Genomic DNA, 45,625 nt, shown 5'->3' on the forward strand with positions numbered 1-45,625 from the left:
CGCCCGGTCCAGGAGCCGGGCTCGAACCCCGCCCGCCCGCTCCTCGAAGCCGACCAGGCGGGTTCCGGTACGGACCGCGTCGGCGCCCAGCCGCTCGCGGACCGCGGCGAGGAGCAGCAGCTGCAGCTCGCCGCGGTGGATGGAGTACTGGGGCCAGTGGTAGCCCTGCGCCCTGCCGCACAGGTCGGTGAAGAGCCGCCGGCCGTACCGGTCGCTGTAGACGTTCTCGGCCGTGGCCACGCCGAGCGCCGCGAGGTCGTCGGCAAGGCCCAGTTCGGTGAGTTCGCGTACCGCGTGCGGCAGCAGGTTGATCCCGACGCCGAGCGGGCGGACCTCGCGGGCGCTCTCCACCACGAGCGCGTCGATCCCGGCGGCGTGCAGGCTCAGCGCCGCGGTGAGGCCGCCGATCCCGGCTCCGGCGATGAGGACGCTCACCGTCCGGCCTCGGCCGCGGGGGTCTCCGGACGGTCCATGATGCGCAGCCAGGTGCCGTCCGGCTGCCGGCGCGCGACCTGGACCCGGCCGCCCGTGCCGTCGGCGGGCCGGGTGGAGGTCAGGGCGAGGTCGCCGTACCGGAGCGTGGGCAGCGGCTCCTCGGCCACGAAGGCCAGCGGCGCGTGCGTCACCAACCACTCGCACACGGCACGGATCGCGTCCCGGCCCACGGTGGCGGAGCCCGGCGGGAAGGCGAGGACGGCGTCGGGCGCGTAGAGCTCGGCGAGCCCTTCGGCGTCCCGGGCGTTGGCGCGCTCCACGAAGAGCCGGGCCAGGTCCTCGGGGGTGTTGGCGCGTTCACGGGTCTCGGTCATGACGGTCTCCTTCTCGTTTCCGCGGCCGGTCGGTTCCGCGTGTCTTCACTCTCGTCCGGCGGCGATGAGAAGTCCAAGAGATGATGAGTATGCCGATCAGAAGCAGTGGTTATGGAGGGCTAGACTGCGCGGTCATGGAGCTTCATCAGTTGCAGTACTTCGTCGCCGTGGCCGAGGAGCGGAACTTCACCCGGGCCGCGGAGCGGCTGCACGTCGCCCAGCCCGGGGTGAGCGCGCAGATCCGGCGGCTGGAGCGGGAGCTGGGCCAGGAGCTGCTGGACCGCTCGGGGCGCGCGGTGCGGCTCACCGAGGTGGGGGCGGCCGTCCTGCCGTACGCGCGGGCGGCGCTCGCGGCGGTGGACGGGGCCCGGGCGGCCGTCGACGAGCTGACCGGGCTGCTGCGCGGGCATGTCGCCGTGGGGACGGTGACCTCGCACCACGTCGATCTCCCCGGGCTGCTGGCGGAGTTCCACGAAGCCCACCCCGCGGTCGACATCACGCTGTCCGAAGCCACGTCGGACGCGCTCATGGAGGACCTGCGGACGGGCCGGCTGGACGCGGCGATCGTCAGCGTGGGGAGCGACACCCCGGCCGGCCTGGAGATCATCGTGGTGGACGACCAGCCGCTCGTCGCGGCGGTCGGTCCGGACCACGAACTGGCCGTGCACTCCGTCATCTCGCTCGACACCCTGCGCGGCCGCCCGCTGATCAGCCTGCCGCGCGGCACAGGCCTGCGCACCCGGCTCGACGAGGCCTGTGCGGCGGCGGGTTTCAGGCCGGAGATCGCCTTCGAGGCGAGCAAGCCCGAGGTCCTCGCCCAGCTCGCCGCACGCGGACTGGGGACCGCGATCCTCCCGGGCGTCGCCGCCGAGGCGTCGGCCGACCGGCTGCGGACGGTCAGGATCGATCCGCCCGCGCTGCGCGGGCGCCTGGTGTTCGCCTGGCGGGCCGACGGGCCGCGCAGCCCGGCCGCGCGCGCCCTGATCGACCGGGCCCGCGCCATGCTGCACGACGCACCGTAGCCGGCCGCTCAGCGCTGCCCGCCGGCGCCCGGCCGGCCCTCGGCCGGCAGCTCCAGGTGGAGCCGGTAGCCGCCCTCGTCCGTGGGGCCGGCGGTGACGGTGCCGCCGAGGAGTTCGGCCCGCTGGCGCAGGCCGACCAGGCCGTGGGACGCGCTGGGCAGCGGCAGCGCCGGGCGGGTGGGTGCCGTGTTGGTGACGACGGCGTGCAGGGTGCCGCCCTCCGAGTAAATGCGAACGGTCGCGGTGGCGCCCGGGGCGTGCTTGCGCACGTTGGTCAGGGCTTCCTGGACGGTGCGGTAGACGGCCCGCTGGACGGTCGGCGGCAGCCCCTCGGGCAGGTCGGTCTTCAGCTCCGCCTCGATGCCGCTGCAGCTCACCAGGCGCTGGAGGTCGGCGAGGGAGGGCTGCGGGGTCAGTTCGGTCGGCCGGCTGCCGGAGGCGCGCAACACGCTGACCATGTGCCGCAGTTCTTCCAGGGTCTGCACGCTGAGCCGCCGGATGGTGGCCGCCGCCTCCTTCACCGCCGGGTCGCGGGTGCCGACCTGGAGCGCCCCGGCCCGTACGGCGATCAGGCTGACCTGGTGGGAGACCACGTCGTGCATCTCCCGGGCGAGCTGGGCGCGTTCCTTGGCGAGGACGGTCTGCGAGAGCAGCAGCCGTTCGTGGTCGCGTGCCTCGGAGATCTCGGCGAGCCGCACCGACAGGTCCCGGCGGGCCTGGACGAGCTGGCCGAGGAAGACGGGCGCCGCGGCCATCGCCAGCTTGTACCCGACGTGGATCAGGGTCGAGGTGTCCTGGTAGTCGTCGTACTCCGGATACGGCCAGGGCACGACGTGGCCCGCCACGACCGTCAGGGCGCAGATGGCGAGCAGTACGCGGCGGTGGGTCAGGGAGGCGAAGGTGTACAGCGCCGCCAGCGAGGCGTACTTGGCGTCCGCGATGACGAGCGCCGGCAGGGTGAGCAGGAAGGTGGTGAGCGGCAGGCGGCGGCGCAGCGCGAGGGAGAAGGCGGCGAGCAGGGAGAAGGCGGTGCCCCACGGGTCGTCCGGTTCGTAGTGGGCCCAGGCGTCCAGCAGGACGGCGACGATGAGGGCGGTGTCCAGCAGCAGCACCGGTGGCCGGCGGGACTTCAGCCGGCCCAGCGGGCGGCCGGATCTGAATCTCGGCTGTGCTTCCCGGCTCGTCATGTGGCCTCCCCGGCCCGCGGGGTTCTGAGCAGCCCCGCGCGTTCGGCGAGCAGAGCGGCCTGGACCCGGCTGCCCACCTCCAGTTTGGTGAGGATGGTGCTCACGTGGTCCTTGACCGTCCCAGTGCTCAGGTGCATCCGCGTCCCGATGTCGGCGTTGGACAGTCCGTCCGCGACGAGCCGGAGCACGGCGCGTTCGCGGTCGGTCAGCCGGGCCACGCCGCGCACGGCGGGCTCGTCGGGTCCGCTGTCCAGGAAGCCGTTGACGACCGTGCGGGTGACGGTGGCGGACAGGACGACCCCACCGGCCGCCAACGTACGTATCAGGTGCGGGAGTTGTTCGGGATCGGTGTCCTTGAGGAGGAAGCCGTCGGCGCCGGAGCGCAGCGCGGCCGCCACGTACTCGTCGGTGTCGAAGGTGGTGAGCATCGCCACCACCGGCGGCTGCCGCAGACTGCGGAGGTCGGCCAGGACGGTGAGCCCGTCCACGTCCGGCATCCGGATGTCGAGCAGCACGACGTCCGGCCGTAACTCCCGTACGGACCGGACCGCCTGGCCCCCGGGGACCGCCGCCACGACCTCGATGTCGTCGGCCGCGCCGAGGATGTGCTGGAAGCCCGTACGGATCAGGGCCTCGTCGTCGACCACCAGTACCCGGATCACGCGTGCTCCACTCGCCTCGGGACACCGCCCGATGTGTACCACGTTGAACTGCGGCTTCCGGGTGCCCGCGGCTGGTTCCCGCCATGCGGCGGGGCGGCTCCCGCCGGTCGGCGGGGGCGGCCCGGCCGAACGGCGGAACGGCTCCGGCCGCCCGGCGGGGCGGCTCCGGAAACTTGGCGGATCGGTTGAATCCCGTCCGTTTTGAAGACTGTGGGCCGTGACGACGCACAGCGCACTGCCGCAGGTGTCATCGGGCATGTACCCGGCCGGGCGGGTCCCCAGACCCGCCGCGCGGCCGGTGGTGTCCCGGTGACAGCCACCGTTCGGGAGCGGCGGTCCTGACGGACGCGTGCCGCCGCCGTCGGCGCACGGCGGTTCCGGTACGCGGCCCTCCCCGCCGCCCCGTCCTTCTCCTCCGGCCCCGGGGGCTTCCCCCACCGCACCCCCGGACCCCGAGGCCCGGCCCCCCGACCCGCGGGCGAGTGGACGCCTCCACTCCGCCCTCGCCCGCCCGCTCGATCGTTACTCTCAAGGAGTTCATGTGGTGGGAAAGAACGCTCAGGTCACGGCTACCGACCTGGCGGAACCGTCAACCGCCCCACGCGAGCCGTCCGTCGCCACGACGGCCGGCACCGAAAGTCTCCTCGCCGACGTGCTGGCCGCCGTCGTCCACGTCGAGCACGTACCGCTCGACAGCCACTTCTTCGACGACCTCAGCGCCGACTCGCTGCTGATGGCGCAATTCTGCGCCCGACTCAGGAAGCGCGACGACCTGCCGACGGTGTCCATGAAGGACATCTACCGGTACCCGACGATCCGCAGCCTGGCCGCGGCCTTCGACGCCCCGGCGCCCGCACCCGCCGTTCCGGACGTGGTGGTGGCCGACGTGCCGGCCCCGCCGGAGCCGGCCACGCCGAGCACCGCACGCTATGTCATGTGCGGCGCCCTGCAGTTGCTGCTGTTCCTGGGCTACGCCTACGTCACCGCCCTCGTGCTCGCCCTCGGCTACGACTGGATCGCGGCCGGCTCGGGACTGCTCGACGGCTATGTGCGCACGGTCCTGTTCGGCGGTGCGGTCTTCCTCGGCATGTGTGTCCTGCCGATCCTGGCCAAGTGGCTGCTCATCGGCCGGTGGAAGCCACAGCGGATCCGCATCTGGAGCCTGGCATACGTACGGTTCTGGCTGGTCAGGACGTTGATTCAGCTCAACCCGCTGGTGCTGTTCGCCGGTTCGCCGCTGTACGTGCTCTACCTCAAGGCACTGGGCGCGCACATCGGCCGCCGGGTCACGATTCTCTCCAAGCACGTGCCCGTCTGCACCGACCTGCTGACCGTCGGCGACAACACGGTCATCCGCAAGGAAGCCTTCCTCACGTGCTACCGGGCCGAATCGGGCTGGATCCGCACCGGTCCCGTGACCCTCGGCAAGGACGTGTACATCAGCGAGAGCACGGTGCTGGACATCGACGTCTCGATGGGCGACGGGGCGCAGCTCGGCCACGCCTCGTCGCTGCACGCCGGGCAGGCCGTGCCCGCGGGGGAACGCCGGCACGGCACTCCCGGGCAGCCGACGGACACGGACTACCGGCGGACCGGCCCCGCCCGGTGCACCACGGCGAGCCGGGTCTCCTACAGCCTGGCCCAGCTGCTGACCGCGCTGCTCGTCTACGTGCCGCTGATGCTGAGCGGCGCCGACCTGCTGGTCTCGCAGGTGCCGCAGCTGAAATCGGTGCTGAGCACGGAGCCGCTGACCTTCACGAGCTGGGTGTTCTACCGTGACGCGCTGGCCGCGTCCTTCGTGCTCTTCTTCGGTTCGCTGCTCTTCGGGCTCCTCTTCGTGACCACCGTTCCCCGGCTGCTGCACCTCTTCCTGAAGCCGGACAAGGTCTATCCGCTGTACGGCTTCCACTACTCGGTGCACCGGGCCATCGCGCGCCTGACCAACAGCAAGGTCTTCATGCGGCTCGCGGGCGACAGCTCCCTCGTCGTCCACTACCTGCGCGGCATCGGGTACGACCTGTCGCAGGTGGAGCAGACCGGCTCGAACTTCGGCACCGACGTCAAGCACGAGAACCCGTACCTGAGCACCATCGGCACCGGCACGATGGTCGCCGACGGCCTGTCGGTCATCAACGCGGACTACTCCAGTACGTCCTTCCGCGTCACGCGGGTGGCGATCGGCCCGCACAACTTCCTCGGTAATCAGGTGGCCTACCCCGCCGGGGGCCGGACGGGCGACAACTGCCTGCTCGCGACCAAGGTCATGGTCCCGATCGACGGGGAGGTGCGGGAGGGCGTGGGGCTCCTGGGCTCCCCCAGCTTCGAGATCCCGCGGTCTGTCGAGCGCGACGCCACCTTCGACCACCTGCGGAGCGGCGCGGAGCTGCGTCAGCAGCTCGCCCGCAAGAACCGGCACAACGCCGTCACACTGGCCTCGTTCCTGTTCGCCCGGTGGATCCACCTCTTCGGCGTACTGCTGCTGGCGGGTGCGGCCGCGGGTCTCTACGCGTCGGTGGGCGCGCTGGCGTTCGCCGCGGCCACCGTCCTCACCCTGGTGTTCACGCTCGGGTTCACCGCGCTCGCCGAGCGCGCCTCGACCCGGTTCCGGCCGCAGAGCCCGCGCTTCTGCTCCATCTACCACCCGCACTTCTGGCAGCACGAACGGTTCTGGAAGCACCAGGCGATGGAGCCGCGGCTGCTGAACGGCACCCCGTTCAAGGGCCTGTTCTGGCGGCTGCTGGGGGTCCGGCTCGGGCGGCGGCTCTTCGACGACGGCGCCCGGATGCCCGAGCGGACGCTCGTCACCATCGGCGACGACTGCACGCTCAACATCAGCAGCGTCATCCAGTGCCACTCCCAGGAGGACGGCACGTTCAAGTCCGACCGCTCCACGCTCGGGAACGGCTGCACCCTGGGGACCGGCACCCTCGTCCACTACGGCGTGACCGTGGGCGACGGCGCGGTGCTGGGACCCGACTCCTTCCTCATGAAGGGCGAGGAAGTGCCGCCGCACGCCCGCTGGGCCGGTAACCCGGCGCGCGAGATGTGACGGAACGCGGGGCGGCGGACCCGCCCCGGTCATGACCGGCTGCCGCCCGGCAGCGGAACGCGCCGGACCAGGCGCGCACCGCCGCCGGGCGGCGTCGTCAGCAGCAGGCAGCCGCCGCTACTCCTTCCCGCTCAGCGGCGGGGCCGCGTACACCGCCTCGACGAGCTGGAGGTTGCGGGTGTCGCCGCCGGTCGTGCTGCCGCCGAAGCGGTTCATCGTGTACGCGTAGGAGAGCCGGTTCTCCGGGTCGGCGAAGGCCAGCGAGCCGCCCGCGCCGCCGTGGCCGAAGGAGTCGCGGTTGGGGCCGAAGTAGCCGTAGGAGTTGAGCATGTACCCGGCCGCCCAGGCGAACGGCAACCGCTCCGGCGCGGCGGCGCTGAGCACCAGGTCCTGCTCGTCGTCGCGGCTCTGCTGCGCACGCATCGCCGCCAGGGTGCCGGGGCCGACCAGGTCGCCGGTGGCGAGGGCGCGGTAGACCGTGGCCAGGCCGTGCGCGGTGGCGTTGCCGTTGGCGGCGGGGATCTCGGCGCTGCGGCAGCGGGCGCTGTTCACATCGCCGATCGGCAGGTGCCCCATGGCCACGGCCACGCCGGCCAGGGGGTGCGCGTCCAGCGACGTGAAGGGCCCTTCGGGCATGCCGGGGAACACCTGCCGCAGGCTGCCGCCCGCGCCGGAAGTGATCAGCTCGGCGCAGCGGGCGTGCTCGGATTCGGGCGTGCCGATGAACAGGTCGGCGCCGAGCGGTTCGGTGATCTCGGTACGCAGGAACGCGCCGAGCGAGGCGCCGGTGATCCGGCGGACGACCTCGCCGACCAGGAAGCCGAAGCTGACGGCGTGGTAGCCCTGTGCGGTGCCCGGCTGCCACCACGGTTCGGTGGCGGCCAGTACGGCGCAGGTCTTCTCCCAGTCGTAGACGTCGTCGGGGGCCAGCGGCTCGCGCGGGGCGATCAGGCCCGCGCGGTGGGAGAGCAGCCAGCGCACCGGGACCTCGGCCTTGCCCGCCTGCGCGAACTCCGGCCAGTAGCGGGCGACGGGCGCGTCGAGGTCGAGTTCGCCGCGGTCGGCCAGCAGGTGCGCGCAGAGCGCGGTCATACCCTTGCTGGTGGAGTAGACGTTGACCAGGGTGTCGCGCTCCCACGGGCGGCTGCGGGCGGCGTCGGCGTACCCGCCCCACAGGTCCACCACGAACTCACCGTCGCGCGTCACCGCGAGCGAGGCGCCGACCTCGCCGCGCTCGGCGAAGTTGCGCGCGAACTCGGCGCGGACGTTCTCGAACCCGGGGGCGCAGTGGCCCTGCACGACTGCTGTCACGATCCCTCGCTTCACACCGACCAATAGTTGCCTTCGGCAACGTAACTCGGTCAGGAACCCCCCAACAAGTGCATGAACATGCTCTCGTGCAGGGTCTGTACGTGGCGCCGGGCGACCTCCGCCGCGGCGGCCGGATCGGCCCGGCGCACCGCCTCGACCAGGGCCCGGTGCTCCGCGTTGGACTCGCGCAGGTGCGCCAGCGGATAGGGCAGGTAGTAGCGGTACAGCTCCTTCAGCGCGAGCCCGTACGGCTCGGCCACCGAGGGCAGGCCCGTGGCGGCCGCGACGGCGAGATGGAACCGCTCGTCCCAGCGGTGGAATTCGGCCCAGCTCGCGGCCTGCTCCATCTCCTCCACCAGCCGCTCCAGCTCACGCCCTGCCGCCTCGTCCGGGGCACGGACGGCCGCGAGGTGGGCGATGCCGCATTCGAGGACGAGCCGGCGGTCGATCAGGGCGTGGACGTCGGGCGCGGCGGCCCGGTAGGACTCCACGGCGGCGACCGCGCCGCGGGGCGGGCGCTCGGCCACCAGGGTGCCGCCGGTGCGTCCCCGGCGGCGTTCCAGGATGCCGTCCCGGCACAGGGCCACCAGGGCGCGGCGGACGGTGATCTCGGAGGCGTCCAGCGCCTCGGCGATCCGGTCGGTGGCCGGCAGCCGCTCGCCGGGCTTGAGGAGCCCCAGGTCGACCGCGAGGGCGATGCGGGCGCGTACGGCGTCGAGCGCCGACAGCCGCCGGATGCCGGCCAGCGGTGGCGCGGTCAGGGCGTCGGGCGCCGGGGGTATCGGTGGGCCCGCCGCGGCCGGCGGCGCGTCGGGCATGGAGCGGGACGAGGAGGAGCCGACCATGGAGGCACCGTAACCAAAAAACTGCTCATCTTGAACACTCTTGTTTAAGTGATCAATGTGCTCTATTTTCTCGACGACCCGAACACCACGTTCCGCTACCGAAGCAGGTGACCGTCATGTCCCGTCCGCTGCCCGTCGCACTCGCCCAGGCGCCGCCCCGCCCCGCCGAGGCACCCCTGTCCGGTTTCGCCGAGGATGTCCAGGAACTGCTGGCGAAGTTCCCGCAGACGCGGCTGGTCGCCCACCCCGAGCTGCACCTCTGCGGAGTGGCCGGGTCCGGTGAGGAGAGCGAAGCACGGCTCCAGGACGCCGCCGAGCCGCTGGACGGCCCGCGGGCCAAGGCCCTCACCGAGCTTGCCGGCGACCTCGGCATCTGGCTGCTGCCCGGCACCGTGTGCGAACGGGGCCCCGGCGGCGAGCTGTTCAACACCGCCCTGGCCTTCTCGCCCGAAGGCCGGCTGGCCGCCTCGTACCGCAAGGTCTTCCCCTGGCGCCCGTACGAGCCGTACGCGTCCGGGGACCGCTTCGTCGTCGCGGACCTGGGAGAGGCGGGCCGGGTCGGGTTCGCGATCTGTTACGACGCCTGGTTCCCCGAGGTGGCGCGGCAGCTGGCGTGGATGGGCGCCGAGGTCATCGTGAACCCCGTCATGACGACCACCGCCGACCGGGCGCAGGAGCTGGTGCTCGCGCGCGCCAACGCCATCGTGAACCAGGTGTACGTGCTCAGCGTGAACACGGCGGGGCCGGAGGGCACCGGCCGGAGCCTGATCGTCGACCCGGAGGGCCGGGTCCGCACCGAAGCGGCGGACTCCGCGTCCACCGTCCTCACCGACGTACTCGACCTCGACGACGTCGAGCGGGTCCGCACGTACGGGACGGCGGGCCTCAGCCGCATGTGGGAGCAGTTCGGAGAGCGGGACGCGGCCATCGAACTGCCGCTGTACGACGGCCGGATCGACCCCCGCACCTGGCGCCCCGGCCCGCACCGCGCCCGTCCCTGACTCCGGGCCCCGCTCCGACTCCGGGCCCGCCCGGCCCCCGCACCCTCGTCACCACCACTCTGGAGCACCACCGTGACCGAGCAAGCCCCCGCGCTTCGCCGGACCCTGTCCCTCAAGGGCGTCGTCGCCTTCGGCCTCGCCTACATGGCCCCGCTGATCGTGCTCGGCACGTTCGGTGTCGTCGCCGGTGAGACCGACGGCTCCGTACCCACCGCGTATCTGCTCGCGATGTTCGCGATGATCTTCACGGCGCACAGCTACGGCAAGATGGCAGCCCGCCACCCCGTCGCCGGCTCCGCCTACACCTACGTACGGCGCGCCATCGACTCCAGGGCCGGCTTCCTCGTCGGCTGGGCGACCCTGCTGGACTACTTCTTCCTGCCGATGGTCATCTGGCTGATCGGCGCCGCCTACCTCAAGGCCGAGTTCCCCGGCGTCCCTTCCTGGGTGTGGATCCTCGCGTTCATCGCCCTCACCACCACGCTGAACATCTGCGGCATCCGCACCGCCGAGCGCGCCAACGACCTCCTCATGGCCTTCCAGATCCTGGTCATCGGCTTCTTCGCGGTCCTCTCCCTGCTGCACGTCTTCCACCAGGGCGGTACCGGGGCCCTGTTCAGCGCCACGCCCTTCGTCAACGACGCGACCACGGTGACCGGCATCTCCGCGGGCGCGGCCGTCGCCGCGTACTCCTTCCTCGGCTTCGACGCGGTCACCACCCTCACCGAGGAGGCGGTCGATCCGAAGCGCACCATCCCGCGCGCCATCCTCCTCACCGCCCTCATCGGCGGCGGCATCTTCGTCTTCCTCGCCTACACCACGCAGCTCGTGCACCCCGGCGCGACGTTCGACGAGCCCGACTCGGCGGCCTTCGAGATCGCGAAGACCATCGCGGGCGACCTCTTCGCCTCCGTCTTCCTCGCCGGCCTCGTCGTCGCCCAGTTCGCCTCCGGCATCGCCGCCCAGGCCAGCGCCTCGCGCCTGCTGTACGCCATGGGGCGCGACGGCGTCCTCCCGCGCCGCCTCTTCGGCTACCTCCACCCCCGGCTCCGCACCCCTGCCCTCAACATCGCCCTCACCGGCCTGATCGGCCTCATCGCCCTCCGGCTGAGCGTCACTACCTCCACCTCGTTCATCAACTTCGGCGCCTTCACCGCCTTCACACTGGTCAACATCAGCGTCATCGCGACGTATCTGCGCGAGCGGCACGCCGGTACCCGGCTCCACCCGGTCACCTACCTGGCGTTCCCGGCCATCGGCGCCGCGGTCGACCTCTGGCTGCTCAGCCGGCTGGACGGCAAGGCCCTCACCCTCGGCCTGGTCTGGCTTGCCGTCGGCATCTGCTACCTCGCGTACCTCACCCGCCTGTTCCGCATCCCGCCGCCCGAAATGAGCTTCACGGAGGAACCGGCGGAACCGGGCACCACCGGCTGATCATGACCGGGCAGAATGTGCGGCATGCCGAACACACGTACCCCTAGGGCCGCTACCGCCGACGACGCACCGTCGATCAGCCGGTCGCTGGCCCGGGCCTTCGACGACGACCCGTTGATGTCCTGGCTGCTCCCCGACGCCGCCACCCGCGGCGAACGGCTCGGGCGGTACTTCACCACCCTCTTCCGCCGTCAGTACGAGCCCTACGCCCGGTGCGAACTCACCGAATCGGCGGCCGCGTTCTGGGTCCCACCGGAATCCCGTGACAAGGCCGTACCGGACGCCGACACGGTGCGGCAGCTGGTGGACATCCTCGGCGGCCGGGCCCCGCTGCTGCGCGACGTCGTGGAACAGGTCGCCGCACACACGCCCCCGGAACCGCACTGGTATCTCGCGGTGATCGGCGCCGACCCCCTGGTCCGCGGACAGGGCCACGGCGCCGCCCTGCTCCGCTCCGGCCTCGCCCGCGCCGACGCCGCGGGCCTCCCCGTCCACCTGGAGTCCTCCAAGCCGGACAACATCCCCTTCTACACACACTTCGGCTTCACCGTCACCACCGAACTCCACCCCCACCCCGACGGCCCACCCCTGTGGCCCATGCGGCGCCCGGCACGCGGGGACACGGACGGGGAGCGATAGCCGCCGTGGCCCGCCTGCGGCGCGCGAACGCGCGGAAGGTGTACGTCACCTACGGCAGCTGGTGCGTGCAGGACGCCTACGAGTGCGCGGACCCCGTCTACCCGGACGAGGGCAACGGCCGGCCCGGCGACATCACGTACGGCGCGGGCTTCCTGACCGAGTACACGGGACGCTTCGACGTGGCCAGCGCGGGACACACCCACACCGCGGCGGTAACCGTCGAACAGTGGGACGCCGCTCCCCCACCGGACACCCGGCGACGCTGGGACGAGCGGAGCGAGGTGACGTTCGCCTCGGCGTCCGGCGAGGCCGCGTTCTGGTCGGACGGCTGCGCCCCCGGGGTGAAGCTGCTGTCACCGGGAGTCCGGCGGGTACGGGCCTACTGTGCCGGGCGGGACACGGTGGCGCGGCTCTCCCGGGAGGTGGGCCCGGTGGACGACGTCGAGGTGTATCTGCTGCAGTTCTGGCCCGTCGAGCAGTCGGGATGACGAAGAGGGCGGCATCCAGTGGGATGCCGCCCTCCATCGGTTATCTCTGGGTCACTCCCCGTGGGTCAGGGTGATGTCGAAGCCGTCGTGGCCGTCGGCCGTGACGGTCAGGGGGGTGGCGACCGGGGGGTAGCCGCTGGCGACGACCGTGTATTCGCCGCCGGACAGGTCGGCGAACGCGTACGCGCCGTCCGGGCCCGTCGTGCGGACCGCCACCACGTTGCCCGCGGGGTCCAGCAGCGAGACGCGTGCGTCGTCCAGCGGGGTGCCGGTGCGGTTGTGCACCGTGCCGCGGAGGGTGGCCGCCTGCTGGAGCACGGCGTCCTGGCGGGTCGGTACGCCGCCGGAGACCTCGACCATGCCGGCGTACGGCTGGAAGCCCTCCGCGCTGGCCGTCAGGGTGTAGACCCCCGGCACCAGCGAGGGCAGCCGGTAGCCGCCGTCCGCGCCGGAGGCGGCCGACTCGATGACGTCGCCGCGCTCGTCGGTGGCCACGACCAGGGCTCCCGCCACCGGCGCCGTGCCACTGCGCACCGTGCCCTCCAGGCCGCCGGTGCCGGCCAGCATCAGGTCGAACGCGACCGGCTCCTCGCCGACGGCCAGGGTGGCGACCCGCGGCTGGTGCCCGGCGGCGGCGCCGACCAGTACGTAGCTGCCGGCGGCCGGGGTGGCCAGTGCGTACTGGCCGTCGCCATCGGCCGTGGCGCGGCCGAGCTGACGGCCGCCCGGGTCGATCAGCGTGACGGCGGCGTGCGGCACCGGGCCGCCGGCCGCGTCCAGGACCCGGCCGTGCACGGCGGGGCCGGACGGCGTCGCGGTGGCCGCGGTCACCGGGGTCGGTGCCGTCTCCGCGCCGGGCGCCGCGCCGGCGCCGGTCACCGGGAGTTCGGCCGTGGCCGTGGGGTCGGCGCCTTCGGACGGGTCGTACGGCGCACCGTGCCGGCCGTGGCCGTGGTGTTCGGCCTCGACGGGGACGGCCGGGCCGTGGTCGGCGACGGCCTTGCCCCGGCGGTACAGCAGCAGCGTGACGACCAGGCCGGCGGCGAAGAACGCGGCGGCCCACCAGTACGCGACGTCGTAGCTGTGCAGCGCGGCCTCGGCCTGGTTGAGCTTGGTCGGCTTGCGGTCGGCGAGGTAGTTCGTGACGGCGCTGGCGGCCATCGTGTTGAACAGCGCGGTGCCGATCGAGCCGCCGACCTGCTGCATGGTGTTGACCGTCGCGGAGGCGACGCCCTGGTCGTTGGGGGCCACGCCGAGGGTGGCCAGGCTCATGGCGGGCGGCATGACCATGCCGAGCCCGAGGCCCATCACCAGCAGCGGCGGCAGCACATGCGCGGCGTAGGTGCTGTCCAGGTCCAGCCGCGTGAGCCAGACCATGCCGGCGCCCGCGAAGAGCATGCCCAGTGGCACGATCGGCTTGGGGCCGATCTTCGGCACCAGGATGTTCATGGACAGCTGCGCCATCACCATCAGCATGCCGACCATGGGCAGGAACGCGAGACCGGTCTTGACCGGGGTGTAGGCGAGCGTCTGCTGGAGGTAGTAGGTCAGGAACAGGAAGACCCCGAACATGCCCGCGCCCGAGATGAACACGGATATGAAGGACGCGGCACGGTTGCGGTCACCCAGGACACGCAGCGGCAGCAGCGGGTGTCCGGCACGCGTCTCCCAGAGCACGAAGGCCAGCAGCAGCACACCGCCGCCCGCGAGGAAGGCCCAGCACATCCAGTGGCTCCAGGCGTGCGTCTCGGCGTTGGAGAAGCCGAAGACGATGCCGAAGAGGCCGGCCGCCACGAGGAGCGTGCCGAACAGGTCCAGCCGGGGCCGGGTGGTCGGTGCGGGACGGCGGATGAAGACCAGCGCGCCGATGACCGCGACGACGGCGATGACGAGGTTGACGTACAGCGTCCAGCGCCAGTCCAGGTGCTCGGTCAGGACGCCGCCGAGCAGCAGTCCGATCGCGCCGCCGGAACCGGCGATCGCACCGAAGATGCCGAACGCCTTGGCGCGTTCCTTGGCGTCCGTGAAGGTCGTCGTCAGCAGGGACAGTGCCGAGGGCGCGAGGAGCGCGCCGAACAGGCCCTGCAGCGCGCGGCCGACGACCAGCATCGAGAAGCCGTTCGCGGCGCCGGCCAGCGCGGAGGAGCCCGCGAAGCCGATCAGGCCGATCAGCAGCGTCGTCTTCCGGCCGAAGAGGTCGGCGAGCCGGCCGCCGAGCAGCAGCAGGGAGCCGAAGGCGAGGGAGTAGGCGGTGACGACCCACTGCCGGCCGTCGTTGTTGAAGCCCAGGTCCTGCTGGGCGGACGGGAGGGCGATGTTCACGATGGTGGCATCCAGCACCACCATGAGCTGGGCGAGGCCGATGACGGCCAGCACCCACCAGCGGTGGGGTGCGTGCCCCGTCGCCCGGCCGTCGGACGGCGCTTCCGCCGGCTGTCCCGCGTCGGCACGTTCATCGACAGGGGTGGATGTCATACGGAGTCCTTTGGATCTTCCGGGGTCCGGTACTCCTCTTCCGGAGTCCCCAGGGGGTGGTTCTCGTGCGTACTGCCCGGCGTCCGGTCCGGGCCGCTGTGGTCCGTGCTGCCGGTCCGGGCTCGTGGTCCGGCTCCGGGCCCGGGCCGGATTCAGGTCCGCAGCAGGGCGGGCAGCACCACGGCGTCCAGGTACCCCGTGAGGTACGCGGTGTCCGCCGGGCGCTGTTCGATCATCGGGCGCGCGAAGACGGCGCCGGACAACGCGTGCGGGAAGAAGGGGATCGCGGGGCAGCCGGGATCGACCTCGCCGCGGGCGACCGCCCGGTCGAGCATCGCCTGCATCACCTCCAGTTCGGGTTCGATCAGGGCCGTGCGCATGGCCTCGGCCAGCTCCGCGTCCTTGTGCACGGCATGGGTGATGCCGCGCATCAGCTCGATGTCCTTCTTGGTCTCCCCGATGCGCCGGGCGAGCTCGTGCACGTCGCCGCGGAGCGAGCCGGTGTCCAGGTCCTCCAGCGAGAAGGGCCGCATGTGCCGCAGCGCGGCGGACACCAGCCGGGGTTTGCCGTGCCAGCGCCGGTACAGCGTGGCTTTGCTGCACCGGGAACGCGCGGCGACGGCGTCCAGGGTGAGGCTCTCGTACCCGACCTCGCGCACCAGGTCGAGGACGGCCGCGTACAGCTCGCTCTCGCGCTCCGGCGAGAGCCGGGTCCGGCGGGTCGCCCCTTCGCCGCTGTGACGCGGCGCGGGGGTGGCCGACGGCGGAGTGGAGACGGACATGGGCACCTGTTCGTTCGGGGCGTGTGTGCCTGCTCCCGGGCGTGCGGCCTTCGGGACGAGCGGCGGGGCAGAGCGGATCGAAACGGTTTCGTACTCTTACCCTCTTCGAGCGTACGCCCGGCCCCGAGCGAAACGCAAACGTTTCGTTATGCTCCCCCGCACACCCTCCCCCTCCAGGCTGCGCCCGCCCCTCCCGCCCCGCATCCCCGCACGTGACGGGCGCCGCGGGGCGCTCAGGTACGGCTGCGGGGCGCTCAGGTACGGCTCGCCGGCATCACCACGGACGTCGTCACCAGCCCCGACTCGATCAGCCAGCGGCCGGTGAATCCGGTGAGCTCCCGGCCCTCGACCACCGGCCCCGGGACGAGGAGCCGGGCGGTGAAGGTGGCGTCCGTCGGGTCCAGGGTGATCCGCGCGTCCTCGAAGCCCAGCCAGCGGCGGGCGAGCGGATACCAGGCCTTGAAGACGCTCTCCTTCGCGCTGAACAGCAGCCGGTCCCAGCACACCTCGGGGACCAGCGCGGTCAGCCGGGCGACCTCGGCCCGCTCCCCGGGGAGGGCGATCAGCTCCAGCACACCCGGGTCGGACACCGGCGCGTGCGGCTCCGCGTCCAGGCCGAGCGTCAGCACGTCGGTGGCGCGGGCGACCGCGGCGGCACGGTAGCCGTCGCAGTGGGTCAGCGCCCCCACGACACCGTCCGGCCACTGCGGCGCACGGTCGGCACCCGGCAGCAGGGGCGCCGGCGGGAATCCCAGCCGCCCGAGCGCCTCGCGGGCGCAGCCGCGTACGGTGCCGAACTCCAGCTGTCGCTTCGGTACGGCCTGGTCCACCAGCGCCCATTCCTCGGGGAACATCTCCGAGACCGGCGCGTCGTGGAAGGTCTCTGCGGTGACCACGGGCGCCGGCAGCAGCTTGTCGATCACGCGGGGCTCCCGCTGGGCGCGGCGGCCGGTGCGGTCACGGGCGGGAGGATCTGGACGGGCCGCCCCTGGGGGCCGGACCGCTGCCGCCACTCCCTGGGGTAGCCGAGGGACACCTCCTGGTGGGGCACGCCGTCCCACATCACCAGCCGGGGGATGTGCAGATGGCCGTGGACGACCGTGGTGGCGCGGAAGCGGCGCGGCCAGTCCGCCGTCGCCTCCGTACCGCACCACAGCGCGAACTCCGGGTACCGCAGCGGCCGGACCGGCTCGCGGACGAGCGGGAAGTGGTTGACCAGGACGGTGGGCAGGTCCTCCGGGACGGCGGCGAGCCGGGCCTCGGTGACCGCCAGCCGGGCCCGGCACCACGCGTCCCGCGTCGGGTACGGGTCGGGGTGCAGGAAGAACTCGTCGGTGCAGACGACGCCCGCCTTCTCGGCCACGGCGAGCGCCGCTTCCTTGGTGGCCGTCCCCGCCGGGCGGAAGGTGTAGTCGTAGAGCAGGAACAGGGGCGCGATCACGACCGGGCCACCCGCGCCCTCCCACACGGGATACGGGTCCTCGGGGGTGACGACGCCCAGCTCCCGGCAGATGCCGACCAGATGCTCGTAGCGCGCGACGCCGCGGAGCTGCACCGGGTCGTCGCCCGGCGTCCACAGCTCGTGGTTGCCCGGCACCCAGACGACCTTGGCGAAGCGCTCGACGAGCCGTTCCAGGGCCCAGCGGATGTCCGCGACGTACTCGCCGAGGTCCCCGGCGACCAGCAGCCAGTCGTCGGCCGACTCCGGTTCCAGCCGTTCGACGATGTCGCGGTTCTCCGCGTACCGGACGTGCAGGTCGCTGACGGCCACCACCCGGCCGGCCCGGTCGTCCCGGGGTGGTCCGGGCTGCGGGTGGACGGTCCGGGCGCCGCCGGGGAGGGTACGGATCTCATAGGTCACGACTGAAGTAAAGACCGTGCCGGGCGAAGAGTGAAGGGCCCGCCGGCCCCACCCCACGGCCCCGGCCCCCCTACGGTGTGCGGCGGGCGTCCGCAACCGTACGGTCCACGATGTGGCCCATCCGAGCGGCGAGGACCGCGGCGAGGGATGAGGACCGACCGAAGGGGGCACTCGTGGGCCATGCTGCTACTGCGACTTCTCGCCCGGCCCATGCTGGCCTCGACCTACGTCATCCAGGGCTACCAGACCTTCCGCAACCCCGAGCCCCTCGTCCCGGCCGCCGAGCCGGTGGTCCAGCCGATCGCCCGGCGCGTGCCCGGTCTGCCGCAGGAGACCGAACAGCTCGTCAAGCTCAGCGGCGGTGTCCAGCTGGTCGCCGGTTCGCTGCTCTCGATCGGTCGGCTGCCGCGGCTGTCCGCGCTGGCGATCGCCGCCACCCTGGTGCCGACGACGCTCGCCGGGCACCGGTTCTGGGAGGCCGAGGACGAACAGACGCGCACTCAGGAGCGCATCCAGTTCCTCAAGAACCTCTCGATGCTCGGCGGGCTGCTGATCGCCGGTGCCGACACCCACGGCAAGCCGTCACTCGCCTGGCAGGGGCGGCACGCGGCGCAACAGGCACGCCGCGAGGCGGCCCTGCGGGCCCGTACGGCCCGCAGGACGCACAAGATCAGCAGTCGGCTCCCGGTCGGCTGACCGCACCGGGACGCCGTTCGGTACGGACGCGCGTCCCGGCGTACCCGGCCCGCCTGCGGGCCCGTACCCGGCACGGCCGGACCCGCGGGGCGGGCCGGTGTCTCACCAGCTGACCGGCAGTTCGTGCAGGCCGTAGACCGCCATGTCCGTACGGAAGGGCAGCTCCTCCAGCGGGCGGTCCAACCGGAGGCCCGGGAAGCGGCGCAGCAACGCCGGATAGGCGAGCTGAAGTTCGATGCGGGCGAGGTTCTGGCCCAGGCACTGGTGGGGGCCCGAACCGAAGGCGAGGTGTGCCCGGGCGGCCCGGTCCACGTCGAGCCGGTCGGGGTCGGCGAAGACCTCGGGGTCCCGGTTCGCCAGGTCGTTGGCGCAGATCACGGCCTCACCGGCCCGGATGAGCTGCCCGCCGATCTCGATGTCGGCGACCGCGACGCGGCGCCGCCCCATGTGCGTGATGGTCAGGTACCGCAGCAGTTCCTCGACCGCGTTGGCGACCCGCTGCGGACTGCCGTCCCGGACCGCGGCCAGCTGCTCGGGGTGCTGGAGCAGGGCGCAGGTGCCGAGCGCGATCATGTTGGCGGTGGTCTCGTGCCCGGCGACCAGCAGCAGTCGGGCCTGCTTGGCGCACTCGTCGACGGTGCTCTCGCCGGTGAGCAGGTACTGGGCCGCGAGCCGGCTCAGGAGGTCGTCGCCGGGCTGCTCCGCCTTGGACTCCACCAGCTTTGCGAGGTAGGCGAGCAGTTCCTGGGAGGCGGCGAGGGCGGCCTCCGGCGCACTGCGAGTGTCGATCATGACGGCGCTGCACCGCTGGAAGAAGTCGTGGTCCTCGTACGGCACGCCGAGCAGTTCGCAGATCACCAGGGACGGCAGCGGCAGCGCGAACGCGGTGACCAGGTCGGCCGGCGGGCCCGTCTGCTCCATGGAGTCCAGCAGGTCGGTGACGATCCGTTCGATGCGCGGCCGCAGGGACTGCGTGCGCTTGATGGTGAAGTCACCGGTGAAACGGCGCCGCTGGGCGTTGTGTTCGGGCTCGTCCATCGTGATGAACGTGCGGTTGTGGGCCCGGGTCGCCTCGAACGACGCGCTGACGCTGGGGTAGCCGGGATGCTGGTTGTCCGCGCTGATCCGCGGGTCGCGCAACACCGCGACCTGCTCCTCGTGCCGGGTGACCAGCCACGCCGTCGAGCCGTTCCACAACGACACACGGGTCACGGGCGCCTGCTCGCGCAGCTCCTGGGTCACGGGAGGCGGGTCGAAGGGGCAGCCGGGGGCGCGTCGGGTGGTGAGGGCGGGGGCAGGGGCGGCGGGAGCCTCGGTCATGGTTGTCCTTCCACGGTGGGGCGGGCAGGAGCCGGTGATGACGGTGGGTCAGGCGAGCGCGATGGCCGCCGCGGGGCAGATCTGCGCGGCCTCCGTGACGGCCGCGTGCTGCTCCGCCGGCGGCTCGGCGTCCAGCAGGACCACGACGCCGTCCTCGTCCCGCTGGTCGAACACCTCGGGCGCCGCCAGCACACACTGCCCGGCACCGCAGCACTTGTCCTCGTCGATGATGATGCGCACGGTTTCTCCTCTTGCTCCCCCGCGGAGCTGGCTCCGCACAGGCGGGGTGCGAATGCGGTTGTACGGAGCGGCAGTTGGCGCGTTCTCCAGCACTCCTTGCCAACTCCTCGGTCGGACATTGCCTGCGCATTACTTAACAAAAGTAACTACGTGCCGCTGACGCTAACACCGCGATCAGCGCACCGGAATCCCCTCGTCCAAGCCGGTACATGCAAGAGGCACGTTTTTCGCCAGCCCGTATGCGCGCCCCGTGCCGCCCACGCTCCCCGCCACTGCGACATGATCGGGGCGTGGACCACACCGAATCCCCCGACCGGGAACCCATAACCGACCTGCACGCCGCCCTCTCCGGCCTCGCCTACGTAATGGCCGGAAACCGCACACACAAGCGGCTCCGCTCGGAGTCGGGAGTAGCCGTCGACCGCGGCTCCCTCGCCCTGCTGCGGGCGCTCGCGGCCGCCCCCGCCCCCTTGCGGATGGGCGAACTCGCGGAGGCGCTGCTGGTCCGTGCCCCGCACGTGACGCGCGAGGTCCGGCGCCTGGAGGACCTCGGCCTGGTGCGGACCACGGCCGAGCCCGGGGACCAGCGCGTACGCCGGGCCGAGGTCACCGACCGGGGCCGGGACGTCGTACTGCGCGCCGAGGCGACCGGCCGGCAGTGGCTCTCCGACGCGCTGCACGGCTTCTCCGAGGAGGAACTGCGCACCACCGCCGCGGTGATCGACCGGATCGTGGACGTGTACCGGAGCTGAGCGCTTCCCCGTTTCGCTCCGCCGCCGGTCCGGTCACCCGCGTCCGGTCACCCGCAACGGAGGAGGCGGGCACCCGGCCGGTGTGCTGCGATGCCCGGGTGAAGGGGCATGTCGGGGCGGCGTTGTGCCGGCACACCGGGCGGGGCGTGCTCGGCGCGGTGTCGCTCGGCGGACGGGCCGTCACGTGGAGCCGGGCCGTGACACGGTGGCTCGTACCGGCCGGCGTGACGGAGGCGGCGGGCGCCGCCCGGTCGGCGGTGCGAGCGGCGGTCCTCGCGTCGCTCCGGTCGGCGGTGCGCACCGCGGTGTACGCCGTGCTCGACCAACTGGACCTGGACGCCGTGGTGGCACGAGTCGATGTGGAATCCGTGGTGGCGCGAGTGGATGTCGACCGGATCGCGGACCGGGTCGATGTCCACCGGGTGGCGGACCGGGTGGACGTGAACCGGATCGCGGACCGGGTGGACGTCCATCGCGTGGCCGAACGAGTCGACGTCGACGGGATCGCGGACCGGGTCGACGTTCACCGAGTTGCCGACCGCGTCGACGTGGACCGGATCGCCGAGCGCGTAGACGTGGACCGGATCGCCGAGCGCGTCGACATCGACGCGGTGCTGGCCCGGATCGATCTGGCGGCCATCGTCGAGCAGGTGCTCAAGGAGATCGACATCGGCCGGATCGTGCGGGACACGGGCGGCGGGATGGCCGAGGAGACCGTCGACGCGTTCCGCCTCCGGGCCATGCGCGCCGACCACCTCGTGAACCGGGCCGCGGGACGGCTGCTGCGCAGGGACGGCGGCGTGGGTCCCACACCCGCCCCTCCCCCGGACGCCACCCGCCCCGAGGCGCCGTGACGGCGTCCGCGCCGCCGCCCGGCCCGGCCGCGATGCAGGGGCGGGCGGCCGGGCTCGTCTCCCGTGCCCTCGCGGCCGTCGTCGACACCGGCGTCGTGCTCGGCCTCGGGCTCGTGACGCTGCTGGCCGCGGGCGCCCTCCGGTTCATGGTGACCGGGCCGCCGTTCGCCCTGCCGCACCTGCCGCCCCGGGTCAGCTCCGGGTGCGCGGCCGCGCTCGCCGTCGGCTACCTCGCGGGGAGCTGGCTGACCGCCGGCCGCACCGTCGGCGGCCGGCTCATGGGGCTTCGGGTGGCCGGGCGGTCGGGGCGGCCGCTCGGCCCCGGCCGCGCCCTGCTGCGGGCGGTGCTGTGCGTCGTCTTCCCGTGGGGGCTGCTCTGGATCCCGGTCAGCCGGTACGGCAGGTCGCTCCAGGACGTAATCGCGGCCAGCACGGTGGTGCACGACTGGTACCGCGGACCTCCGGGACGCGACCTCACCCGTTCCGGGTGACGCCCGGCGGCGTGTACAGCGGCTCAATGGGACCCGGGATCCGCCGGATCCGTAGGAGGCTTCGATGACCGATCTCGTCGTGCTCGGTTTCCCCGACAAGGAGAAGGCCGAGGCCGTCATGCGGCTGGGGAAGGATCTCTCCCGGCAGGAGCTGCTCGACCTGGAGGACGCCGCGCTGGCGTGGCGGACGCAGGACGGCAAGATCCATGTGGAACAGACGTACCACCCCGCTGCCGCCGGGGCCGCGGGCGGCGCCCTCTGGGGCACGCTGCTCGGCATGCTGTTCCTGATGCCCGTCTTCGGCGCGGCCGTCGGCGCCGCCTCCGGCGCGCTCATCGGCAAGCTCACCGACGTCGGGGTCAACGACGCGTTCATCAAGGAAGTGGCGGGCACGCTGGAGCCGGGCCGGGCGGCGGTCTTCGCCCTCGTACGGCGGTCGACGCCGGACCGGGTACGGGAGGCGCTGCGTCCCTTCGAGCCCGTCGTGCTCCGTACGTCGCTCACGAAGGACCGCGAGGAGGATCTGATCGACGCGTTGCAGAAGAGCTGACGCCGCCCCGAACGGCGGCCGTATCGGCTGCCGTTCGACGGCAACTTCCCCGGATCGCTTCTGGTGGTTCCAGTGGTCCCAATACGCTCCGTGATCTTCCGGAGGGGTGCACAAAGAATTCAACTACGAACCGGCGCGGTCAAATACCTGCAAGTTAACGCTCCTGACAGGCGATGTGCTGCAATGTCGGGCATCTCAGCAGGTGTTGGACGGCGCGGATCGCAGGGCGAACAGGGGGCCGTGGCCTCGTTGTCCGGGTGCGGTGGCGCCATGTGAAGCGAGGCACCAATTGTCAATCGAAGCGCTGCGGGGCGACGGGAGCCGGTACGGACTCTTTCAGGGGCTCGTCGAGTCCTCCCAGGACGCGATCCTCATCAAGACCCTCGACGGGGTCATCACCTTCTGGAACGCGGCCGCCCAGCGCCTGTACGGCCATACCCCCGCCGAAGCGCTGGGCCGCCACGTCGGCATGCTCGTACCGCCCGACCTCAAGGACGAGGAGGACGAGCTGCTGGGGCGCATCGCCCGCGGCGAGTGGATCGAGCACTACGAGACCCGCCGCACCACCAGCGACGCCCGGGTCCGGGACATCGACGTGACCCTGTGGCCCCTCCGCGACGAGGACGGCAACGTCATCGCCGCCTGTTCCATCATGCGGGACATCACCGACCGCAAACGTGCCGAGGCACGCGTCGACGAGCTGGCGGTGGTGGTCGAGTCCTCCCAGGACGCGATCCTCATCAAGACCCTCGGCGGGGAGATCACGTTCTGGAACGCGGCAGCCCAGCGCCTGTACGGTTACCCGCCCGCCGAAGCCGTCGGCCGCCACGTCGGCATGCTCGTACCGCCCGACCTCAAGAGCGAGGAGGACGAGCTGCTGGGGCGCATCGCCCGCGGCGTGCGGATCGAGCACTACGAGACCCGCCGCACCACCAAGGACGGGCGCATCCTGGACATCGACGTCACCCTGTGGCCCATCCGCGCCCAGGACGGCACGATCACCGCCGCCTGTTCCATCATGCGCGACATCACCGACCGCAAGCGCGCCGAGACGGAGCTGGCCGAACTGTACGCACAGCAGCGGCACATCTCCCTGGCGCTGAACCTCATGGGGTCCTCGCGGCAGATCCCCGGGGCCCGGGCGGCCAGCCGCTACCTGCCGTCGACGCAGGGGCAGGGCGTCGGCGGGGACTGGCTCGACCTGATCGACCTGGGCGCCGGGCGGGTGGGGGTCTTCGTCGGGGACGTGATGGGGCGCGGCCTGGACGCGGCCGTGGTGATGGGGCAGCTGCGGTCCGCGGCCCGTGCCCTCGCGCTGGCCGGCCTTCCGCCGTGGGAACTGATGCGGGCCCTGGACGCTTTCACCCACGACCTGCCCGAACAGTTCGTCACCTGCGTCTACCTGGAGGCCGATCCGGCGCAGGGTGAGGTGACGGCCTGTTCGGCCGGGCATCTGCCGGTCCTCCTCATCGAGCCGGACGCGCCGGTGCGTGAGCTGGCGATGCCGACCGGTATCCCCCTGGGCGTGGGCGGCGTACCGCACCAGCAGGTCCGTTTCCCGATCCGGGCGGGCACGGCCTTCGCGCTGTACACCGACGGCCTGGTGGAGAGCGCGCACGGCGACCTCGACCACCAGCTGGCGTTGCTGGCGACCACGCTGGAGCAGGTGTTCACCAGCGCCGAAGGGCTGCGGGAAACCGCCGACGGCATGGAGGAAGCCGCCGACCGGGTCCTGCGCACCCTCCTGCCGGACACCGCGGCGTACTCCGACGACGTGACCCTGCTGCTCGTCAGCTTCCCCACGGCTCCACTGGAGACCGCGGAGACGGAGCTGCCCGGCGAGGCCGTCTCGGTACCGGCCGGACGGCGTTTCCTGCGGCAGCGCCTGGAGGCCTGGGGGCTGGCGGGGCTGGCGGACACCGCGCTGCTGCTGGCCTCGGAACTCCTCACCAACGGGGTGCGCCACGCGGAGGGCCCGATCGGCCTGCGGGTGTGGCACAGCGTCCGCGAACTGGGCGTGGAGATCAGCGACAACAGCGTGCCCCGGCCCCGGGCCCGCCTGGCGGAGAGCATGGAGGAGAACGGCCGCGGCCTGATCCTGGTCGAGGCCCTCGCCGCCGCCTGGGGCACCCGCCCCACCAACGTCGGCAAGACGGTCTGGTTCACCCTCCTGCTTCCCCCGGCCCAGGACACCACCCACCTCCCGGCCCTCCCCCCGGCAAAAGCCCCCTCGGTCGCCCTGCCCTGAGCGAGGGGGTCCGGCCGGGTACGTCACGGACCGGACGCGGCATCAGCCGGGCACGCTGCCGCCGGCCCCGGGCGGCCCGGGCGGTTCGTCGAGCGCCTCTGCCAGGTAGCGCCTGGCGGTCACGGTGTACGGGTGGTCCTCCCCCATCACCGTGGTGAGGTCCCGGAGCACCTCCCGGAACTCCGCGGCGGCCCGCGTCGTCCGGCCCTGTTCCTGCCAGAGCCGCGCGCGGCAGCTGCGGCTGAGAAGTGTGTCGCGGTGGGTGTTGCCGAGCACCTGCCGCTGCACCGCGATGACCTCGTCGAACTCCGGCCCGGCGAGGTCCGGGCGGCCCATGTCGTGGTGCAGACGGGCGAGTTCGCGGCGCACGATCAGTGTGCGGGGGTGTGCGGCGCCGAACACCTCGGTCCGCAGGGCGAGCACTGCCGCGTACTCGGTCTCGGCCTCCGCCGGGCGGCCCAGGTCGCCCAGGACGCGGGCCACGCGATAGCGGGTGGCCAGGGTCAGCGGATCGGTCTCGCCCAGCACGCGGGTGCGGGTCCGCAGCACTGCCCGGTACTCCGCTTCCGCCTCCGTGAGCCGTCCTTGGTCGTGCCGGACGTACGCCAGCATGTGGCGGCTCAGGAGTGTCTGCGGATGGTCGGGGCCGAGCGCCGCGCTCCGGTGGCGCACGAGGTCCCGGAAGCCGGCTTCCGCTTCTGCGAGCCGGCTGCGGGCGTGGTGCATGGCGGCAACCTCGTGGTGGGCGGTCAGCGTGGCGTCGTGCCCCTCCCCCAGGGCTCGCCGGCCGGTCTCGAAGGCGGCGGCGAAGGTCTCCTCGGCCTGGCCGTACAGCCCGCGGGCCCGGAGCGCGCGACCGGTGGCCACGGCCACCCGGACCGCCTGTGCCACCGCCCGTGCGGAACCGGCCGCGTGTGCGCCGGTCTCGCGCAGGAGGTGCTGGGCATGGGGTGTGATCGCCTGCCACAGGGGCCAGCGCGCCGGGTCCTCCGGGGAGACGTGCGACTCGCCCTGCGTGGCCGCGGCGAGCAGGTCCGTCGCCGCCTCCAGGTACGCGGCCTGCCGCATCGTCACCTCGCCCTGGAGGCGGCTGGCGGCACGTACCAGCGGGTGGAGGCGGACGGCATCGCGCAGCGCTTCGGCACCGTCGCCGTCCGGGTCGTCGTCCGTACCCTCGTTCCCGGCGTCTGCGGTGCGTTCCGTCCCGCTGCCCGCAACGCGCGCGGCGCTGTTCCCGGACGGCGCCGCGCTGCCGCTTTGGGGTCCGTCCTCCGGGATGTCGATGAGGTGCAGGTCGGCGAGGGCCCTCAGGAGCCGCCACAGACGCGTTCCGTCGAGGCCGGGCAGTACGCCGGTGGGCGCACCGAGGACCGATGGGGCCAGCAGCGCGTACGGTACGGGCGCCTCGGCGAAGAAGGCGAGCAGCCGCAGCAGTTCGCGCGCCTCCGGCATACCTCGCCGGGCGAGGTGGTCCAACGAGAGTTCCCAGGTCCGGCTGACGATGCGCCGGGGTGCACGGTCCCCTTCGGCCATCCCGGCCTCCTCCGGTTCCAGTAACTGCTGCCAGCCGCCCGCCGCCAGTTGCTGCCCGTAGGCGTCGAAGGTCGTGACGGTATCGGGCCACGGGGCTCCGGACGCCGCGGCGAGCTGTGCTCCGGCCAGCCGCAGTGCCAACGGCAGCCGCCCCAGCCGGTCGGCGAGTGCGGCCGCGTCGGCCGCCGGGCCCGCACCGGGTCCGGCCACTCGCATCAGGACCCGCGTGGCCTCCGGCCGGGTCAGCGGGCCGACCGTCCGCAGCCGCCACCAGGCGCCCCAAGCCTGCGGATTGCGATGGCGGCTGGTGACGAGCACGGTCCCGGACCCCGCCGGCACCGGCCGCAGCCACCCCGTCCCGTCCGCGAAGGTGCCTCCCTCGGCGGCCAGCAGCTCCGGGTCGTCCGCGTTGTCCACCACCAGCAGCCACGGCCGGGGATGCCGCCCCAGCATCCGCCACAGCAGATCCGTGGCGCTGTCCATGCCGCTCCAGGCGCGGGTGAGTTCGGCGTCGCCGGCGCCGAGCCGTACGGCCACTTGTCGCATGCCGTCGTGGAGTTCGGGCCGGGTGGCGGCCGAGACCCACCACGTCTCGACGCCGTTCCGCGCGGCGGAGCGGGCGGCGGCGATCGCCACGGTGGTCTTGCCGCAGCCGCCCAGACCGCACAGCACCAGGTTCCGGCAATCGCCCGGCGGGGCGTCCCGCACCCGGTCCAGCTCGCGCAGCAGCGGCTCGCGGCCGGTGAAGGCGTCGTCCAGCCGCCCGGCGGGTACCGCGAGGGACCGGCTCCCCGGCGTTCCCGACGGGGACGGGACGGCCGCATGGACGTGCAGGGCACCGACGCGCCCGGCGGCGACCGCGCCGGTGTGCGCGAAGAGCGAGGTACGGGCTTCGATGTGCGGTTCCGGCGTTCCAGGTGGCCTCAGCCCGGCGTGCCACCCGGCCGGGAAGGGTCCCCGACACGTACGCCTCCGTTGATGACGCCACCGGCGACGGACCCCCCTTCCGCCTGTACGGACACGTCCCCGTGCACCGCCAGTCCGCCGTCGCCGGCGGTCGGCGAGGGTGTCCCGGGCGTCGGCACGGCGGCGAGCAGTGTTGCGAGCTGTTCCCCGGCTTCGGCGCGCTCGCTCTCCGGCATGCCCTCCAGCAGGTCGGTGAGGCGTACGCACCAGGCGGCGCGGGCGGCTTCGCGGGCCGGGCGGTACTGGTCGTCGTCGGCGGCGGTCAGTTCGGCGGCGGTACGGTCGAGGCGCGCGGCGGTCGCACGGGCCTCGGCCGCGTCCCCCCTCCCGAACACCCGGACCAGTCCGTCCCGCATCGTCCACCAGGCGTCGGTGCCCGCGGCCTGGATGACCGCCAGGGCACCGGCCGAGGCCAGTTCCGCGAGTTCCGTCATGGCGATCGTCCCCCCGTCGCCGAGCGCAGCGTCAAGTACCCAGAGAACCACGGCAGTCCGCGGAGCAACAGACCGGTGCGGCGGGTGGTGTGGGGCGGGTCCGGACACGCGGGAGGGGCGGCCCGGAAGATCGGGCCGCCCCTCCCTGTGCGTTCAGGAGTGGTGTCAGCGGGTGTACCGCATCAGCGTGCGGACCATGTGGCAGGTGGTGTCGGACGGGCGGTGGATGCCGACGAGCGCGGCGGTGTCGCGGATGAGCCGGTTCGGTGCGCGGTCCGGCGTGTGCACGCCGGAGTCGAGCAGCGCGATGGCCAGGCGCATGGCCTTCAGCCGGCGGTTGTGGGCGATGTACCACTCGCGGGGCCGGCCGGCGGGCAGCGGCTTCTTGGCGAGCGGGGAGTACGGAAGGTCGAACAGAGCGGACGTCGGGGTCATTGCGGCAGCCGTCACAGGGTCCCTCCTGTCGTGGTCGAGAGCCCCGGATCCCCCCGTGAGCTCTCTCGAACACTGCTTCTATATTACCCCGCCCCACTGACAAAAGTCGCTGGCCAGAGGGCATTTGTGACCCTCTGGAGACACTTTTCGGAGGGGGTTCGCGAGGGCCCGCGAGGCGACCCGACAGCCTCGAGAGGAAGCCGGTCCCGCGGCCACCCTCACCCCCGGCCCGTCCGGTCGCCACTTCCGTCCCAACAGCCCCAGCGAGAGATTGAAAGGTTTCAGAGAAAAGTTGCACACCGGGTATTGACCCCCGAGCTACACGCACTCATTGTTTGAGTCGTTTCAACACGACGCGACACGGCTGCTCCGCGCAGCCCGCTTCACGACAGTGCGAGGACGAAGGAGTCCAGGTGACATCCCTGCAGAGCACCCCACCCTCCGAGGACGTCCCGGGCGGGGACGGGGCCGTATCGCGGCAGCAGTGGAAGTGGACCGGGCTGGCCGGCATGGCGTCGTACCTGGACGCCGGGTCGATCGTCGCGCTCAGCTCCGGTCTCGCCTTCTTCCAGGACCGCTTCGGCCTCTCCCAGAACGGACTCGGCGCGCTCACCGCCATCGGCCCCAACGCCATCGGCGCGGCGATCGGCGCGTTCATCGGCGGGCGGCTGGGCGACAAGCTCGGCCGGAAGCGCATCTACCAGTACGACCTGCTGGTGTACGCCGCGGCCATCCTGCTCATCGCCTTCGCGGTCAATCCGCTGATGCTCTTCGCCGGCACCTTCATCGTGGGCCTGGCCGTCGGTGCCGACGTGCCGACCTCGCTCGCGCTCGTCGGTGAGTTCTCGCCCGCCAAGGCGCGCGGCAAACTGCTCGGGCTCACGCAGGTGACCTGGAGTCTCGGCCCGGTGGTCGTGCTGCTGCTGGCGCTGGCCCTGTCCGACCTCGGGCTGCTCGGCATCCGCATCGTCTTCCTGCACCTGTTCGTGGTCGCGCTGGTGACGTACGCGATGCGTCGCGGCATGGTCGAGTCGGCGGTCTGGCGGACCGCGGCGCAGGCCGGCGCCGCCCGCCCGAAGGTGCGTGACCTGCTGCGCGGCGCCCATCTGCGGGCACTGCTGTTCACCGGCGGCATCTACCTCTTCTGGAACCTCGCGGCCGGCACGAACGGCATCTTCACCCCGTACATGGTCAAGAGCCTGGGCGCGGGCAGCCAGGCCACCAGCGTGGGCCTCTCCTGCGCCAGCTTCGCGCTGGTGATCGTCGGTACGGTGGCGGTCTACATGCGGTACGCCGACCGCGGTCACCGGTACCGCAAGGCGATGTGGATCGCGGGCTCGGTCATGCAGGTCTGCGCGTACGGCGTCTTCCTCTTCCTCCCGTTCACGCTGCCCGTGATCGTGTTCAACGTGGTGCTGTTCGGTGTCGGCCAGGCCATGGCGGGCGAGGCCGTCTACAAGACGATCAGCCAGGAGGTCTTCCCGACGATGCTGCGCGGCACGGCGCAGGGCATCACCTTCGGCACCTCCCGCGTCGTGCTCGGCATCTGGTCGTTCTTCGTACCCGCCCTGGCGAGCACCGGTATCGCGCCGGTCGCCGCCTTCCTCACCGTCTCGCTCCTCATCTGCGCCGTCATCGGCCTGTTCATGCCGAACACGGCGGGCAAGTCGCTGGAGCAGGTGGAGGCCGAGCGCGCCGCCACCCGCTGACGCACCGTCACCCCCGGGTGAGCTCGCGCTCGATCTCCTCCAGGCTCTTGCCGCGGGTCTCCGGGATGCAGCGGACCGTGAACAGCGTCAGCAGCGCGCACACCACCGCGTACGCGGTGAAGGTGGCGGCCCCGCCGAGCGCGTCGAGCAGGGTGAGGAAGGTGAGGGAGACCAGGAAGTTCATGCTCCAGTTGGCGAACATGGTGGCGCTCATGGCCGTGCCGCGGATGCGCAGCGGGTACAGCTCGGACGGAATGATGAAGACGACGACGTTGAGCGTGGTGGCGACCGCGGCGATGAAGAGGACCACGAACGCCACGGCGAGCCAGCCGACCGAGGAGCCCCGGCCGCCGGCCGCGAGGGTGGCCGCCAGCCCGCCGAGGGCGAGCGTCATCACCGCGGCGCCGGACGCCAGCAGCTTCTTGCGGCCGATGCGGTCGACGGCGAACATCCCGACCGGGGTCATCAGCAGGTTGACCAGGCCGACGCCGACGGTGGCGAGGACGGCCGAGGAGGAGCCGAGGCCGCTGCTCTCGAAGATCTTCGGGGCGTAGTAGATGACGGTGTTGACGCCGGACGCCTGGCCGAGGATCTGCAGGCCCACGCCCGCGATGATCGCCGGGCGCACGGAGCGGCCGGCCAGGGCCCGCCACCGCCCCCGGCGGGCCGGCGCCGTCCGGTCCTCGTGCCCGGCCGTCATCCCGGCCAGCTCCGCTTCGACCGCCGCCGGGTCGCCGGGGCCGCGGAGCCGCGTCAGGACGGCGCGGGCGCGCTCGGTACGGCCGCGCAGCGCCAGCCAGCGCGGGGACTCGGGCATCAGCAGCATGCCGGCGCCGAAGAGCAGCGCGGGCACGGCGGCGATGCCGAACATCCAGCGCCAGCCGTGAGTGGCGTGTGCCAGGGCGTAGTTGGCCACGTAGGCGAGGACGATGCCGAGGGTGATCATCAGCTGGTTGAGGCCCACCAGCCGCCCTCGGTAGCGGGGCGGGGCGACCTCGGCGAGGAAGACCGGGACGAGGTTGGACGCCGTACCGATGCCGAGGCCGAGGACGAGACGGGCCGCCGTGAGCACGGCGGCGGACGGCGCGAGCGCTGCCAGGGCGGCGCCGGCGGTGAAGATGCCGGCGGCGGCGACGAGGACGGGGCGGCGGCCGTACCGGTCGGCCAGGTTGCCGGCAACGGCCGCGCCGGCCATCGCACCGACCAGGATGGCGCTCACCACGACGCCGGAGCCGAAGGCCGTGAGCCCGAAATCGGACTCGATCGTGAGCAGGGCGCCGGATATGACGCCGGTGTCGTAGCCGAACAGCAGCCCGCCGAGCGCGGCGACCAGGGCCACGCCGATCACCGGTCGCAGTGTGGTGCCTCCGCCGCTCCGCGTCACCGTTGCCGTACCGAGTGACGCCATCGTGCCTTCCCTTCGCTCAGCCAGAGATTGGAAGGTACCAATCTGACACTCGACTTGGCGCCACACAAGATCTCCCGTAATAATTCCGGTATTGGTCGGCACCAATCACAACGACCCGGGAGGGTGAAGCGTGGCCCGACAGGCCAAGCACGAGGAACTGCGGCTGGCGCTGCTGGCCGAGACGGCCGGGGCTCCCCCGCACACGCCGCTGCCCACGGAGCGGGAGATCGCCACGGACCACGGGGTCTCGCGCAACACCGTCCGGCAGGCGCTGGACGCGCTGGAGGCGGCGGGCAGCGTCTACCGGGTACAGGGCGCGGGGACGTTCGTCGCCCCGCCCGTGGTGTCCAAGTCGCTCACCCTCACCTCGTTCTCCGAGGACATGCGCGCCCGTGACCTCGAACCGGCCTCACGGCTGCTGGCCGCGGAGACGGTACGGGCCGGCCGGCAGATCGCCGACCGGCTCGGCGTAACGCCGGACTCCGACGTCGTGCGGGTCTCCCGGCTGCGGCTGGCGGACGGCTCCCCCATGTGCCTGGAGAACGTCCACTTCCCCGCCGACCGGGTCCCCGGCCTCGTCGACGAGGACCTGAGCGGCTCGCTCTACGCCCTGCTCGACGCGCGCTACGGGCTCGACATCCGCTCGGCCGACCAGATCATCCGCGCCGTCGACCTCGACGAGACCGAGTCGGCCCTCCTCGGCGTGCCGGTGGGCAGCTCGGGGCTGCGGGTGCAGCGGGTCGGCCTGGACCGCCGCGACACCCCCGTCGAGGCGACCACCACGATCTACCGCGCCGACCGCTACGACATCCGCTTCACCGTCCGCAGGACGCAGCCGTGACGGCCGCGCGCAAGCCGCGCCCGCGGCACGTACCGGAGTCCGGACCCGTCTCCCCCGCGCCGCGCCCGCTGCTCGGCGTCGACGTCGGCGGGACGAAGATCGCCGCCGGGGTCGTCGCGCCCGACGGCGCCCTCCTCGCGACGGTCGTCCGGCCCACGCCCGCCGCCGAGGGCCGGACCGCGGTGCTGGACGCCATCGCGGCGGCCGTCCGGGAACTGCCCGGCCGGGAGGAGGCGGTGGGCCTCGGGATCGGCACCGGCGGCGTCATCGACCGCGGCCGGGGCGTCGTCCTGTCCGCCAACGCACTGCTCCCCGGCTGGGCGGGCACCCGCCTGAGCGAGGAGCTCACCGACCGGCTCGGGCTGCCGGTGGCCGCCGACAACGACGCGAACGTCTTCGCGCTGGCCGAGCAGACCTACGGCGCCGGCGCGGGCTGCGCGTCCGCGCTGTACGTGAGTGTGGGCACGGGCATCGGCGGCGGGCTGGTCAGCGGCGGGCGGCTGCTGCGCGGTGCGCACTGGACGGCGGGCGAGTTCGGCCATCTCGCGGTGGCGGAGGCGGTGGGGCGGCCGTGCAACTGCGGTCGCTCTGGCCACCTGGAGGCCGTCGCGTCCGGGCCCGCCGTCACCGCCCGGTTCCGCGCACTGACCGGGGACGGGAACGTGCACGACCTCCGGGAGGTCGCGGCACTGGCCGAGGGGCCGGCCGGAGCGGGCGCGCAGGCCGCCCGGGCCGCCCTCGCGGAGGGCGCGGGCGCGTTGGGCCGTGCCCTGGCGGGGCTCGTCAACACCGTGGACCCGGAACGGGTGGTGGTCGGCGGCGGGGTCGCCTCGATCGGCGCACCGTTCTGGGAGCCGCTGACCGAGGCATTCACCGCGGAGCTGCTGCCGGGCCCCTCGGGGCTGCGTCCCGTACCGGCGGCGCTCGGCCCGCGCGCCGCGGTGGTCGGCGCGGCGGCACTGCTGCTGGAGGAGGGCGTCGGGGACGCCCCGGTACGACGATCCGCGCACCACTGACGGCCCACCACACCGACCGACGGAAGACAACGAGGGACAGCACATGACCGAGAGCGCACCCCGCAATCACAACCCCATGCCCGCCGACCGCGCACGCGAGTTGCTCGACGGGCTGCGCGGCAGGCTGGTCGTCTCCTGCCAGGCCCCGCCCGGTGACCCGCTGCGGTCCCCGGAGCACATGGCGGCGGTGGCCGCCTCGGTGGCCGCGGGCGCGCCGGTCGCGGGCGTCCGGGTGCAGGGCGTGGCGGACATCGAGGCCGTACGGGCCGTGGTGGACCTGCCGATCGTCGGGCTGTGGAAGGACGGCGCCGAGGGCGTCTACATCACGCCGACCGCGGCGCACGCGCGGGCCGTCGCCGAGGCCGGGGCGGAGATCGTGGCCGTCGACGCCACGGACCGGCCGCGCCCGGACGGCCGCCCGCTGCGCGAGACGGTCGAGGCGGTGCACGGCCTGGGCAGGCTGCTGATGGCCGATGTCTCGACCGTGGCGGAGGGGGTGGCGGCCGCCGCGCTCGGCGCCGACGTCGTCTCCACCACCCTCTCCGGCTACACCCCGTACAGCCGTCAGCAGCCGGGCCCGGACCTGGAGCTGGTCGCCGAGCTGGCGGCACGCGTGGCCGTGCCGGTCTTCGCCGAGGGCCGGCTGCACACGCCGGAGCAGGCGGCGGCCGCGGTCGAGGCCGGGGCGTGGGGCGTCGTCGTGGGCGGCGCCATCACCGCGCCGGCCGCCATCGCGACCCGTTTCGCCGCAGCCCTGCCGCAGGACTGACAGCGCATCAGGTACCGGGCACGGTCACAGGTGCGGCAGCAGTGCGTCCGGGGTGACCGGCAGGTTACGGACGCGGACGCCCGTGGCGTGGTGGACGGCGTTGGTGACGGCGGCCGCCGTGCCGACGATGCCGATCTCGCCGATGCCCTTGGAGCCCATCGGGTTGAGGTGCGGGTCCTCCTCGTCGAGCCAGTGCACGTCGATGTCGGGTACGTCGGCGCAGACCGGCACGTGGTACATGGCCAGGTCGCGTTCCGCGTAGTCGCCGAACTCCCGGTCCATCGTGCTGTGTTCGGTCAGTGCCATGCCGAGGCCCATCGTCATGCCGCCGAGGAACTGCGAACGGGCGGTGCGCGGGTTCAGGATGCGGCCCGCGGCGAAGACGCCGAGCAGCCGCCGTACCCGCGTCTCGCCGGTCACGGTGTCCACCTGCACCTCGACGAATTGCGCACCGTACGCGTGCCGTGCGTACTCCTCGCCGCGCTTGGCGTCCTCGGTGGTGTCGGCGGTGGCCGTCAGGCCGGTCGCCGGTACCTCGCTGTGTTCCTCCAGCTGCCGCCGCAGCCCGTCGCACGCCTTGTGCACCGCGGAGCCCCACGAGGAGGTGCCCGCCGAGCCGCCCGCCACCGGCGCCGCGGGCAGATCGCTGGACCCGACGTGGATGCGGACGCGCTCCAGCGGCAACCGCAGTGCGTCGGCGGCAATCTGGGCCAGCACGGTCCGGGCGCCGGTGCCGATGTCGGTGGCGTTCACCCGTACGTCGACCAGCCCGTCGGCGCGGGCGTGCGCCTCGGCCTGGCACGGAGCGACCAGCACCGGGTATGTCGAGGCGGCCACGCCGGTGCCGAGCAGCAGCCGGCCGTCGCGGCGGCCCCGGGCGGCCGGATCGCGGTGCCGCCAGCCGAAGCGGCGGGCCCCCTCGCGCAGGCATTCCACGAGGTGGCGGCTGCTGTACGGGCGGCCGGAGTCCGGCTCGCGGTCGGGTTCGTTGCGCAGCCGCAGCTCGACGGGGTCCAGGCCGCAGGCGAGGGCCAGTTCGTCCATGGCCGATTCGAGCGCGTACATGCCGGGGCACTCGCCGGGCGCCCGCATCCACGAGGGCGTGGGGACGTCCAGCCGTGTCACCCGGTGGGTGGTGCGGCTGTGCGGCGAGACGTACATCGTGCGGCTGGGGCTCGCCGCCTGCTCCACGAACTCCTGGACGGTGGAGGACTGGGTGACGATCTCGTGCGCCAGCGCCTGGATGCGGCCGTCGCGGTCGGCACCGAGGCGGAGCCGCTGGATCGTGGGGGCGCGGTGGCCGGTGACGGCCTCCAGCAGCTGGCGCGGCAGGGCGAGGGTCACCGGACGGCCCGTCACGCGGGCGGCCATGGCGGCGAGCACCGACTGCGGGCGCGGGGTGCCCTTGGAGCCGAAGCCGCCGCCGACGTGCTCGCTGGTGACCTGCACCTGCTCCGGGCCGAGTCCGAAGAGCTGGGCCAGCATCCGCTGGACGGTGGACGAGCCCTGGCTGGAGTCGTACAGACACAGCCGGCGCTCGCCCTCCCACCAGGCGGTGGCGGCGTGCGGCTCCATCGGGTGGTTGTGCAGCGGCGGGGTCTCGTACACCGCGTCGTGCTGGACGGCCGCTCCGTCGTACGCGGTGTCGAAGTCGCCGCGTTCCCGGTCGGCGGGGTGGCCGCCGTTGGCGGTCTCGGGGGCGTAGAGGCCCGGGTGGTCGAGGCCGAGCAGGACGTCGTGCGGCTCCGAGGTGTAGTCCAGGCGGACCGCGCCGGCCGCCGCCCTGGCCGCCTCCAGGGAGGTGGCGACCGCGAGGGCGACGATCTGGCCGCGGTGCGCGACGCGCGGCGACTGCAGGACGGCGAGCGTGGGGTCCTCGCCCTCTTCGAGGCGGGGCGCGTTCTCGTGGGTGAGCACGGTGAGGACGGCGGGGTCGGCGAGCGCGGCGCCGGTGTCCACGCCGGTGATCTCGCCACGGGCGATCGTGGCGGGCACCGCCCAGGCGAACAGGCCGTCGGGGTGTCCGTGGTCGGCGGCGTACCGCGCCGTGCCGGTCACCTTGGCGCGGCCCTCCAGCCGCGCGGTGTCCGCGCCCAGGGTCCGGGGCAGGGTCGTCATCGCGCACCTCCCGCGTGGGCTTCCGTCAGGTCCGTGAGCAGGGCGACGGCCAGCCGACGGGCCAGGGGGATCTTGTAGCCGTTGTCGCGGAGCGGTTCGGCTGCCGCCAGTTCCTGGTCCACGGCCCGGCCGAAGGACTCCTCGGTGGCGGGCCGGCCGAGCAGCGCCGCCTCCGCTTCCCGGGCCCGCCAGGGCTTGGCCGCCAGCGCGCCGAACGCGAGCCGCACGTGCTGGACGGTGCCGCCGCTCACCCGCAGGTCCGCGGCGGCCGAGGCGAGCGCGAAGGCGTACGAGGCGCGCTCCCGGGCCTTGCGGTACGCCGAGCGGGCGGCGGGCGCGGGCGGCGGCAGCTCGACGGCCGTGATCAGCTCGCCGTGCTCCAGTACGGTGTCGCGGTCCGGCGCGTCGCCGGGCAGCCGGTGCAGCTCGGCCACCGGGAGCGTCCGGGTGCCCTCGACCGACACGCAGTGCACCGTCGCGTCGAGAGCGGTCAGCGCGACCGCCATGTCCGACGGGTGGGTGGCCACGCAGTGCTGGGAGGCGCCGAGGACGGCGAGGTCGCGGTGGACGCCGCTGCGCGCGGGGCAGCCGGAGCCGGGCCGTCGCTTGTTGCAGGGCTTGCCGATGTCCTGGAAGTACACGCAGCGGGTGCGCTGGAGCAGGTTGCCGCCGATCGTGGCGAGGTTGCGCAGCTGCGGCGAGGCGCCGGCCAGCAGCGCCTGGGACAGCGCCGGGTAGCGCGCGCGGACGAGCGGGTGCACGGCGAGGGTGCTGTTGCGTACGGTGGCGCCGACCCGCAGCCCGCCGTCCTCCGTTTCGGTGATCTCGTCGAACGGCAGCCGGCTGACGTCGACCAGCATCTCGGGCACCTCGACCCCGAGTTTCATCAGGTCCACCAGGTTGGTGCCGCCGCCGAGGAAGGCCGCGCGCGGCCGGCGGGAGAGCAGGTCGACGGCGGCTGCCGGGTCGGTGGCCGTCTCGTACCGGAAGGGTTTCACCGGGCCGCCTCCTGCACCGCGTCGATGATGTTCACGTACGCGCCGCAGCGGCAGATGTTGCCGCTCATCCGCTCGCGCACCTCGCCTCCGGTCAGCTCCACCGGCCCGTCGGGTACCCCGTCCGGCGTCACCGCGCTGGGCCAGCCCTCGCGCGCCTCGGCGATCGCGGCGACGCCCGAGCAGAGCTGGCCGGGGGTGCAGAAGCCGCACTGGAAGCCGTCGTGCGCGAGGAACGCCTCCTGGAGCGGGTGCAGCGCTTCGCCGTCTGCCAGGCCCTCGACCGTGGTGACCTCCGTGCCGTCGGCGGCCACCGCGAGCAGCAGGCAGGAGTTGACCCGCCGGCCGTCCAGCAGGACGGTGCAGGCCCCGCACTGGCCGTGGTCACAGCCCTTCTTCGCGCCGGTCAGCCGCAGGTCCTCGCGGAGCAGATCGAGGAGCGAGGTGCGGTTGTCGACCGTACGTTCCTGGCGTTCGCCGTTGATGTGCAGGGTGAGCGCGGTGGTGGTGTCCGCGCCGCCTGTACCCTCCGTGCTTCTCATGGAGTCACCAGTGCCCCTGAAGGCGTCCCCCGAAAACGGACAAACCGGCTCCACACCTCGCTCGGACCAACCGGGAGCCGTCAGTCCAGGCCGATGCGGCGTGCCGCGGCGTCCCAGGCGGCGCGGTCGCCGCCCGGGGTGCAGCGGCGGAGCGGCTGGGTGCTGGCGACCAGACGGCGCATCGCGGTGCGGTCCGGGACGAGGCCGTGCGCGCGGGCCTGGACCAGGACGTTGCCCAGCGCGGTGGCCTCGGCGGGGCCCGCGACGACGGGCAGGCCGGTGGCGTCGGCGGTGAGCCGGCAGAGCAGCTCGTTGCGGCTGCCGCCGCCGACCAGGTGGACGGTGCGGATCTCCCGCCCGGCGAGTGCGGCGGCCCGCCGCAGGGTCCGGGCGTGGGCCAGGGCGAGCGCTTCGAGGAGGGTACGGACGAGTGACCCCTGGTCCTCGGGCGGGCGCTGGCCGGTCCGGACGCAGTACGCGGCGATGCGGGCCGGCATGTCACCGGGGGCGAGGAATTCGGGCGCGTCGGGGTCGATGACGGCGGCGAACGGGCGGGCCTTCGCGGCCGCCGCCAGCAGCGGGCCCAGCGCGTGCGGCAGCCCCTGCTCCCGCCAGGTGCGCTGGGTCTCGGTCAGCAGCCACAGGCCCATGATGTTGCGGAGGTAGCGGGTGGTGCCGTCGATGCCCAGTTCGTTGGTGAAGTTCGCGGCGCGGGACTCCTCGGTGAGCACGGGCGCGTCCAGCTCCAGGCCGGCCAGCGACCAGGTGCCGCACGAGAGGAACGCGAAGTCCGGCTCCTCGGCCGGGACCGCGGCCACCGCGGAGGCGGTGTCGTGCGAGGCGACGGCGGTGACGGGAGTACTGGCCGGCAGCCCGGTGGCCGCGGCGACGTGCGGGAGCAGTGTGCCCGCCGGCTCGCCGGGGCGGCGCAGCGGCGGGAGCAGCGCGGAGTCGAGGCCGAGCCGGCCGAGCAGTGCCTTGGACCAGGTGCCGGTACGGGCGTCGAACAGGCCGGTGGTGGAGGCGTTGGTCGCCTCCGCCCCCGCCTCCCCGGTCAGCCGGTGCACCAGCAGGTCCGGCATCAGCAGCAGGGTGCGGGCGGCCGCGAGCCGGCCGCTGTCGCGGTCCGCCGCCAGCTGGTAGACGGTGTTGAACGGCAGGTGCTGGAGCCCGGTGACCGCGTACAGCTCGGCCGGTCCCACCGACGCGCGCACCCGCTCCGCCACGTCCTCGGTGCGCGCGTCGCGGTAGTGGAACGGCTGGTCCAGCAGCTCCCCCTCGGCGTCGAGCAGGCCGTAGTCCACCGCCCAGGTATCGATGCCGACGGAGTCCGCGCCGCCCGCCCGGGCCACCGCACGCAGCCCGTCGAGGACACCCCGGTGGAGCGATTCCACGTCCCAGCGGAGCCCGTCGGACCGCCGGAGCGGGGTGTTGGGAAAGCGATGGGCCTCGGCCGGCTCCAGCAGGTCCGGCCCCACCCGGGCGCGCATGACGCGCCCGCTGGTGGCACCGAGGTCGACGGCGGCGAAGGTACGGGTGCTGGTCACATCGCCTCCGGTCAGCGCAGGAACGCCGCGGCGACCCCGGCGTCCACGGGGACGTGCAGTCCCGTCGTGTGGGTCAGGTCGCCGCCGGTCAGCGCGAACACCGCGTTGGCGACGTGCTCCGGCAGCACCTCGCGCTTGAGCAGGGTGCGCTGGGCGTAGAACTCGCCGAGCTTCTCCTCCTCGATGCCGTACGTCGCGGCGCGCTGCGCGCCCCAGCCGCCGGCGAAGATCCCGGAGCCGCGCACCACGCCGTCGGGGTTGACGCCGTTGACGCGGATCCCGTGCCCGCCCAGCTCGGCGGCGAGCAGCCGCACCTGGTGCGCCTGGTCGGCCTTGGTGGCGGAGTACGCGATGTTGTTGGGCCCTGCGAAGACGGCGTTCTTGGAGGCGATGTAGACGATGTCGCCGCCCATCTCCTGCGCGGTCATGACGCGGGCGGCCTCGCGGGAGACGAGGAAGGAGCCGCGGGCCATGATGTCGTGCTGAAGGTCCCAGTCCTTGGCGCTGGTCTCCAGCAGCGGCTTGGAGAGGGAGATGCCGGCGTTGTTGACGACCAGGTCGACGCCGCCGAAGGCGAGTACCGCCGCACGGAAGGCCGCGGCGATCTGCTCCTCGTCGGTGACGTCCACGGTGACGGCGACGGCCTTGTCCGGACCGCCCAGCTCCTCGGCGACCGTGTCGGCACTCTCGGCGTTCAGGTCCGCGACCACCACGCAGGCGCCCTCGGCGGCCAGCCGGTGCGCGATCGCCCTGCCGATGCCCGAGCCCGCGCCGGTGACCAGCGCGATCCGGGTGGCCAGCGGCTTCGGCGTGGGCATCCGCCGCAGCTTGGCCTCCTCCAGCTCCCAGTACTCGATGCGGAACTTCTCGGCCTCCTCGATCGGCGCGTACGAGGACACCGCCTCGGCGCCGCGCATCACGTTGACCGCGTTGAGGTAGAACTCCCCCGCCACCCGGGCGGTCTGCTTGTCCTTGCCGAAAGAGAACATGCCCACGCCCGGGACCAGCACGATCGCGGGGTCGGCACCGCGCAGGGGCGGCGAGTCGGGGGCGGCATGCCGCTCGTAGTAGGCGCGGTACTCCTCCCGGTATTCCGCGTGCAGCTCCGTCAGGCGGGCGACCACTTCCTCCAGCGGCGCGGCCGGCGGCAGGTCGAGGACGAGCGGCCGGACCTTGGTGCGCAGGAAGTGGTCGGGACAGGAGGTACCGAGCGCGGCGAGCCGGGGGTGCTCGGCGCGGGCCAGGAAGTCGAGCACGGGCTCGGCGTCGGTGAAGTGGCCGACCTGCGGCTTGTCCGCGGAGGCCAGGCCGCGGATCACCGGGGCGAGGGCTGCGGCCCGCTCCTTGCGCGCGTCCTCGGGCAGCGCTTCGTACCCCTCGACGACCGGCCCGAAGGGCTCCTCCTTGGCGTGGTCGGCGAGGTACTTCTCGGCCGTGCGGATGATCCACAGGGCGTTGCGCTCGCACTCCTCGGAGGTGGTGCCCCACGCGGTGATGCCGTGGCCGCCGAGGATCACGCCGACGGCCCGCGGGTTGGCCTCCTTGACGGCGGCGATGTCCAGGCCGAGCTGGAAGCCGGGGCGCCGCCACGGCACCCAGGCGACCTTGTCGCCGAAGCACTCGGCGGTCAGCTTCTCGCCGTCGGCGGCGCAGGCCAGCGCGATGCCGGAATCCGGGTGCAGGTGGTCGACGTGTGCGGCGTCGACGAGGCCGTGCATCGCGGTGTCGATCGAGGGCGCCGCACCGCCCTTGCCGTGCAGGCAGTAGTCGAACGCGGCAACCATCTCGTCCTCGCACTCGACGCCCGGGTACACCTCGGTCAGCGCGCGCAGCCGGTCGAGGCGGAGCACGGCCAGCCCGGACTCCTCGAGGGTGCCGAGGTCACCACCGGACCCCTTGACCCACATCAGCTCGGCGGGCCGCCCGGTGACGGGATCGGTGGCAGTGCCCTTGGCGGAGGCGTTACCGCCCGCGTAGTTGGTATTCCGCGGATCGGCACCGAGCCGGTGAGCCCGCTCCAGGAGTGCTGCGACTTCGGGGTGGGATGCCATGAGTACGTCAGTCCTTCGCAACGAGAGAGTGAGGTGACGCGCCCTTCAGGGGCGCGGGGCTGCGGTTATTTGCGGCTCCGCCGCGCGGGCGCGACCAGCCACAGACGGCCCGCAGCCGCCGACAAACAAAGCGCGGCAACCGCTCACGCGCCCCACCCGGCCGGCGCCCCACCCACCCGCTCCGCGGCGACCCGCTCCTGCCAGCCGGAGGCGTGATACGCAGCGACCGGGTCCGGGGCGAGCCCCATCTCCCCCCGTACCTCGACAAGCAGCGGCCGAACGTCGGTGTTATAGGCGTCCATCAGGACGCCATTCGCCGCGAGCACATCGCCGGAACGCTGCGCCGCCCGCAGCGCATCCGTGTCCACCAGCAGCGCCTTCGCCGTCGCCTCCTGCACGTTCATCACAGAACGGATGACGGCGGGGATCTTCGCCTCGATGTTGTGGCACTGGTCGAGCATGAAGTTCACGCCGCGCTCGGGCGCCAGCCCGCCGTTCTTGATCACCTCGTGCATGATGCGGAACAGCTGGAACGGGTCCGCCGAGCCCACCATCAGGTCGTCGTCGGCGTAGAAGCGGGAGTTGAAGTCGAAGGCGCCGAGCTTCCGTTCGCGGAGCAGGAAGGCGACGATGAACTCGATGTTGGTGCCGGGCGCGTGGTGTCCGGTGTCCACGACGACCTGCGCCTTGGGGCCGAGCTTCAGGCAGTGGGCGTACGAGGTGCCCCAGTCCGGCACGTCGGTGGTGTAGAAGGCCGGCTCGAAGAACTTGTACTCCAGCAGCATCCGCTGGTCGTCCCCGAGCCGTGCGTAGACCTCGGCCAGCGCCTCGGCCAGCCGGTCCTGGCGGCCGGCGATGTCGTCCTGGCCAGGGTAGTTGGTGCCGTCGGCGAACCACAGCTTGAGGTCGTTCGAGCCGGTCGCGTCCATGATGTCGACGCAGGCGAGGAGGTGGTCGACGGCCTTGCGGCGGACGGCCGGGTCGGGGTGGGTGACGGACCCGAGCTGGTAGTCCTCGTCCTGGAAGGTGTTGGAGTTGATGGCGCCGAGGGTGAGGCCGCGCTCCGCCGCGTACTCCGCGAGCTTCCCGTAGTCCTCGACGGTGTCCCACGGGATGTGCAGCGACACCAGGGGCGCGACTCCGGTGAACTCGTGCACCCGCGCCGCGTCGTCCAGCTTCTCGTACGGGTCGCGGGGGACGCCGGGCTGCGCGAACACCTTGAAGCGGGTACCGGAGTTGCCGTAGCCCCAGGACGGTGTCTCGATCACCTGTCCCTTCAGGGCGGCCTTCACGGCGGACGGGGCGGGCGTGCTCGGCATGGTTCACCTCGGCGGGGTGCGACGGCGAAACGCTTTTTTGAATCGTTTCAGTGCGCCCTAAGCTAGGCCGCCGGAGGAGAGAGCGTCAAGAGGGGGTCCACACAAAGCGCGGTGCCCGGCCACCGCATGGCCGGGCACCGCGAAAAACGATTCAGGCGACGCACACGCCACCCGCCGCCTCCGGGGCCTCAGGGCTGCCGGCGCGCCTGCCTCCCGGCCGCCCGCGCGGCCCCCTCCTCGCTGGTCTCGCTGGCGGTGCTGAGCTTGCCGCCGGAGCTCTCCAGGTGGGCGCGGATGAACCACTGGAACAGTTCCAGGCTGCGGAGCTGCTCGATGAGCATGTCCTGCGTGATCGGGTCGGGCTCGTCGGTGGCGCGCACCGCCTCGCGGTGGTCCTCGATGACGCCGGTGTACACCACGTCCAGCGCGCCCAGGTGCTCGATGGACTCGGCACGCCCGATGGCGTAGTCCCCCCATGTACGCTCGGCGACCATGACGCCGGGCGTACCGGCGGGCTCGCCGCCGAGCGTCGAGATCCGCTCGGCGGTTGTGTCGATCATGTCGCGTACGGCGTCCACCTGCGGGTCGAGCATTTCGTGCACGGCGATGAAGTGCGGGCCGACCACGTTCCAGTGCACGTGCTTGAGGGTGAGCGCCAGGTCGTTGAGCGCGTGCAGTCGCATCCGCAGCAGCTGGACGACCTCCGAGCCTGCGGAGGTGCTCATGCCCGGAACCGTATAGGCGAGCTTCGAGTCGGCTTTCGAGGCCACGGCACTGTCTCCTTCGACGGTCTTCAGGCGGTCCGGCGGGCTTGCCGGTCGTCCCGGCCCGACGGGGTGCCGGGCGTGCGCCCACAGCCGTACCACCGGGCCTCGCGTGGCAAACGCCCGGTTCCTCCGGTTGTACGGGCTTCCTCCCGGTGCTGCACCCCAGGTGTTACGGAGGTACCGGCAGCGGGTACTGCGGGCACACGGCGACCGTCTCGGGGTCGCCGTGCCTCCACGCCGAGGGAGGGCCCCGTATGAGCACCTCGGCCGCCCGGAACGAGCTGCTGGGCGACCTCCTTGCCGCCAGCCATCTGATCACGCTGGAGCAACTGCCCGGCCTGGTCGCGCGGCACGCGGCGCGGGCCGGCTGGCCCGACGTGCTGATCTACCTCGCCGACCTGCAGCAGCAGATGCTGCACCTGCTGACCGAACGTGGCCCGCGGGCGATGTACGGCCCGGCCCGCCAGGTGCGCGCGGACCGGCCCGCCGAACTGCGGGTGGAAGGGACGGTCGCGGGCCGCGCCTTCCAGCTCGGCACGATCGTGCCCGCGAACGCGGCGGGCGGCGGCCAGTGGTGGGTGCCGCTGGTCAACGGCACGGAGCGGATGGGCGTCCTGCGGGTCGAAGCGCCCACCGACCCGGCCCTCCCCCGCGACCTGCGCAACCTCGCCTCCCTGATCGCGCTGATGCTGGTCAGCAAGCGCGGTACGAGCGACACGTACTCGCGGCTGGTGCGCCGCCGCGACATGAACGTGGCCGCCGAGATGGAGTGGCGGCTGATGCCGCCGCGCACGTTCGCCACCGACCGGGTGCTGATCAGCGCCGTGATGGAACCGGCGTACGAGGTCAGCGGCGACGTCTTCGACTACGGCATCACCGGTGACACCGTCCACCTGGCCATCTTCGACGCGATGGGCCACGACACCGCCGCCGGGCTGACCGCCAACCTCGCGCTCGCCGCCTGCCGCAACCACCGCCGCCAGCGGTCGGGCATGCTGCGCACCGCCGCGGCCGTCGAGCACGCGCTGGACACGCAGTTCGACGGCAGCCGCTACGCCACGGGGATCCTCGCCGACCTGAACCTCACCAGCGGCGCACTGCGCTGGACGAGCTGCGGACACCCCGCACCGGTCATCATCCGCGGCGGCCGTACGGCGCTCTCGCTGTACTGCCCGCCGAGCCCACCGCTCGGCACCGACCTGGAGCCCTCCCCCTCCCTCTGCCACGACCAACTGGAGCCTGGCGACCGGCTGTTGCTCTACACCGACGGCATCACCGAGGCCCGCAACCCCGAAGGCCAGGAGTTCGGGCTCGACCGCTTCACCGACTTCCTCATCCGCCGCCACTCGGACGGCCTGCCGCTCCCCGAGACCCTGCGCCGGCTGATCCGGCGCCATCTGGAATACCACCACGGCCGGCTGGACGACGACGCCACCGTCCTCCTGGTGGAGTGGCACGGCCCCACGCCGTACCACCGCGACCAGGTCGAGGCCCTGGCTGGACTCCCCTCACCCACCCACCACCCCATCGATTGATTTTCGATCGAAAGCAATCGACGATCCCGACGACGGCGGCAGACGAGGTCGGCCCTGATGCGCAGCAGCCCTCGAAAAACCGGTGGCCCAGAGCCACTTGCCGCCCCTACCGTGCTGCCGACCCGAGTCGCCCGGACAAGGACGTGCCGTTGTACACCCTGTGAGACCTCCCGAGAGCTGATCTGTCGCGCGTCGCGCATGTGCGCCGCGCTGCTTTTTGCTGCGGACTTCTCACTGAAACCGGTGTACTTCTGTGCTCAAAACCTGGGTGGTCATGCCCACCTGCCTGCCGACCGTTCGCCGCCGCTGCCACGCGTGCGGGTCCGAGCGCTTCCGGGCGAACGGCAAATTCCGCGTCAACGCCCATCACAAGCTCCTCGACGCCTGGCTCCTCGTGCTCTGCACCGCTTGCGGGGACACGGCGAAGCTGACGGTCCTGGAGCGGATGAACGTACGCTCCGTACGACCCGAGCTGCTGGACCGGATGCACGACAACGACCCCGTCCTGGCAGCCGAGCTGCTCCAGGACCCAGTCGTACGGCACCGCAACCGCATCGCCCTCGACTGGGCAGGTGCCTGGCGCCTCGACACCGACGGACCGGACCACCTGGACCGCGAGGTACTGGAGGTCTCCGTCCACTTCGCTGCCCGCGTTCCCCTCCGGCCGGTGCGCCTGATCACTGAAGGGTGCGGCCTTTCACGGGCCGAGGTCGAGCGCCTGCTCACGGAGGGGAAGCTCGTTTCAGCGGCACGGCTGAGCGGCACGCTCTCCGGCGACTTCACCTTCCTGCTCAAGCGCTGAGTCCCGCTCGGCACCACACACCGCGTCCGCCGCCGGGTCCGGGCGCTCACGTCCACGCCGTCGGTCCGGCCCCGCTCGGCCGCGGCGCGCTCGATCCCGCCGACCACCGCGTCCAGCGTCTC

General features: G+C 72.8%; 41 protein-coding genes (1 of these 41 only partly in view). 18 read left to right on the plus strand and 23 right to left on the minus strand.

Features of this window, described 5'->3' with window-relative positions; genetic code table 11:
• Together ABZ840_RS02890 and ABZ840_RS02895 are read right to left on the minus strand one after the other, a co-directional pair.
• Window positions 1-435, minus strand: partial view of a flavin-dependent oxidoreductase gene (locus ABZ840_RS02890; protein ID WP_361552158.1) — the beginning only. Its footprint begins 747 nt before the window's first position; only the first 435 of its 1,182 coding nucleotides appear in the window; it begins with the start codon at window positions 433-435; its stop codon lies off the left edge, out of view.
• Window positions 432-809 (minus strand): nuclear transport factor 2 family protein, encoded by a 378-nt coding sequence (locus ABZ840_RS02895; protein WP_361552161.1) that lies wholly within the window; start codon window positions 807-809, stop codon window positions 432-434. Before ABZ840_RS02895 ends, ABZ840_RS02890 begins: the two co-directional genes overlap by 4 nt.
• 134 nt (window positions 810-943) lie before the next feature.
• Here ABZ840_RS02895 and ABZ840_RS02900 point away from each other — a divergent pair, with 134 nt between their 5' ends.
• A complete protein-coding gene (locus ABZ840_RS02900) occupies window positions 944-1,831 on the plus strand; it encodes a LysR substrate-binding domain-containing protein (RefSeq protein WP_361552164.1) in 888 nt (295 codons plus the stop codon).
• Between the two features lie 8 nt (window positions 1,832-1,839).
• Here ABZ840_RS02900 and ABZ840_RS02905 read toward each other — a convergent pair whose 3' ends face one another.
• Window positions 1,840-2,964 carry a histidine kinase gene (locus ABZ840_RS02905; RefSeq protein ID WP_361552414.1) on the minus strand — a complete coding sequence of 375 codons (1,125 nt, stop codon included), beginning with the start codon at window positions 2,962-2,964 and terminating at the stop codon, window positions 1,840-1,842.
• Window positions 2,965-3,014: 50 nt separating this feature from the next.
• On the minus strand, window positions 3,015-3,680 hold the full coding sequence (locus ABZ840_RS02910; protein ID WP_361552167.1) for a response regulator transcription factor: 666 nt from the start codon (window positions 3,678-3,680) through the stop codon (window positions 3,015-3,017).
• 541 nt (window positions 3,681-4,221) lie between these two features.
• Here ABZ840_RS02910 and ABZ840_RS02915 point away from each other — a divergent pair.
• Window positions 4,222-6,729 carry a Pls/PosA family non-ribosomal peptide synthetase gene (locus ABZ840_RS02915; protein ID WP_361552170.1) on the plus strand — a complete coding sequence of 836 codons (2,508 nt, stop codon included), beginning with the start codon at window positions 4,222-4,224 and terminating at the stop codon, window positions 6,727-6,729.
• Window positions 6,730-6,846: 117 nt separating this feature from the next.
• Here ABZ840_RS02915 and ABZ840_RS02920 read toward each other — a convergent pair whose 3' ends face one another.
• Both ABZ840_RS02920 and ABZ840_RS02925 read right to left on the minus strand, forming a co-directional pair.
• On the minus strand, window positions 6,847-8,043 hold the full coding sequence (locus ABZ840_RS02920) for a serine hydrolase domain-containing protein (protein WP_361552417.1): 1,197 nt from the start codon (window positions 8,041-8,043) through the stop codon (window positions 6,847-6,849).
• 47 nt (window positions 8,044-8,090) lie between these two features.
• On the minus strand, window positions 8,091-8,885 hold the full coding sequence (locus tag ABZ840_RS02925) for an FCD domain-containing protein (RefSeq protein ID WP_361552173.1): 795 nt from the start codon (window positions 8,883-8,885) through the stop codon (window positions 8,091-8,093).
• A 116-nt stretch (window positions 8,886-9,001) separates the two neighbouring features.
• On the opposite strand from ABZ840_RS02925, the gene ABZ840_RS02930 reads away from it, so the two are divergent.
• From ABZ840_RS02930 to ABZ840_RS02945, 4 genes are all read left to right on the plus strand, one after another.
• Window positions 9,002-9,886, plus strand: a complete 885-nt coding sequence (locus ABZ840_RS02930; protein WP_361552176.1) for a carbon-nitrogen hydrolase family protein — start codon at window positions 9,002-9,004, stop codon at window positions 9,884-9,886.
• 72 nt (window positions 9,887-9,958) lie between these two features.
• Window positions 9,959-11,320, plus strand: a complete 1,362-nt coding sequence (locus ABZ840_RS02935; protein ID WP_361552179.1) for an APC family permease — start codon at window positions 9,959-9,961, stop codon at window positions 11,318-11,320.
• A gap of 24 nt (window positions 11,321-11,344) precedes the next feature.
• The gene (locus tag ABZ840_RS02940; RefSeq protein ID WP_361552182.1) at window positions 11,345-11,959 is read left to right on the plus strand and encodes a GNAT family N-acetyltransferase; all 615 of its coding nucleotides are present in this window, start codon (window positions 11,345-11,347) and stop codon (window positions 11,957-11,959) included.
• Between the two features lie 5 nt (window positions 11,960-11,964).
• Window positions 11,965-12,447 carry a hypothetical protein gene (locus ABZ840_RS02945; RefSeq protein ID WP_361552185.1) on the plus strand — a complete coding sequence of 161 codons (483 nt, stop codon included), beginning with the start codon at window positions 11,965-11,967 and terminating at the stop codon, window positions 12,445-12,447.
• Between the two features lie 51 nt (window positions 12,448-12,498).
• On the opposite strand, the gene ABZ840_RS02950 is transcribed toward ABZ840_RS02945, so the two are convergent.
• The 4 genes from ABZ840_RS02950 to ABZ840_RS02965 all read right to left on the minus strand — a co-directional run bounded on the left by ABZ840_RS02950 (window position 12,499) and on the right by ABZ840_RS02965 (window position 17,478).
• Window positions 12,499-14,922, minus strand: coding sequence for an MFS transporter (locus ABZ840_RS02950; protein ID WP_361552188.1), 2,424 nt, complete (start codon window positions 14,920-14,922; stop codon window positions 12,499-12,501).
• Between the two features lie 152 nt (window positions 14,923-15,074).
• Window positions 15,075-15,704: a TetR/AcrR family transcriptional regulator gene (locus ABZ840_RS02955; protein ID WP_361552191.1), complete on the minus strand. Its 630-nt coding sequence runs from the start codon at window positions 15,702-15,704 to the stop codon at window positions 15,075-15,077.
• A 254-nt stretch (window positions 15,705-15,958) separates the two neighbouring features.
• Window positions 15,959-16,627, minus strand: a complete 669-nt coding sequence (locus tag ABZ840_RS02960) for a 4'-phosphopantetheinyl transferase superfamily protein (RefSeq protein WP_361552194.1) — start codon at window positions 16,625-16,627, stop codon at window positions 15,959-15,961.
• A complete protein-coding gene (locus tag ABZ840_RS02965) occupies window positions 16,624-17,478 on the minus strand; it encodes a metallophosphoesterase (protein ID WP_361552420.1) in 855 nt (284 codons plus the stop codon). Before ABZ840_RS02965 ends, ABZ840_RS02960 begins: the two co-directional genes overlap by 4 nt.
• A gap of 267 nt (window positions 17,479-17,745) precedes the next feature.
• Between ABZ840_RS02965 and ABZ840_RS02970 the strand changes: the two genes are divergently transcribed.
• Entirely contained in the window at window positions 17,746-18,261 is a 516-nt protein-coding gene (locus ABZ840_RS02970; protein WP_361552197.1) for a DoxX family protein, read from the plus strand.
• A gap of 102 nt (window positions 18,262-18,363) precedes the next feature.
• Here the strand turns inward: ABZ840_RS02970 and ABZ840_RS02975 are convergent, their stop codons facing one another.
• Window positions 18,364-19,581, minus strand: coding sequence for a cytochrome P450 (locus tag ABZ840_RS02975; RefSeq protein WP_361552200.1), 1,218 nt, complete (start codon window positions 19,579-19,581; stop codon window positions 18,364-18,366).
• Between the two features lie 48 nt (window positions 19,582-19,629).
• A complete protein-coding gene (locus ABZ840_RS02980; RefSeq protein WP_361552203.1) occupies window positions 19,630-19,821 on the minus strand; it encodes a ferredoxin in 192 nt (63 codons plus the stop codon).
• 290 nt (window positions 19,822-20,111) lie between these two features.
• Between ABZ840_RS02980 and ABZ840_RS02985 the strand changes: the two genes are divergently transcribed.
• From ABZ840_RS02985 to ABZ840_RS03005, 5 genes are all read left to right on the plus strand, one after another.
• Window positions 20,112-20,573, plus strand: a complete 462-nt coding sequence (locus ABZ840_RS02985; RefSeq protein ID WP_361552206.1) for a MarR family transcriptional regulator — start codon at window positions 20,112-20,114, stop codon at window positions 20,571-20,573.
• 197 nt (window positions 20,574-20,770) lie between these two features.
• The gene (locus ABZ840_RS02990) at window positions 20,771-21,427 is read left to right on the plus strand and encodes a hypothetical protein (RefSeq protein ID WP_361552209.1); all 657 of its coding nucleotides are present in this window, start codon (window positions 20,771-20,773) and stop codon (window positions 21,425-21,427) included.
• Entirely contained in the window at window positions 21,424-21,918 is a 495-nt protein-coding gene (locus tag ABZ840_RS02995; RefSeq protein WP_361552212.1) for an RDD family protein, read from the plus strand. Before ABZ840_RS02990 ends, ABZ840_RS02995 begins: the two co-directional genes overlap by 4 nt.
• A 64-nt stretch (window positions 21,919-21,982) precedes the next feature.
• Window positions 21,983-22,468 (plus strand): DUF1269 domain-containing protein, encoded by a 486-nt coding sequence (locus tag ABZ840_RS03000; protein ID WP_361552215.1) that lies wholly within the window; start codon window positions 21,983-21,985, stop codon window positions 22,466-22,468.
• A gap of 289 nt (window positions 22,469-22,757) precedes the next feature.
• The gene (locus ABZ840_RS03005; protein ID WP_361552218.1) at window positions 22,758-24,716 is read left to right on the plus strand and encodes a PAS domain S-box protein; all 1,959 of its coding nucleotides are present in this window, start codon (window positions 22,758-22,760) and stop codon (window positions 24,714-24,716) included.
• Window positions 24,717-24,758: 42 nt separating this feature from the next.
• On the opposite strand, the gene ABZ840_RS03010 is transcribed toward ABZ840_RS03005, so the two are convergent.
• The 3 genes from ABZ840_RS03010 to ABZ840_RS03020 form a co-directional block, all read right to left on the minus strand.
• Window positions 24,759-26,957 (minus strand): tetratricopeptide repeat protein, encoded by a 2,199-nt coding sequence (locus tag ABZ840_RS03010; RefSeq protein WP_361552221.1) that lies wholly within the window; start codon window positions 26,955-26,957, stop codon window positions 24,759-24,761.
• A gap of 215 nt (window positions 26,958-27,172) precedes the next feature.
• Window positions 27,173-27,649, minus strand: a complete 477-nt coding sequence (locus tag ABZ840_RS03015; protein ID WP_361552224.1) for a hypothetical protein — start codon at window positions 27,647-27,649, stop codon at window positions 27,173-27,175.
• 165 nt (window positions 27,650-27,814) lie between these two features.
• On the minus strand, window positions 27,815-28,084 hold the full coding sequence (locus ABZ840_RS03020; RefSeq protein ID WP_361552423.1) for a hypothetical protein: 270 nt from the start codon (window positions 28,082-28,084) through the stop codon (window positions 27,815-27,817).
• A gap of 413 nt (window positions 28,085-28,497) precedes the next feature.
• Here ABZ840_RS03020 and ABZ840_RS03025 point away from each other — a divergent pair, with 413 nt between their 5' ends.
• Window positions 28,498-29,793 (plus strand): MFS transporter, encoded by a 1,296-nt coding sequence (locus ABZ840_RS03025; protein ID WP_361552227.1) that lies wholly within the window; start codon window positions 28,498-28,500, stop codon window positions 29,791-29,793.
• A 7-nt stretch (window positions 29,794-29,800) separates the two neighbouring features.
• Here the strand turns inward: ABZ840_RS03025 and ABZ840_RS03030 are convergent, their stop codons facing one another.
• The gene (locus ABZ840_RS03030) at window positions 29,801-31,201 is read right to left on the minus strand and encodes a sugar porter family MFS transporter (protein ID WP_361552230.1); all 1,401 of its coding nucleotides are present in this window, start codon (window positions 31,199-31,201) and stop codon (window positions 29,801-29,803) included.
• Window positions 31,202-31,331: 130 nt separating this feature from the next.
• Between ABZ840_RS03030 and ABZ840_RS03035 the strand changes: the two genes are divergently transcribed.
• From ABZ840_RS03035 to ABZ840_RS03045, 3 genes are read left to right on the plus strand one after another with little or no spacing between them, the layout of a single operon-like run.
• On the plus strand, window positions 31,332-32,042 hold the full coding sequence (locus ABZ840_RS03035; protein WP_361552233.1) for a GntR family transcriptional regulator: 711 nt from the start codon (window positions 31,332-31,334) through the stop codon (window positions 32,040-32,042).
• Window positions 32,039-33,058, plus strand: coding sequence for an ROK family protein (locus tag ABZ840_RS03040; RefSeq protein WP_361552236.1), 1,020 nt, complete (start codon window positions 32,039-32,041; stop codon window positions 33,056-33,058). Before ABZ840_RS03035 ends, ABZ840_RS03040 begins: the two co-directional genes overlap by 4 nt.
• A 43-nt stretch (window positions 33,059-33,101) precedes the next feature.
• Window positions 33,102-33,827: a putative N-acetylmannosamine-6-phosphate 2-epimerase gene (locus ABZ840_RS03045; protein WP_361552239.1), complete on the plus strand. Its 726-nt coding sequence runs from the start codon at window positions 33,102-33,104 to the stop codon at window positions 33,825-33,827.
• Between the two features lie 24 nt (window positions 33,828-33,851).
• Here the strand turns inward: ABZ840_RS03045 and ABZ840_RS03050 are convergent, their stop codons facing one another.
• The 7 genes from ABZ840_RS03050 to ABZ840_RS03080 form a co-directional block, all read right to left on the minus strand.
• Entirely contained in the window at window positions 33,852-35,945 is a 2,094-nt protein-coding gene (locus tag ABZ840_RS03050; protein WP_361552242.1) for a xanthine dehydrogenase family protein molybdopterin-binding subunit, read from the minus strand.
• Window positions 35,942-36,943 (minus strand): xanthine dehydrogenase family protein subunit M, encoded by a 1,002-nt coding sequence (locus ABZ840_RS03055; protein ID WP_361552245.1) that lies wholly within the window; start codon window positions 36,941-36,943, stop codon window positions 35,942-35,944. Before ABZ840_RS03055 ends, ABZ840_RS03050 begins: the two co-directional genes overlap by 4 nt.
• On the minus strand, window positions 36,940-37,482 hold the full coding sequence (locus tag ABZ840_RS03060) for a 2Fe-2S iron-sulfur cluster-binding protein (protein ID WP_361552248.1): 543 nt from the start codon (window positions 37,480-37,482) through the stop codon (window positions 36,940-36,942). Before ABZ840_RS03060 ends, ABZ840_RS03055 begins: the two co-directional genes overlap by 4 nt.
• An 80-nt stretch (window positions 37,483-37,562) precedes the next feature.
• Entirely contained in the window at window positions 37,563-38,972 is a 1,410-nt protein-coding gene (locus tag ABZ840_RS03065) for a rhamnulokinase family protein (protein ID WP_361552425.1), read from the minus strand.
• Between the two features lie 68 nt (window positions 38,973-39,040).
• Complete coding sequence (locus tag ABZ840_RS03070; RefSeq protein ID WP_361552251.1) at window positions 39,041-41,080, minus strand: bifunctional aldolase/short-chain dehydrogenase; 2,040 nt, start codon at window positions 41,078-41,080, stop codon at window positions 39,041-39,043.
• Window positions 41,081-41,223: 143 nt separating this feature from the next.
• Window positions 41,224-42,399 carry an L-rhamnose isomerase gene (gene rhaI, locus ABZ840_RS03075; protein ID WP_361552254.1) on the minus strand — a complete coding sequence of 392 codons (1,176 nt, stop codon included), beginning with the start codon at window positions 42,397-42,399 and terminating at the stop codon, window positions 41,224-41,226.
• A 188-nt stretch (window positions 42,400-42,587) separates the two neighbouring features.
• Complete coding sequence (locus ABZ840_RS03080) at window positions 42,588-43,124, minus strand: DNA starvation/stationary phase protection protein (RefSeq protein WP_361552257.1); 537 nt, start codon at window positions 43,122-43,124, stop codon at window positions 42,588-42,590.
• A 296-nt stretch (window positions 43,125-43,420) separates the two neighbouring features.
• Here ABZ840_RS03080 and ABZ840_RS03085 point away from each other — a divergent pair, with 296 nt between their 5' ends.
• Together ABZ840_RS03085 and ABZ840_RS03090 are read left to right on the plus strand one after the other, a co-directional pair.
• On the plus strand, window positions 43,421-44,701 hold the full coding sequence (locus ABZ840_RS03085; protein ID WP_361552260.1) for a PP2C family protein-serine/threonine phosphatase: 1,281 nt from the start codon (window positions 43,421-43,423) through the stop codon (window positions 44,699-44,701).
• Between the two features lie 253 nt (window positions 44,702-44,954).
• Window positions 44,955-45,503 carry a DUF1062 domain-containing protein gene (locus ABZ840_RS03090; RefSeq protein WP_361552263.1) on the plus strand — a complete coding sequence of 183 codons (549 nt, stop codon included), beginning with the start codon at window positions 44,955-44,957 and terminating at the stop codon, window positions 45,501-45,503.
• Window positions 45,504-45,625: the final 122 nt, after the last annotated feature.

Source organism: Streptomyces sp. NPDC047117 (genome assembly GCF_040643545.1).
In the GTDB taxonomy this organism is placed as follows: Bacteria; Actinomycetota; Actinomycetes; order Streptomycetales; family Streptomycetaceae; genus Streptomyces.

Excerpts from the sequence above, each read along its gene's own strand:
- ABZ840_RS02895 (WP_361552161.1), bottom strand. The coding sequence starts at position 809 with ATGACCGAGACCCGTGAACGCGCCAACACCCCCGAGGACCTGGCCCGG.
- ABZ840_RS02900 (WP_361552164.1), top strand. The coding sequence starts at position 944 with ATGGAGCTTCATCAGTTGCAGTACTTCGTCGCCGTGGCCGAGGAGCGG.
- ABZ840_RS02925 (WP_361552173.1), bottom strand. The coding sequence starts at position 8,885 with ATGGTCGGCTCCTCCTCGTCCCGCTCCATGCCCGACGCGCCGCCGGCC.
- ABZ840_RS02930 (WP_361552176.1), top strand. The coding sequence starts at position 9,002 with ATGTCCCGTCCGCTGCCCGTCGCACTCGCCCAGGCGCCGCCCCGCCCC.
- ABZ840_RS02940 (WP_361552182.1), top strand. The coding sequence starts at position 11,345 with ATGCCGAACACACGTACCCCTAGGGCCGCTACCGCCGACGACGCACCG.
- ABZ840_RS02950 (WP_361552188.1), bottom strand. The coding sequence starts at position 14,922 with ATGACATCCACCCCTGTCGATGAACGTGCCGACGCGGGACAGCCGGCG.
- ABZ840_RS02955 (WP_361552191.1), bottom strand. The coding sequence starts at position 15,704 with ATGTCCGTCTCCACTCCGCCGTCGGCCACCCCCGCGCCGCGTCACAGC.
- ABZ840_RS02970 (WP_361552197.1), top strand. The coding sequence starts at position 17,746 with ATGCTGCTACTGCGACTTCTCGCCCGGCCCATGCTGGCCTCGACCTAC.
- ABZ840_RS02975 (WP_361552200.1), bottom strand. The coding sequence starts at position 19,581 with ATGACCGAGGCTCCCGCCGCCCCTGCCCCCGCCCTCACCACCCGACGC.
- ABZ840_RS03000 (WP_361552215.1), top strand. The coding sequence starts at position 21,983 with ATGACCGATCTCGTCGTGCTCGGTTTCCCCGACAAGGAGAAGGCCGAG.
- ABZ840_RS03015 (WP_361552224.1), bottom strand. The coding sequence starts at position 27,649 with ATGACGGAACTCGCGGAACTGGCCTCGGCCGGTGCCCTGGCGGTCATC.
- ABZ840_RS03020 (WP_361552423.1), bottom strand. The coding sequence starts at position 28,084 with ATGACCCCGACGTCCGCTCTGTTCGACCTTCCGTACTCCCCGCTCGCC.
- ABZ840_RS03030 (WP_361552230.1), bottom strand. The coding sequence starts at position 31,201 with ATGGCGTCACTCGGTACGGCAACGGTGACGCGGAGCGGCGGAGGCACC.
- ABZ840_RS03045 (WP_361552239.1), top strand. The coding sequence starts at position 33,102 with ATGACCGAGAGCGCACCCCGCAATCACAACCCCATGCCCGCCGACCGC.
- ABZ840_RS03050 (WP_361552242.1), bottom strand. The coding sequence starts at position 35,945 with ATGACGACCCTGCCCCGGACCCTGGGCGCGGACACCGCGCGGCTGGAG.
- ABZ840_RS03060 (WP_361552248.1), bottom strand. The coding sequence starts at position 37,482 with ATGAGAAGCACGGAGGGTACAGGCGGCGCGGACACCACCACCGCGCTC.
- ABZ840_RS03065 (WP_361552425.1), bottom strand. The coding sequence starts at position 38,972 with ATGCGCGCCCGGGTGGGGCCGGACCTGCTGGAGCCGGCCGAGGCCCAT.
- ABZ840_RS03070 (WP_361552251.1), bottom strand. The coding sequence starts at position 41,080 with ATGGCATCCCACCCCGAAGTCGCAGCACTCCTGGAGCGGGCTCACCGG.
- rhaI (WP_361552254.1), bottom strand. The coding sequence starts at position 42,399 with ATGCCGAGCACGCCCGCCCCGTCCGCCGTGAAGGCCGCCCTGAAGGGA.
- ABZ840_RS03080 (WP_361552257.1), bottom strand. The coding sequence starts at position 43,124 with ATGAGCACCTCCGCAGGCTCGGAGGTCGTCCAGCTGCTGCGGATGCGA.
- ABZ840_RS03085 (WP_361552260.1), top strand. The coding sequence starts at position 43,421 with ATGAGCACCTCGGCCGCCCGGAACGAGCTGCTGGGCGACCTCCTTGCC.